Source organism: Ornithinimicrobium jinqii, assembly GCF_045032595.1.
GTDB lineage: Bacteria > Actinomycetota > Actinomycetes > Actinomycetales > Dermatophilaceae > Ornithinicoccus.
This window is the reverse complement of the sequence record NZ_JBJFZS010000011.1, coordinates 1-56,789: the sequence shown is the minus strand read 5'-3', so window position 1 is coordinate 56,789 and position 56,789 is coordinate 1. Positions and strand designations below refer to the sequence as shown.

49 protein-coding genes and 1 tRNA gene (1 of these 50 running past the window's edge) are annotated in these 56,789 nt (G+C 72.7%); 30 read left to right on the top strand and 20 right to left on the bottom strand.

The window, feature by feature from the left end; translation table 11 throughout:
- Window positions 1–786, top strand: the 3' portion of a protein-coding gene (locus ACI3ET_RS04720; RefSeq protein ID WP_405031810.1) for an ArsA family ATPase. 258 nt of this gene lie to the left of the window's left edge; the window shows 786 of its 1,044 coding nt (coding positions 259–1,044); its start codon lies beyond the left edge, outside the window; the stop codon is at window positions 784–786.
- 79 nt (window positions 787–865) lie between these two features.
- Window positions 866–1,855, top strand: a complete 990-nt coding sequence (locus ACI3ET_RS04715) for a lipid II:glycine glycyltransferase FemX (RefSeq protein ID WP_405031809.1) — start codon at window positions 866–868, stop codon at window positions 1,853–1,855.
- Here ACI3ET_RS04715 and ACI3ET_RS04710 read toward each other — a convergent pair.
- Window positions 1,838–2,566, bottom strand: a complete 729-nt coding sequence (locus tag ACI3ET_RS04710) for an MSMEG_6728 family protein (RefSeq protein ID WP_405031808.1) — start codon at window positions 2,564–2,566, stop codon at window positions 1,838–1,840. The genes ACI3ET_RS04715 and ACI3ET_RS04710 overlap by 18 nt on opposite strands.
- 101 nt (window positions 2,567–2,667) lie before the next feature.
- Here ACI3ET_RS04710 and ACI3ET_RS04705 point away from each other — a divergent pair, with 101 nt between their 5' ends.
- Genes ACI3ET_RS04705 through ACI3ET_RS04695 form a run of 3 tightly spaced genes read left to right on the top strand, consistent with a single transcriptional unit; the run spans window position 2,668 to window position 7,864 of the window.
- The gene (locus ACI3ET_RS04705; RefSeq protein WP_405031807.1) at window positions 2,668–4,041 is read left to right on the top strand and encodes a phage tail sheath subtilisin-like domain-containing protein; all 1,374 of its coding nucleotides are present in this window, start codon (window positions 2,668–2,670) and stop codon (window positions 4,039–4,041) included.
- A gap of 44 nt (window positions 4,042–4,085) precedes the next feature.
- Window positions 4,086–5,816: an ABC transporter ATP-binding protein gene (locus tag ACI3ET_RS04700; RefSeq protein WP_405031806.1), complete on the top strand. Its 1,731-nt coding sequence runs from the start codon at window positions 4,086–4,088 to the stop codon at window positions 5,814–5,816.
- Window positions 5,813–7,864 (top strand): ABC transporter ATP-binding protein, encoded by a 2,052-nt coding sequence (locus ACI3ET_RS04695; protein WP_405031805.1) that lies wholly within the window; start codon window positions 5,813–5,815, stop codon window positions 7,862–7,864. The genes ACI3ET_RS04700 and ACI3ET_RS04695 overlap by 4 nt, the downstream gene beginning before the upstream one ends.
- A 198-nt stretch (window positions 7,865–8,062) precedes the next feature.
- Here the strand turns inward: ACI3ET_RS04695 and ACI3ET_RS04690 are convergent, their stop codons facing one another.
- Genes ACI3ET_RS04690 through ACI3ET_RS04680 form a run of 3 tightly spaced genes read right to left on the bottom strand, consistent with a single transcriptional unit; the run spans window position 8,063 to window position 11,359 of the window.
- Window positions 8,063–9,226 carry an ABC transporter permease gene (locus ACI3ET_RS04690; RefSeq protein ID WP_405031804.1) on the bottom strand — a complete coding sequence of 388 codons (1,164 nt, stop codon included), beginning with the start codon at window positions 9,224–9,226 and terminating at the stop codon, window positions 8,063–8,065.
- Entirely contained in the window at window positions 9,223–10,398 is a 1,176-nt protein-coding gene (locus ACI3ET_RS04685; RefSeq protein WP_405031803.1) for an ABC transporter permease, read from the bottom strand. Before ACI3ET_RS04685 ends, ACI3ET_RS04690 begins: the two co-directional genes overlap by 4 nt.
- A 1-nt stretch (window position 10,399) precedes the next feature.
- Window positions 10,400–11,359, bottom strand: coding sequence for an ABC transporter ATP-binding protein (locus tag ACI3ET_RS04680; RefSeq protein ID WP_405031802.1), 960 nt, complete (start codon window positions 11,357–11,359; stop codon window positions 10,400–10,402).
- Window positions 11,360–11,456: 97 nt separating this feature from the next.
- Here ACI3ET_RS04680 and ACI3ET_RS04675 point away from each other — a divergent pair, with 97 nt between their 5' ends.
- The 3 genes from ACI3ET_RS04675 to ACI3ET_RS04665 are packed head-to-tail and all read left to right on the top strand — an operon-like array spanning window position 11,457 to window position 15,097.
- Window positions 11,457–12,176, top strand: coding sequence for a methyltransferase domain-containing protein (locus tag ACI3ET_RS04675; protein ID WP_405031801.1), 720 nt, complete (start codon window positions 11,457–11,459; stop codon window positions 12,174–12,176).
- Window positions 12,177–12,219: 43 nt separating this feature from the next.
- Complete coding sequence (locus ACI3ET_RS04670; RefSeq protein WP_405031800.1) at window positions 12,220–13,806, top strand: FAD-dependent oxidoreductase; 1,587 nt, start codon at window positions 12,220–12,222, stop codon at window positions 13,804–13,806.
- A gap of 7 nt (window positions 13,807–13,813) precedes the next feature.
- On the top strand, window positions 13,814–15,097 hold the full coding sequence (locus tag ACI3ET_RS04665) for a cytochrome P450 (RefSeq protein ID WP_405031798.1): 1,284 nt from the start codon (window positions 13,814–13,816) through the stop codon (window positions 15,095–15,097).
- On the opposite strand, the gene idi is transcribed toward ACI3ET_RS04665, so the two are convergent.
- From idi to ACI3ET_RS04635, 6 genes are read right to left on the bottom strand one after another with little or no spacing between them, the layout of a single operon-like run.
- Window positions 15,033–16,715 (bottom strand): isopentenyl-diphosphate Delta-isomerase, encoded by a 1,683-nt coding sequence (gene idi, locus ACI3ET_RS04660; protein ID WP_405031797.1) that lies wholly within the window; start codon window positions 16,713–16,715, stop codon window positions 15,033–15,035. The two genes, ACI3ET_RS04665 and idi, sit on opposite strands and share 65 nt — an antisense overlap.
- 54 nt (window positions 16,716–16,769) lie before the next feature.
- Window positions 16,770–18,065 (bottom strand): glycosyltransferase, encoded by a 1,296-nt coding sequence (locus tag ACI3ET_RS04655; protein WP_405031796.1) that lies wholly within the window; start codon window positions 18,063–18,065, stop codon window positions 16,770–16,772.
- Window positions 18,062–19,309 (bottom strand): glycosyltransferase, encoded by a 1,248-nt coding sequence (locus ACI3ET_RS04650; RefSeq protein WP_405031795.1) that lies wholly within the window; start codon window positions 19,307–19,309, stop codon window positions 18,062–18,064. Before ACI3ET_RS04650 ends, ACI3ET_RS04655 begins: the two co-directional genes overlap by 4 nt.
- Window positions 19,306–20,247 carry an exodeoxyribonuclease III gene (locus ACI3ET_RS04645; protein ID WP_405031794.1) on the bottom strand — a complete coding sequence of 314 codons (942 nt, stop codon included), beginning with the start codon at window positions 20,245–20,247 and terminating at the stop codon, window positions 19,306–19,308. The genes ACI3ET_RS04650 and ACI3ET_RS04645 overlap by 4 nt, the downstream gene beginning before the upstream one ends.
- A gap of 17 nt (window positions 20,248–20,264) precedes the next feature.
- Window positions 20,265–20,630 (bottom strand): hypothetical protein, encoded by a 366-nt coding sequence (locus ACI3ET_RS04640; protein ID WP_405031793.1) that lies wholly within the window; start codon window positions 20,628–20,630, stop codon window positions 20,265–20,267.
- Between the two features lie 58 nt (window positions 20,631–20,688).
- Entirely contained in the window at window positions 20,689–21,081 is a 393-nt protein-coding gene (locus ACI3ET_RS04635) for a DUF2237 family protein (protein ID WP_405031792.1), read from the bottom strand.
- Between the two features lie 52 nt (window positions 21,082–21,133).
- On the opposite strand from ACI3ET_RS04635, the gene ACI3ET_RS04630 reads away from it, so the two are divergent.
- Window positions 21,134–21,487, top strand: a complete 354-nt coding sequence (locus ACI3ET_RS04630; protein WP_405031791.1) for a GNAT family N-acetyltransferase — start codon at window positions 21,134–21,136, stop codon at window positions 21,485–21,487.
- On the opposite strand, the gene ACI3ET_RS04625 is transcribed toward ACI3ET_RS04630, so the two are convergent.
- Window positions 21,484–23,019: a dihydrolipoyl dehydrogenase family protein gene (locus ACI3ET_RS04625; RefSeq protein WP_405031923.1), complete on the bottom strand. Its 1,536-nt coding sequence runs from the start codon at window positions 23,017–23,019 to the stop codon at window positions 21,484–21,486. The genes ACI3ET_RS04630 and ACI3ET_RS04625 overlap by 4 nt on opposite strands.
- A gap of 191 nt (window positions 23,020–23,210) precedes the next feature.
- Between ACI3ET_RS04625 and ACI3ET_RS04620 the strand changes: the two genes are divergently transcribed.
- Window positions 23,211–24,338 carry an alpha/beta fold hydrolase gene (locus ACI3ET_RS04620; protein ID WP_405031790.1) on the top strand — a complete coding sequence of 376 codons (1,128 nt, stop codon included), beginning with the start codon at window positions 23,211–23,213 and terminating at the stop codon, window positions 24,336–24,338.
- A 40-nt stretch (window positions 24,339–24,378) separates the two neighbouring features.
- Here the strand turns inward: ACI3ET_RS04620 and ACI3ET_RS04615 are convergent, their stop codons facing one another.
- The 3 genes from ACI3ET_RS04615 to mgrA form a co-directional block, all read right to left on the bottom strand.
- Complete coding sequence (locus ACI3ET_RS04615; RefSeq protein WP_405031789.1) at window positions 24,379–25,026, bottom strand: cobalamin B12-binding domain-containing protein; 648 nt, start codon at window positions 25,024–25,026, stop codon at window positions 24,379–24,381.
- Window positions 25,027–25,093: 67 nt separating this feature from the next.
- Entirely contained in the window at window positions 25,094–26,611 is a 1,518-nt protein-coding gene (locus ACI3ET_RS04610; RefSeq protein ID WP_405031788.1) for an MFS transporter, read from the bottom strand.
- 85 nt (window positions 26,612–26,696) lie between these two features.
- Window positions 26,697–27,728 (bottom strand): L-glyceraldehyde 3-phosphate reductase, encoded by a 1,032-nt coding sequence (mgrA, locus tag ACI3ET_RS04605; protein WP_405031787.1) that lies wholly within the window; start codon window positions 27,726–27,728, stop codon window positions 26,697–26,699.
- Window positions 27,729–27,806: 78 nt separating this feature from the next.
- Here mgrA and ACI3ET_RS04600 point away from each other — a divergent pair, with 78 nt between their 5' ends.
- The gene (locus ACI3ET_RS04600; RefSeq protein ID WP_405031785.1) at window positions 27,807–28,370 is read left to right on the top strand and encodes a hypothetical protein; all 564 of its coding nucleotides are present in this window, start codon (window positions 27,807–27,809) and stop codon (window positions 28,368–28,370) included.
- Here ACI3ET_RS04600 and ACI3ET_RS04595 read toward each other — a convergent pair.
- Window positions 28,352–28,435 (bottom strand) — tRNA-Leu (locus tag ACI3ET_RS04595). The two genes, ACI3ET_RS04600 and ACI3ET_RS04595, sit on opposite strands and share 19 nt — an antisense overlap.
- Window positions 28,436–28,604: 169 nt before the next feature.
- Between ACI3ET_RS04595 and ACI3ET_RS04590 the strand changes: the two genes are divergently transcribed.
- The 6 genes from ACI3ET_RS04590 to pknB are packed head-to-tail and all read left to right on the top strand — an operon-like array spanning window position 28,605 to window position 36,428.
- Complete coding sequence (locus ACI3ET_RS04590; protein WP_405031784.1) at window positions 28,605–29,528, top strand: FhaA domain-containing protein; 924 nt, start codon at window positions 28,605–28,607, stop codon at window positions 29,526–29,528.
- The gene (locus ACI3ET_RS04585) at window positions 29,529–29,996 is read left to right on the top strand and encodes an FHA domain-containing protein FhaB/FipA (protein ID WP_405031783.1); all 468 of its coding nucleotides are present in this window, start codon (window positions 29,529–29,531) and stop codon (window positions 29,994–29,996) included. It abuts the gene before it with no gap.
- A gap of 3 nt (window positions 29,997–29,999) precedes the next feature.
- A complete protein-coding gene (locus ACI3ET_RS04580; protein ID WP_405031782.1) occupies window positions 30,000–31,535 on the top strand; it encodes a PP2C family protein-serine/threonine phosphatase in 1,536 nt (511 codons plus the stop codon).
- A complete protein-coding gene (locus ACI3ET_RS04575) occupies window positions 31,526–32,917 on the top strand; it encodes an FtsW/RodA/SpoVE family cell cycle protein (RefSeq protein WP_405031922.1) in 1,392 nt (463 codons plus the stop codon). Before ACI3ET_RS04580 ends, ACI3ET_RS04575 begins: the two co-directional genes overlap by 10 nt.
- Window positions 32,914–34,371: a peptidoglycan D,D-transpeptidase FtsI family protein gene (locus tag ACI3ET_RS04570; RefSeq protein WP_405031781.1), complete on the top strand. Its 1,458-nt coding sequence runs from the start codon at window positions 32,914–32,916 to the stop codon at window positions 34,369–34,371. Before ACI3ET_RS04575 ends, ACI3ET_RS04570 begins: the two co-directional genes overlap by 4 nt.
- The gene (gene pknB / locus ACI3ET_RS04565) at window positions 34,368–36,428 is read left to right on the top strand and encodes a Stk1 family PASTA domain-containing Ser/Thr kinase (protein WP_405031780.1); all 2,061 of its coding nucleotides are present in this window, start codon (window positions 34,368–34,370) and stop codon (window positions 36,426–36,428) included. Before ACI3ET_RS04570 ends, pknB begins: the two co-directional genes overlap by 4 nt.
- Window positions 36,429–36,465: 37 nt before the next feature.
- Here pknB and ACI3ET_RS04560 read toward each other — a convergent pair whose 3' ends face one another.
- On the bottom strand, window positions 36,466–37,275 hold the full coding sequence (locus ACI3ET_RS04560) for a DUF881 domain-containing protein (RefSeq protein WP_405031779.1): 810 nt from the start codon (window positions 37,273–37,275) through the stop codon (window positions 36,466–36,468).
- 54 nt (window positions 37,276–37,329) lie between these two features.
- Between ACI3ET_RS04560 and ACI3ET_RS04555 the strand changes: the two genes are divergently transcribed.
- Complete coding sequence (locus tag ACI3ET_RS04555) at window positions 37,330–37,593, top strand: cell division protein CrgA (RefSeq protein ID WP_405031778.1); 264 nt, start codon at window positions 37,330–37,332, stop codon at window positions 37,591–37,593.
- Between the two features lie 84 nt (window positions 37,594–37,677).
- Here the strand turns inward: ACI3ET_RS04555 and ACI3ET_RS04550 are convergent, their stop codons facing one another.
- The gene (locus ACI3ET_RS04550; RefSeq protein ID WP_405031777.1) at window positions 37,678–38,607 is read right to left on the bottom strand and encodes a rhomboid family intramembrane serine protease; all 930 of its coding nucleotides are present in this window, start codon (window positions 38,605–38,607) and stop codon (window positions 37,678–37,680) included.
- A 13-nt stretch (window positions 38,608–38,620) separates the two neighbouring features.
- A complete protein-coding gene (locus ACI3ET_RS04545; RefSeq protein ID WP_405031776.1) occupies window positions 38,621–39,139 on the bottom strand; it encodes a peptidylprolyl isomerase in 519 nt (172 codons plus the stop codon).
- A 123-nt stretch (window positions 39,140–39,262) separates the two neighbouring features.
- On the opposite strand from ACI3ET_RS04545, the gene ACI3ET_RS04540 reads away from it, so the two are divergent.
- From ACI3ET_RS04540 to ACI3ET_RS04510, 7 genes are all read left to right on the top strand, one after another.
- Window positions 39,263–40,645, top strand: a complete 1,383-nt coding sequence (locus ACI3ET_RS04540) for a hypothetical protein (protein ID WP_405031775.1) — start codon at window positions 39,263–39,265, stop codon at window positions 40,643–40,645.
- Between the two features lie 190 nt (window positions 40,646–40,835).
- Complete coding sequence (locus ACI3ET_RS04535) at window positions 40,836–43,076, top strand: acyltransferase family protein (RefSeq protein WP_405031774.1); 2,241 nt, start codon at window positions 40,836–40,838, stop codon at window positions 43,074–43,076.
- A 20-nt stretch (window positions 43,077–43,096) separates the two neighbouring features.
- Window positions 43,097–44,314: an ATP-grasp domain-containing protein gene (locus ACI3ET_RS04530; protein WP_405031773.1), complete on the top strand. Its 1,218-nt coding sequence runs from the start codon at window positions 43,097–43,099 to the stop codon at window positions 44,312–44,314.
- Window positions 44,304–45,299, top strand: coding sequence for a hypothetical protein (locus tag ACI3ET_RS04525; RefSeq protein WP_405031772.1), 996 nt, complete (start codon window positions 44,304–44,306; stop codon window positions 45,297–45,299). Before ACI3ET_RS04530 ends, ACI3ET_RS04525 begins: the two co-directional genes overlap by 11 nt.
- Window positions 45,296–46,474, top strand: a complete 1,179-nt coding sequence (locus ACI3ET_RS04520; RefSeq protein ID WP_405031771.1) for an alpha/beta hydrolase-fold protein — start codon at window positions 45,296–45,298, stop codon at window positions 46,472–46,474. Before ACI3ET_RS04525 ends, ACI3ET_RS04520 begins: the two co-directional genes overlap by 4 nt.
- 35 nt (window positions 46,475–46,509) lie before the next feature.
- The gene (locus tag ACI3ET_RS04515) at window positions 46,510–47,061 is read left to right on the top strand and encodes an NYN domain-containing protein (RefSeq protein ID WP_405031770.1); all 552 of its coding nucleotides are present in this window, start codon (window positions 46,510–46,512) and stop codon (window positions 47,059–47,061) included.
- Between the two features lie 39 nt (window positions 47,062–47,100).
- On the top strand, window positions 47,101–47,688 hold the full coding sequence (locus tag ACI3ET_RS04510) for a peptidase (RefSeq protein ID WP_405031769.1): 588 nt from the start codon (window positions 47,101–47,103) through the stop codon (window positions 47,686–47,688).
- Window positions 47,689–47,746: 58 nt separating this feature from the next.
- Here ACI3ET_RS04510 and ACI3ET_RS04505 read toward each other — a convergent pair whose 3' ends face one another.
- Both ACI3ET_RS04505 and ACI3ET_RS04500 read right to left on the bottom strand, forming a co-directional pair.
- Window positions 47,747–48,568 (bottom strand): mechanosensitive ion channel family protein, encoded by an 822-nt coding sequence (locus ACI3ET_RS04505; RefSeq protein ID WP_405031768.1) that lies wholly within the window; start codon window positions 48,566–48,568, stop codon window positions 47,747–47,749.
- A 131-nt stretch (window positions 48,569–48,699) separates the two neighbouring features.
- Entirely contained in the window at window positions 48,700–50,259 is a 1,560-nt protein-coding gene (locus ACI3ET_RS04500; protein WP_405031767.1) for a SulP family inorganic anion transporter, read from the bottom strand.
- Window positions 50,260–50,446: 187 nt separating this feature from the next.
- Here ACI3ET_RS04500 and ACI3ET_RS04495 point away from each other — a divergent pair, with 187 nt between their 5' ends.
- From ACI3ET_RS04495 to ACI3ET_RS04475, 5 genes are all read left to right on the top strand, one after another.
- Window positions 50,447–51,058 carry a hypothetical protein gene (locus ACI3ET_RS04495; RefSeq protein ID WP_405031766.1) on the top strand — a complete coding sequence of 204 codons (612 nt, stop codon included), beginning with the start codon at window positions 50,447–50,449 and terminating at the stop codon, window positions 51,056–51,058.
- Window positions 51,055–52,647 (top strand): peptide chain release factor 3, encoded by a 1,593-nt coding sequence (locus tag ACI3ET_RS04490; protein ID WP_405031765.1) that lies wholly within the window; start codon window positions 51,055–51,057, stop codon window positions 52,645–52,647. Before ACI3ET_RS04495 ends, ACI3ET_RS04490 begins: the two co-directional genes overlap by 4 nt.
- Complete coding sequence (locus tag ACI3ET_RS04485) at window positions 52,644–53,066, top strand: MerR family transcriptional regulator (protein ID WP_405031764.1); 423 nt, start codon at window positions 52,644–52,646, stop codon at window positions 53,064–53,066. Before ACI3ET_RS04490 ends, ACI3ET_RS04485 begins: the two co-directional genes overlap by 4 nt.
- A gap of 109 nt (window positions 53,067–53,175) precedes the next feature.
- Entirely contained in the window at window positions 53,176–53,469 is a 294-nt protein-coding gene (locus tag ACI3ET_RS04480) for a site-specific integrase (RefSeq protein WP_405031763.1), read from the top strand.
- A gap of 4 nt (window positions 53,470–53,473) precedes the next feature.
- Window positions 53,474–56,317 carry a cation-translocating P-type ATPase gene (locus ACI3ET_RS04475; RefSeq protein WP_405031762.1) on the top strand — a complete coding sequence of 948 codons (2,844 nt, stop codon included), beginning with the start codon at window positions 53,474–53,476 and terminating at the stop codon, window positions 56,315–56,317.
- The last annotated feature ends 472 nt before the right edge of the window (window positions 56,318–56,789 follow it).

Sequence of the window (56,789 nt, the reverse complement as noted above, 5' to 3'; positions counted from 1 at the left end):
CACCTGCGCGCGGTGGGGGCGACCATGCAGCGGCTCATGCCCGAGCACCTGCAGGGGCAGGTCGCCAAGCACCTGGAGCTGGCCCGCGACGCCCCCGGCACGCACGAGGCGGCTGTCCTCGAACGGGTCGCGGAGGTGGTCGAGGGCCGGACCCCCGACGAGCTGATCATCTTCGACACCGCGCCCAGCGGCCACACCTCGCGCCTCATCTCGCTGCCCGAGCTCATGCAGGCCTGGACCGAGGGGCTGCTGAACCGGCAGGACCGCTCCGCGCGGTTCGGGGCCGCGTTGCGCGGGCTCGAGGCGGACGACCGGGCGGCGGCCGACGTGATCGGCACGAGCCGCTTCGGCCGGGGCGACGCGACCGGCGTGACGACGATCGGGCCGGCGCGCTCCCAGGACCGACGGGCCCGGCGGGACGCCGAGATCCGGGAGATCCTGGACCGGCGGCAGAAGCGCTTCCGTCGCCTGCGCGAGGTGATGCAGGACCCGGAGCGCACGTCGTTCGTCGCGGTCCTCGCGGCGGAGCGGCTGCCGGTGCTGGAGACGATCGAGCTGCACGAGCAGCTGACACGCTCGGGGATGCAGGTCGCCGCTCTCGTCGTCAACAAGCGCTCTCCCGCAGACGGCGGCGAGCTGCTGGCCGCCCGCCGGGTGATCGAGGACGGCTACCTCAGGCAGCTCACCTCGGCGCTGCCCGGCCTCCCTGTGGTGGAGATCCCGCTGCTGCCCGGCGAGGTGCTCGGCGAGGAGGGCATCGCCGCCTTCGCGGACCACCTGGCCTGACCACGGGTGCCCACCGGGCGCCTGCGGGCGGGAGCGCAGGGCTCCGGACCCCCTACGTCCTCGCTGTACAGTCGGGCCCATGGTTGTCGGGAGGACGTGTGACGAGCAGACCCCGTGGGACGATGCCATCACGGATCTCGGCGGCCACCCGTTGCAGCTGTGGGGCTGGGGGGAGCTGAAGACGGCGTACCACTGGGGGGTCCAGAGGGTCCTCTTCCGGAACGACGAGGACACCGTCGTCGGTGCGGCGCAGATCCTGGTGCGGCCGCTCCCCGGACCGTTCCGGCGGCTCGACTACGTCCCCAGGGGGCCCGTCTGGAAGGACGGCTACGAGAAGCCGGTGCTGGACGCGCTCCGCGACCACTGCGCGCAGGAGCTCCCAGGGACGCTCATCAGCATCGAGCCCGACACCGAGACGACGCTGGAGCACGAGGGGTGGAAGCACTCCACCAACACGATCCTCATCCCGCAGACGCTGATCCTGGACCTGACCAGGACCGAGGACGAGCTCCTGGCGGATGCCGCCAAGAAGACCCGGCAGTACATCCGCAAGTCCGGCCGGGAGGGGCTCGAGATCCGCCGGGTCACGGCCCGCGAGGACCTCGCCGCGATCCTCGGCGTCTATCACGAGACAGCCAGCAGGGCCGGCTTCGCCCTGCACGACGACGCCTACTACTACGACGTCCACGACAAGCTGGGGGACGCCTCCGTGGTCTTCGCGGCCTACCAGGACGACCTGCCGCTCGCCTTCGTCTGGCTCGCTGCCAGTGCGCGGACGGCGTTCGAGCTCTACGGCGGCATGAACACCCTCGGGCAGAGCCTGCGGGCCAACTACGCCCTGAAGTGGCATGCGATCACCAGCTGCAAGGAGCAGGGCATCAGCCTCTACGACATGAACGGGCTGCTCAACGACGGGGTCAGCACGTTCAAGCGCGGGTTCGCGAGCCACGAGACCGAGCTCGCCGGGACGTACGACTACCCGTTGTCCCCCCTGTACACCGTGTGGGCCAAGGGACTGCCGTCCGTCAAGAGGGTCGTGCAGAAGGCGCGGTCACTGCGCCAGGCCTGACGTCCGTCGACGACCACGGGTCGACGACCGCGGGGTCGACGACCACCGCGAACAGGGCCCGCGGATCCTGCAGCGTCGCCGGGTACCGCGCCGCCGACCGGGGCACCACGCGGTCCCGGTCGCGTCGACGTCGATGCCCGACCGGGTGCCCAGGCCCACGACACCGGCCGCCAGGCACGCACCCAGCTCCTCGTGCGTGCGGGGCCGCACCACCCAGACCCGGGCTCCGGCGGGCGAGGGTGGTGGGGTGATGTCGTCCGGCCCCGGCCACACGTACGGAAGGTCGTCCGGCTCCGGCCCGAACCGCGCTGTGAGCACCGGGCGGTAGAACGCGGGGTCCTTCGACAGCAGGTTGGACCGGTGCGAGCGGTGCAGCTCCTCGCTGCCCACCCACGAGGGCAGGAGCCCGGCGCGGGAGAGCTCGACCTGGGGCACCCCCACGACCTGGGGCGCGAACTCGGCGATCAGCGGGGAAGTGCTGTCGGCGAACCCTCGCTCGCGCCACTCCTGGACCATGACCAGTCCGTAGGCCACGAGCGCAGGGGTTCGGCCACGCCACATCTGCACCGCGGGGTGGGAGGCCCAGCCGTAGTCGGGCAGCTCCAGCGCCCGCAGCACCTGCAGGGTCTCCACCCGCTGCTTGCCCAGACGGGGGGAGTCGAGGAGGCGGGCGCTCTCGGCGAAGTCGGAGACGGGGAGGAACGTCTGCACCGCACTCAGACCTCCCCGCGCTGCGCTGTCATGGGGGCAGCCTGCCAGACCTCCTGGGCAGGTCTCTTCCCCTGCCCGGCCAGAAGCGCTTGAATGCTGGCATGCCTCCCGACGCCCTCGACCCCGTCCGGCCCGCCGCCACGTCGCTCACCGCCTTCGTCGGCGCGACCGGCAGAGGACCGGTGGGCACGCCCGTGCGCGTCACCGGCCTCGACGACTACCGCGCGACGTTCGCCGCGGCCGACCCCTCGGCCCTCGACGAGGCCGTCTCCCTGTTCTTCGTCAACGGCGGCGCCGAGGCGGTGGTCGTCCGGGCCGCGGGGCCGGCCGCCGACCAGGTGGTCCCCACCTCGGGGACCGGTGGGCTGCGGGCGATCACGGGGCGCTTCACGGTGCTCGTCCTGCCCGGCGTCACCAGCGAGGACCACCTGGCGGTCGAGCTGGCGGCCGCCCGCTGCGCCGAGGAGCGCGCCGTGCTCCTCCTCGACCTGCCCGAGGGGGCCGACGCCGCCACGGCGGTCCGGACGACCGACCGGGTGCACTCTGCGCGCGAGCGCGTCGCGGCATACCACCCGTGGCTCCGTGCCGGGGAGAGGACGGTGCCACCGAGCGGGGCCGTCGCGGGCGTGCTCGCGCGCGTCGACGCCACGGACGGGGTGTGGGCCTCCCCGGCGGGGGCACGCGGTGGTCTGGTGGGGGTGGACTCCACGACGACGGCGCTGGACGACCGCGAGGCGGAGCTGCTGACGGCTGGGGGGATCAACCCGGTGCGCACCGTCGAGGACCGGGGGACGGTGCTCCGGGGCGTCCGGGTGCTGGGGGCGCGCGACGGCGCCGAGCCCGCGCAGCGCTACCTCCCCGTCCGGCGGCTCACCGACCAGGTCCTCGAGTCCCTCGAGGACGGTATGGCGTTCGTGCGCGAGCGTCGCGCCGACCCGGGGCTGGACGACCTGATCCGTCGGCGGGCGGAGGAGTTCCTCACCGCGCTGTGGCTGCGCGGGGCCCTCGCGGGGCAGCAGCCCGAGCAGGCGTTCTTCGTCCGGTGCGACGGCTCGACGACGACGCCGGGCGACCGCGCGGAGGGCCGCGCCGTGCTCCTCGTCGGGCTGGCGACGTCGAAGCCGGCCGAGTTCGAGGTGCACCGGATCGTGCTCGAGACCTCGACCGCCCGTCCGCCGCAGGTGCTGCCGGCGGCCAGGGCGGTGGCCCGGGCGACCGGGCTGGCGCGCGAGCGACTCACGGTCGCGCGCACGGTCGACCTGGCGCCGCTGGTGAGCACCGACGCGGACGAGACCCGACGGCGCATCGAGCGTGAGTTCGCCGAGGCCGCCGACGCCGGGACCGTGCTCCTGCTGCGGGGGGCCGACGCGGTGCTGCGGGACGGAGGCCGTCGACGCCCGGCGGAGATCGCCCGGCTCCTCGACGAGACGTCGCGGCACACCGGGGTGCCCTACGTGCTGGGGGCCCGGCACTAGAGGATCCGCGTCCTCCTGTCAGTCGGGCGAGGCACAATGCGACTGTGCTCATCCGACTCCTGCGCCGTCAGCTCCGGCCCTACCTCGGCCTCGTGCTCGTGGTGCTTGCCCTCCAGCTCGTCGCCACCGTCGCCAGCCTCTGGCTGCCCACCCTCAACGCCGACATCATCGACCTCGGGATCGCCCGGGGCGACACGGCATACATCTGGCGGGTGGGCGGGGTCATGCTCGGCGCGAGCGCCCTGCAGGTGGTGGCCCAGATCTCCGCGGTCTGGGGTGCCGCCCGCATCGCGATGGGCCTGGGCCGGGACCTGCGCGCGGGGGTGTTCGACCACGTCCTGAGCTTCTCCACGCGCGAGATGGGCCAGTTCGGTGCGCCGACGCTCATCACCCGCAGCACCAACGACGTGCAGCAGGTCCAGATGCTCACCTTCATGTCCCTGGTCATGCTGGTCGCGGCGCCGATCACGGGGGTCGGCGGGGTCATCATGGCGGTCCGCCAGGACGTCGGGCTGTCGTGGCTGATCGCCGTCGCCGTCACGGTGCTGCTGGCGGGGATGGGGCTGGTCATCGCCCGGATGGTCCCGCTCTTCCGCGCGCAGCAGACGATGCTCGACTCGATCAACCGGGTGCTGCGCGAGCAGATCTCCGGCATCCGGGTGGTGCGGGCGTTCACCCGCGAGGCCGACGAGCGCGCGCGGTTCGACCGCACCAACACCGAGCTGACCGGGGTCGGCCTCAAGGTCGGCGACCTGATGGCGCTCATGTTCCCGTTCGTCATGCTGGTGATGAACCTGTCCAGCGTCGGCGTCATCTGGTTCGGCGCCCAGCGGGTCGAGTCGGGGGCGATGCAGGTGGGGGCCCTGACCGCCTACATCAGCTACCTCATCCAGATCCTCATGTCGATCATGATGGCGACGATGGTCGCCACCATGATCCCGCGAGCCTCGGTGTCGGCCGAGCGGATCGGCGCGGTGCTCGACACCGCCACCAGCGTGGTGACCCCGGCCGAACCGGTGCAGGTCGGCAGCCTGCGCGGGATCGTGGAGCTGCGCGAGGTGGACTTCGCCTACCCGGGCGCCGAGGCACCGGTCCTGCACGACGTGAGTCTGGCCGCCCGGCCGGGCACGACGACCGCGATCGTCGGCGGGACGGGGTCGGGGAAGTCGACGCTGCTGCGGCTGCTGCCGCGCCTCGCCGACGTCACCGGCGGTCAGGTGCTCGTCGACGGGGTCGACGTGCGTGACCTCGCCCCGGCGGACCTGTGGTCGCGCGTCGGGCTGGTGCCGCAGCGGCCCTACCTCTTCTCCGGCACGGTCGCCACCAACCTGCGCTTCGGCCACCCGGAGGCGACCGACGAGCAGCTGTGGGAGGCGCTGCGGGTCGCGCAGGCGCAGGACTTCGTCGGTGCCTTCGCCGAGGGGCTCGACCACCCGATCGCCCAGGGCGGCACCAACGTCTCGGGTGGCCAGCGGCAGCGGCTGTGCATCGCCCGCGCCCTGGTCGCCGAGCCGGAGATCTACCTCTTCGACGACAGCTTCTCGGCCCTCGACCTGGCGACCGACGCGCGGCTGAGGGCGGCGCTGCGGCCGATCACGACCCGCTCGACGGTCATCGTCGTGGCCCAGCGCATCTCCACGATCGTCGACGCCGAGCAGATCGTCGTGCTCGACGCCGGACGGGTGGTGGGCGTCGGCACCCACGACGAGCTGCTGGCGACCAACGAGACGTATGCCGAGATCGCCCGGTCCCAGGAGCAGGGGGTGGCGGCGTGAGCACGTCCGAGACGACCGAGACCGACGCGGCGAGCGCGCCCGAGCGTCCGGTGCGCCCCCACCGTGGTCCCGGCGGCGGCCCCCACGGCTTCGGCGCTCCTGTGGAGAAGCCGTCGGACTTCCGCGCGTCGGCGCGCCGACTCCTCGTCCGCCTCACGCCCTACCGGCTGCTCATCGGGCTGAGCGTCGGCCTGACCGTCGCGGCGGTCGTGCTCAGCGTGCTCGGCCCCAAGGTCCTGGGCCGCGCGACCGACATCGTCTTCGCCGGCTTCATCGGGCGGGACCTGCCGGCCGGGGTGCCCGTCGGGGACGTCGTGGCCGGGCTGCGCGCCCAGGGCCAGGACCGGCTGGCCGACCTCGTCGGCGGCACCCCGTTCCTCGTGCCGGGGCAGGGCGTCGACTTCGACGCGCTGGCCGTGGTGGTGCTGCAGGTGGTCGCGCTCTACCTCGTCTCCGCCCTCCTCATGTGGGTCTCGGTCCGCATCGTCAACCGGATCTCCATGTGGACGGTGCGCGACCTGCGCGCCGAGGCCGAGGACCAGCTGCACCGGCTGCCGCTGTCCTACTTCGACCGGCAGCCGCGCGGGGAGATTCTCTCGCGGGTCACCAACGACCTCGACAACCTCCAGCAGACGCTGCAGCAGACGTTCGGGCAGCTGCTCAACGCCCTCGTGACGGTGCTGGCGATCCTGGCCATGATGCTGTGGATCAGCCCCACGCTGACCCTCATCGCGCTGGGGACGATCCCGGTGTCGGTGCTGGTCACGGTGGCGATCGCGACCCGCTCGCAGAAGCTGTTCAAGGCGCAGTGGAAGCACACCGGCACGCTCAACGGGCAGATCGAGGAGGCCTTCACGGGGCACGAGCTCGTCACCGTCTTCGGGCGGCGCGAGCAGGTGACCGCGGCGATGCGCGAGACCAACGAGCAGCTCTACGACGTGACCTGGCGGGCCCAGTTCATCAGCGGCATCATCATGCCGGCGATGTTCTTCATCGGGAACCTCGGCTACGTCCTCGTCGCCGTGGTCGGGGGCCTCAAGGTCGCCAACGGCCAGCTGAGCCTGGGGTCGGTGCAGGCCTTCATCCAGTACTCCCGACAGTTCACCCAGCCGGTCACCCAGGTCGCCTCGATGGCCAACCTGCTGCAGTCCGGCGTGGCCTCGGCCGAGCGGGTCTTCGAGCTGCTCGACGCCGAGCAGGAGCGCGCGGACCCGGAGGACGCAGCCCCGGTGGAGGCGCCGCGGGGCCGGATCGTCTTCGAGGACGTGTCGTTCTCCTACGGCCCCGAGCCGCTCATCGAGAACCTCTCGCTCGTGGCGGAGCCGGGGCAGACGGTGGCGATCGTCGGGCCGACCGGTGCCGGGAAGACGACGCTCGTCAACCTCATCCTGCGCTTCTACGAGCTGGACGGCGGCCGGATCACGCTCGACGGGCGGGACATCACGACGATGACCCGGCACGACCTGCGCGACCGGATCGGCATGGTGCTGCAGGACGCCTGGGTGTTCGAGGGCTCGATCCGCGACAACATCGCCTACGGCCGCCCCGGCGCGACCGACGAGGACGTCCACGCGGCGGCCGAGGCGGCCTACGTGGACCGGTTCGTCCAGCACCTGCCGGACGGCTACGACACCGTCCTCGACGACGAGGGATCCTCGATCAGCGTCGGGGAGAAGCAGCTGGTCACGATCGCCCGTGCGTTCGTGTCGCAGCCCTCGCTGCTCATCCTCGACGAGGCGACAAGCTCGGTCGACACCCGCACCGAGCTCCTCGTGCAGGAGGCCATGGCACGGCTGCGCACCGACCGCACGAGCTTCGTCATCGCCCACCGGCTCTCCACGATCCGCGACGCCGACCTCATCCTCGTCATGGAGCAGGGACGGATCGTCGAGCAGGGCACGCACGAGGAGCTTCTCGAGGCCCTGGGTGCCTACGCACGCCTGCACGCCGCGCAGTTCAGCGGCGCGGCGGTGGACATCGACGCGGAGATGGCCGACAGCGCGGGTCCGGTGGAGAGCGACGACGCGGCTCCGGTCGGGACCGCGTAGAACGCTCCGGGGTGCCAGCGCAGGACGTCAGCCTGATCCACCTGGCCGATCAGTCACGGGTTGAGTCGCCCGGTGGGTCAGTCACGGGTTGAGTCGCCCGGTGGGTCAGCCTCACGTCGGACACCGGGGTGTCGCCCGCGCCGACCCGACTCGTCGCCCACGCCGACCGGAGTCTCGGTCCGCCGGCCGGCGCCGGTGTCACATCACCCGGCCGAGGCTCCTGCGCAGCGCCCAGGCGCCCAGCGCCAGCACCACCGCGGCCATCGCGGCCAGTACCCCGAGCTGGGGCAGTACCTCCACCAGCCCGCCGCCGCGCCGCTGCACCTCGGCGATCGCCTCGTAGGCCCAGGCGTGCGGCGTCAGGTAGGCGACACGGCGCATCGCGTCGGGGAAGAACTCCAGGGGCACCATGCAGCCGCCGAGTGCGGCGAGCACGAGCCCGGCCCCCACGGCGACCCCGCTGGCCACGCCCTCGCTGTCCATGGCCACGCCGATGAGCATGGCCACGCCCGCCGCGACGAGGCCGAAGACGGCCACGACCAGCGACACGACGGCAAGGTTGCCCCAGTCCACGCCGAAGATCAGCGAGCTCGCAGCCATGATGTAGACGCCCTGGAACGCCGCGACGACGAACCGGCCGAGCGCCTGCCCGGCCACGACCTGCCGCGCGGTCACCGGCGCAGCCATCACCCGCCGCAAGGCCCCGCTGCGACGCGCCTGGATCGTCGCGCTGGCCGCGGTGAGCGTGTTGAGGAAGACGAAGAGCAGCAGCTGTCCACCGGCACCGATGTCGAAGCGCCCCATGGAGGCGAACTCCTGCATCACCGGGTCGGTCGAGCGCACGTCCACCGTCGCCGGTTCCCGCTCCGCACCGGCCCGCTCCAGGGCCGCGGCCACGTCCGCGGCGGACGACCCCGTGCCCACGAGCACCCGGCTGCGGCCGAGCTCGGCGAGCGCCTCGTCGGCCGCACCACGGACGAGCTGGTCCAGCCCGGGCGGAGCCTCCCCTCCCGGGGCGACCATCTCCAGCTGCGCCGGCTCGCCCGGGCGGACGACGACCCCCACGTCGAGGACGCCCCCGGTGACGTCGGCGTCCAGCTCCTCCGGGTCGGTGTAGGCAGTGGCCTCCAGCCCGGTCGCCTCCAGCTGCTCGAGGAGGACGGTGGCGAGGCCGCCGGCAGCACCGGAGCCGCCGGCCTCCCCGCCGTCCAGGACTCCGACGCGCCCGGGAGTCTGGGAGGTGGCCTGCAGCCCGAGCACGACGACGAGGATCATCGGCAGCACGAGGACGAAGAACAGGTTGAACCGGTCGGCCAGGAAGCGTCTCAGCTCGTGGACAGCGATGCTGACGACGGATCTCACAGCGGGTCCTTCCGGCCGGGGACGACCCGGGCGAGCAGCAGCATGACCACACCGAAGCCGCCGAGCATGGCCAGCACGGACCCGAGCTCCATCAGCCCACCGCCTCCGGCGGTGATGCTCAGCCCACGCCCGAGACCCGCCACCGGGTTGACCGCCAGCACCTGACCGATCAGCCCCTCGTCGGGCACCCGGAAGAAGGTGCCGCCCGTGACGCCCAGCGAGATCGCCACGATCGAGAGCATGAGGCTGGCCTGCTCGGCCGTCCCGGCCAGCTTGATGATGAGGGCCATCACCGAGGTGGCCGCGACGACCGTCCCCACGACGACCACCAGCACCGCCGGCCAGGACCCGAACTCGACACCGTCGAGGAACAACGACCCCGCGACGAGCAGCACGGTCGTCGACGCGGTGCCGAGCAGGACGGCCACGACCCCCTTGGCGAGGGGGACGAGCCAGGGCTGGATCGGCGTCGACCGGACCCGGGCGAGCGTCCCCCACTCCCGCTCCGTGAGCAGGGTCAGCACCGCGAAGCCGACGGTGAAGAACAGGAACATCCCCGCCTGACCGGCCACGATCCCCGCCGACAGCGACAGCTGCCCCCCGGTGACGCCCCGGACCGACCACGAGGCCGGCTCGGTCGGTGCCGACAGCTCCCCGACGAGCGCCTGCAGCTGCGCCTCGTCCAGACCCAGCTCGGCACCGGCCGCGACCGCCGTGGCGTCGCGGTCCGCCCGAGCGAGGGTGCTCCGTACGACGCCGACGACGACCTCTCCGCCGAGCCCGGCGTCCTCGCCCACCTCGACCTGCACCTCTGGGCCGGACCCGGTGGCCAGCGCCTCGCCATACCCGTCCGGGAGGACGACGCCCACCTGCGCCTCGCCGGACGCGACGGTGGAGGCCACCGCGTCGGCCCCGACGTCGAGCACCGTGACGTCGATCCCCGCCTCGGACAGTCCGGCCAGCACCTGGGGCACGGCTGCCGCGGCCTCGTCGCCCTCGGGCGCCGCGACGGCGACCGTCACCGGCTCCAGCTGCGGGTCGTTCACCCCGGCGAAGGCCATGCTGAACACGGCCGACAGCGCCAGCGGGATGACGACGGCGAAGAGGATGACCGACCGGTCGCTCAGGTGCTGGCGCAGGTCGTGCAGGACGAGGACGAGCAGGGCGCGCACGTCAGTCCCTCAGTGCCCGGCCGGTGAGGTGCAGGAAGACCGACTCCAGGTCCGGCCGGGTGATCTGCACGTCGTGCAGGCTCATGCCCGCGCCGGTCGCGGCGGTGACGATGCCGGCGATGGCCGTCGGTGCGCCCTGCACGGTGAGCCGCAGACCGTCGGCGTCCCGCGTGACCCGCTGGACCGCGGGTATGCCGTCCACCGCCGCCTCCGCGGCGCGCACGTCGCCCCCGCCCGACAGGACCACGACGTCGGCGTCACCGACGAGCTCGACCAGCTCGTCACGCGTGCCCTGCGCCTGGACACGGCCCTCGTCCATGATGGCGATCCGGTCGCAGAGGCGCTCGGCCTCCTCCATGTAGTGCGTCGTGTAGAGCACCGCCATCCCGGCGTCCGTGAGCGCGGCGACCGACTCGAGGATCGCGTGCCGGGACTGCGGGTCCACGCCGACCGTCGGCTCGTCGAGGATGAGCAGGGTCGGCTCGTGGAGCAGCCCGATGCCGATGTTGAGCCGACGCTTCATCCCCCCGGAGAACGTCTTGCTCGGCGTCTTGGACCGATCCTCCAGGCCGACGAGCTCGAGGACCTCCTCCATACGGGTCTTCAGCTGCGTGCCGTGCAGCCCCTGCAGCCGGCCGAAGAAGCGCAGGTTGTCGCGGGCGGACAGCTCGGGGTAGATCGCCAGCTCCTGGGGCACCAGCCCGAGGTGCGACTTGGCCCTGATCGGGTCGGTGGCCGTGTCGACGCCGGCGACCTGGACCGTGCCGGCGTCCGGGCGCAGGAGCCCGGCGATCATGAGGATCGTCGTCGTCTTGCCGGCCCCGTTGGGCCCGAGCAGCCCGAAGGTCTCCCCGCGGTCGACCTGCAGGCTCACCCCGTCCACGGCGCGGACGTCCCCGTAGGCCCGCACCAGGCCGTCCACCTGCAGGACCGGCTCCGTCCTCGTCCCCACCGCCGTCATGACCCCACGCTATCGCTGGGCCCGGGAGGTGTCAGGAGCCGGTCGGACCTGCCCCCGCCCCCGACTAGGCTGGCGGGGTCCACAGAGAGGAGCCGGTATGCAGCTCGCCGAGCAGTTCGACCGTGCCGCCGACCGTTACGACCTGCTGACCCGGCTCAACCCCGGCTACCACCGTGCGCTGCGGAGGGCGGCGGACGCGTTGGTCGGACGGCTTCACGGAGCCGCCTCCCCCCTCACCCTGTGGGACCTCGGGTGCGGCTCGGGTCTGTCGACCGACGCTGTCCTGGCGGCCGCCGGTCCGGACACCCGCGTGATCGGCCTGGACGCCTCGGCGGGGATGCTCGCCCAGGCCCGGGCCAAGAGCTGGCCGCCCGGCGTGAGCTTCGTGCAGGCCCTCGCCCAGGACCTGCCAGAGGTGGCCGCGCGCGAGCTGGACGGGCCGGCCGACGGCGCCTTCGCGGCATACCTGCTCCGCAACGTCCCGGAGCACCAGCGCGACGAGGTCGTGGCGGCCGTCCGGGACCAGGTGCGGCCGGGCGGGTGGGTCGCCCTGCAGGACTACCACGTCAAGGGTGACCGCGTCGCGAGCGCCGTGTGGACCGTCGTCTGCTGGGGGGTCGTCACGCCGCTGGCGTTCGTGGTGCGCGGGAACCCGGCGATCTACCGCTACCTGTGGCGCAGCGTGCTCGACAACGACAGCACCGCGCAGCTGACCGCCCGGCTCGAGCACGCCGGGTTCACCGACCTCGCGTGGAGCACCGCCGGCGGCTGGCAGCGCGGGATCCTGCACACCGTGCTCGCCCGCCGCCCTTCCTGAGCACCACCCGCAGCCCACCCCGAGCCCGACCCCGAGGAGCATCATGACCCGTCCTCCCGTCCCCGGCAGGGACCGGAACGCCGTCCTCCATCCCGCCCCCGAGGGCGCCCCGCAGCTGCCTGCGGACCGGCCGCGCCACGTCGTGGTCGTCGGCGGCGGCATCGCGGGGCTCGCCGCGGCTGCGGTCCTGGCCGAGCGCGGTGCCCGCGTCACCCTCGTCGAGGCCTGCGAGCAGCTGGGCGGCCGGGTCCGCGCCTGGCCGACGGACGACGGGCGCACGATGAGTCGCGGCTTCCACGCGTTCTTCCGGCAGTACTACACGCTCCGCGCCCTCCTGCGCCGCGCCGACCCCCGGCTGGACCACCTCGTCCCGGTGCCGGACTACCCGCTGCGCCGCGGCGACGGCCTGACCGACAGCTTCGCCAAGCTCCCGGCCACCCCGCCGGCCAACCTCATCACGTTCGTGCTGCGCAGCCCCACGTTCCCGGTCCGCGCGCTGCCCTCGGTCCACATCCCGAGCGCGCTCGAGCTGGTCAACGTCTCCTACCCGGCCAGCCACGAGCGCTACGACGGCGAGTCGGCGCAGGCCTTCCTCGACCGCCTCCGCTTCCCGGACGGCGCCCGGCACCTCGCGCTGGAGGTGTTCGCGCGGTCCTTCTTCGCCCACCCCACGGAGTTCGGCGCCGGCGAGCTGGTGGGGATGTTCCACACCTACTTCACCGGGTCGTCCGAGGGACTGCTCTTCGACGTGCCGGACGACGACTACGACACCGCGCTCTGGGCGCCGCTGGGCCGCTACCTCGCCGGCCAGGGCGTCGAGGTCCACACCGGCGTCCGCGTCGAGCAGGTGGAGGCCGGTGACACGTGGACCGTGCGCACCGACGCAGGCACCCTCACCGCCGACGCGGTCGTGCTGGCCACCGACCCCCGCGCCACCCGGGCACTGGTCGCCGACCTGCCCCTCGACGACGCCGACCCCGTGCGCGCCCTCGCCCAGCAGGCCTGGCACGCCCGGGCCGCGGCCGGCCGCAACGCCCCGCCCTTCGTCGTGCTGCGGGTCTGGCTCGACGGCCCGGTCAACCCCTCGCGCGAGGCCTTCCTGGGCACGAGCGGCTACGACCTGCTCGACAACGTCACCGTCCTGGAGCGCTTCGAGCAGGGCGCCGCGGACTGGACGGGCGAGCACGGCGGCTCGGTCGTGGAGCTGCACGGGTATGCCGTGGACCCGCACCGCGACCCGGACGTCGCCGGGGACGGGCGCGGCGGGCTCGACGAGCAGCGGGTGCGCGCCCGTCTGCTCGCCTCGCTGGAGGAGGTCTTCCCCGAGACGGCCGGGCTGGACGTCGTCCACGAGGAGCTGCTCGTCGAGGACGACTGCGGACTGGTCGGCACCGGTGCCTGGCGCGACCGGCTGACCGTCGACACGCCGTACCCCGGCCTGGCCCTGGCCGGCGACGGCCTGCGGGTGGACTGGCCGATCGCGCTCATGGAGCGGGCGGCGGTGACCGGCGTGCTCGCGGCGAACCACCTGCTGCAGGGGTGGGGCGTGCGCGGCGAGGACGTGTGGACCGTGCCTCTCGAGGGGCTGCTGCGGCGCCGGCCGAAGGTGCCCAAGGTCCTGCGCCGGTGAGCACCCGATGAGTCCCGTGCGACGTCGGGCCGTCAAGCCCGAGGAGGCGAGCACGCCGCGGGTCGAGCACGAGGGTCACGTCTGGCGCGTGCGCTCGCTCGTCGCAGCGCGGCAGGTGCTGCGCGCGCGGGACGCGACGACCCAGGCCGGGTTCACCGCCGAGGCGATCCCGCAGGGCTACCTCGACCACCACCCGATCCTCGTCTCCGACGGACCGCAGCACGACGACCAGCGGCGCAAGGTCGCCAGGTTCTTCGCACCGACGGTCGTCGCCGAGCGCTACACCGACCTCATGGAGGAGTGTGCCGACCGGCTGCTCGACGAGGCGACCGCGCGGGGTGGCTGCGTGCTCGACGAGCTGGCCCTGCTCTACACCGTGGAGGTGACGGCGGAGGTCGTCGGGCTCACCGAGTCGTCCGTGCCGCGGATGGCGCGGCGTCTGGTGTCGTTCTTCAACCAGCCGCCGTTCGACATCACCCAGGACGACCTGGGCCGCACGCCGCGGCAGTGGGCGAGCGCGGCCGTCAACGGGCTGCTCCCGGTCGCCAGGTTCTACGTCGCGGACGTCCGACCGGCCCTGCGCTCGCGCCGGAAGGAGCGCCGGCACGACGTGATCAGCCACCTGCTGGACGAGGGCTACTCGACGACCGGCGTGCTCGTGGAGTGCGTCACCTACGGCACCGCGGGGATGGTGACCACGCGCGAGTTCATCGTGATGGCCGCCTGGCACCTGCTGCAGCACGACGCGCTCCGCGAGCGCTACCTCGTCGCGGAGCAGGAGGAACGGTTCGCGATCCTGCACGAGATCATCCGCCTCGAGCCGGTCGTCGGGCACTTCTACCGGCGGGTGCACCAACCGGTCGAGATCACCGACGGCGAGGCGTCGTGGACCGTCGAGCCGGGCGAGCTCGTCGACGTGTGCGTGCGCTCGGCCAACGCTGACCCGCAGGTCGTGGGCGAGGACCCGCTGGACCTGTGCCCCGGTCGCACGCTGCCGCCGGGGGTGAGCGCCGCCGGGCTGTCGTTCGGCGACGGCGCGCACAAGTGCCCTGGCCAGCCCCTGGCCATCCTCGAGTCGGACGTGCTGCTCCGACGGCTGCTCGCGCGCGGTCCCCGGCTCGTCGCCGAGCCCGAGCTGGGCTGGGACCACCTCATCGAGGGCTACTGGCTGAGGGGTATGAGGCTCGCGCTCGGGAGCGAGGAGGGGGGACCGGCCGCCGGTCGGCTCAGGAGTCTCGCCACGCGATCGTCCGCGCGGTGGCACGCAGCCCGGCGGCGCCCTCGGGCGTGAGCGGGGCCCCGGTCAGCACGGCGTCGGCGGAGGCCAGCTCCTCGGCGATGCGGTCCTCCAGCTCCTGACGGATCCCGGCCTCGACGAGCGCCTCCTGCAGCAGCGGCACGTCGTCGACCCGCGCCTCGGGCGTGCCGACCCGGTCCATCGCGTCCGCAGCCGTACCGGTGAGCCGCTCGGTGCCGAGCACCCAGATGAGCGTGGTCTTGCCCTCGCGCAGGTCGTCCCCGGACGGCTTGCCGGTGACGGCGTGGTCGCCCCAGACGCCGAGCACGTCGTCACGCCAGGCGAACGCCCGGCCCAGGTGCCACCCGTAGCGGGCGAGCGCCTTGCGTTGCTCCTGCGACGCGCACGCGGCGAGGGCCCCCAGCTGCAGCGGACGCTCGATCGTGTAGGACCCCGACTTCAGGGCGGCGACCGCCTCGGCGTGGGCCAGGTCGGAGCGTCGCGCGGCGGCCCCGGTGAGGTCGGCGCGCTGGCCGACGATGAGCTCGAGGTTGAGCTGGAACCAGTAGTCGCGCATCTCGCTGGGCAGCGGGTGGACCATCCGGTCCGCCTCGCAGTGGGCGAGGTCGCCGAGCAGCACGGCGATGTTCTCGCCGAAGCGCTCCGGCACCCCGTGCCCGCCCGCGCGCCGGTGGGCGTCCGCCGCGACGACGTGCGCCGAGGGCCGGCCCCGCCGCTCGGCCGACTGGTCCATGACGTCGTCGTGCACGAGCGCGAAGAGGTGGAGGGTCTCCAGCGCGGCCGCCGCCCGGACGACGTGGGCGTGGCCGCGGGTGCCCACCACCCCGCCGGAGGCGACGAAGCCCCAGTGGCACATCTGCGGGCGGATCCGCTTGCCGCCGCCGGAGAGCAGCCGGTGCAGCCAGGTGGGCAGGTCGCCGACCTCGGCACCGAGCACGTCCGGTCCGCCGGCCGGGGCGAGGGTGCCCCAGACCTGCTCCACCCACGAGGACTCCTCGCGCAGCAGCGCGTCGACCCGTTCGAGGGTCGGGGTGGCGGTCGTCGCGTGGTCGTCGGCGATGCTCCCGTCGTCGCCGCGCGGCTGCGCCGGGAGCGGGGTGTGCAGCGGCAGCTGCGGCCGCTCGCCGTCGAGCTGGGGCACCTGCAGCACCGACCACGGGCTGTAGACCTCCGGCGTCGCGCGCATCGCCGTCACCAGGTCGGACCAGGCCACCCAGGCGTACTGGCACACCTCGTCGGGGTCCGGGCGCAGCTCACCGACGACACGGCCGACGAGGACCGGGCACAGCTCGTGCTCCACGATGCCGCTGGCGTCGACCGCGCGGTAGCTGAAGTCCGGCAGCACCAGCTGCAGGTCGTCCACCTGGATCCCCAGCTCCTCGCCGAGACGCCGGCGGACGGCCGTGCTGAGCTGCTCGCCGGGACGCGGGTGGCCGCAGCAGGCGTTGGTCCACACCCCGGGCCAGGTGGTCTTGTCGAGGGCACGCCGGGTGATGAGCACGCGCCCGCGGTCGTCGAAGAGGTAGAGCGAGAAGGCCTTGTGCAGCGGCGTGTCGGTGCCGTGCACCTGCAGCCGCGGCGCGGTCCCCACCTCCGTGCCGTCCTTCTCGACCAGCACGACCAGGTCCTGGTCGATGTCCGTCACACTCACCGAGCTTCGTCCTCTTCCTCGACGACGTCCCGGGCGGATGCCCGGGACTCGATGCTATCCGCTCCCCGGCTCCCGCCCGCTCAGCAGCCGCGCCACGAGCGCGGCCCCGTCGCGGCCGGGGTCGCGGGTCGCGAGCGAGTCGGCGATCCGCCGGGCACCCGCCCGGTATGCCGCGCCCTCCACCCGCTCCAGCGCGCGGCGGAGCTGGCGCTGGCTCGGGAGCGCGGCACCCAGGTGGATCCCGGCCCCGGCCCACTCGACCCGGCGGCCGATGTCCGCCTTCTCCTCGGTGCGCCCGACCTGCAGGACCGGCACGCCGTGGGCGAGCGCGAGCAGCACCCCGGTCCAGCCGCCGTTGGTGACGAAGACCCCGGCGTGCGGCAGGACCCGCTCGTAGGGGACGAACGACTCGACGGCGATGCCCGCACCGCCCGCACCGTCTCCCACCAGACCGGGGCCGCCCAGCGCTCCCGGGTCTCCGGACCCCGTCGTGAGCACGCCGGGGCGGCCGGCCGCCCGCAGCGCCTCCAGGGTCGGGCGCAGCACCTCCCCGGGGTCCCCGCGCAGCGTCCCCTGGGTCGCGAGCACCACGTCCCCGCCGTGCTCCTCCACGACGGACGACCACCAGGACGGCGGCTGCCAGTCGGTCGCGACCGGCGGCCGGAGCGCGCCGACGAAGTGCACGTGGTCGGGCAGGTCGGCGCGCGGATACTCCAGCTCGGGCGCGCCGCAGTGCAGGTGGAGCACCGGCGAGAGGCACGCCTCGAGCACCGGCACGTCGCGGCGCGGAAGCCCGAGCTCGGCACGGAGCGCGGCGTACCGGCGCTGCGCCTCGCGCATGACGACCCGCCGGCTCGCGAGCTGCACGACGTGGTTGCGCCAGACCCACGGCGCGGGTGTGCGGTAGGGCAGCCCCGCGCCGAACGGCGGCGTGCGCGCGTCCGGGAAGTGCAGCGGGCCGTCCCCGAAGCTCACCCACGGCAGGCCCCGCTGCTCGGCGGCGAGGGCTGCGGCATACCCCAGCGAGTCGGTGAGCACGACGTCGGGGCGGACCTGGTCGAGGATCTCCCGGGTCGCCGCGACGCGGGTCGAGGTGTCCTCGAGCAGCCAGGCGTAGCGGGCCGAGACGTCGCGGACGCGGCCGCCGGGGGGGACGAAGGGGACGACCGGCCCGGTGTCCCAGAGGGTCGCCGCGGGGGCGGGGCCGGCCGTGGCCCCGCCGTCGTGCCCTGCCCACGTGCTCGCGACGCCCCAGTGCACCTCGGCCCCGTGCGCGGCGAGGCCCTCGAGGAAGGGCGCGGCGTTGAGCGTGTGCGCATAGATCGGGCTGCTCAGCGCCAGGACTCTCACCGGGTCATTGTCCCCGTCATCGTGTCCACCAGGCGCACGGTCGTGCGCAGCCCGTCCTCGCGCCCCATCACCGCGGCCGCGGCCCGTGCCCGCTCGGCGTAGCCGGGGTCGTCCAGGACCCGCGCCAGCCGTGCGGTCAGCGGCCCGTCGGCCGCGCGCACCCACGGCAGCGGTGCGGGACCCAGGCCCGCCCGGTGCACCTGGCGCGCGTAGTGCGCCTGGTCGCCCAGGTGCGGCAGCACGACCTGCGGCACGCCGGCGGAGGTCACCGCGTGCGTCGTGCCGGAGCCGCCGTGGTGGGCCACGGCCGCGACCCGCGGCAGGAGGGAACGGTGGTCGACGTCCCCGACGACGTAGGAGCTCCCGCGCGGACCGGGTCTGGCCCCCGCGACCTGGACGACGGCGGGACGCCCGAGCGAGCGGGCGACGCCGGCCAGCCGGTCGGCCTGCCGGTCGGGCCACGTGGTCGGCATGCTCCCGAGGGCGAGCAGGACCGCGCCGGGATGGCCGTCCAGGTGGGCGGTGAGGTCCGTCGGCAGCGGCCGCACCGGCGCCGGGTCGACCCACCAGCCCACGCGGTGCAGGTCGGGGGCGGCGTCCGGGTGCAGGGCGGCGCTCGTCGCCAGGACCGGGGGGTATGCCGTCGCGAGGTGCCGTCCCGGTCGCTGGCTCGGCCGGCCCACCTCAGCGGTCAGCGCCTCGGCGAGCGCGCTGGAGAGCCCGGTCGTCATCCGCCACAGCATCCGCTGCCGGTAGTCCTCGACCGCACCGGGCAGCCGGTCGGCCACCGGGTGGGACCAGGCTGACGTGCCGTAGGGGTCGGGCAGCAGGGGCGCCATCAGCACGAGCCGGGCCGGGACGCCGCGGGCGGTCAGCAGGGGCACCAGCCGGGCGGTCGGAAGCCCGGAGATCACCACGTCGGCCTCGGTCAGCAGGGGGGCGAGGCCCCGGGCGAGCTCGGGTGCGTGGGTGGAGAGGGCGAGGCGCAGCTGGAGGTACATGAGGCCGGGGTTGAGGTGCGCCGCCCGACGGACCATCGGTCGCGGCGACCACATCGCGTGGTCGGCGGTCGGACCGACGACCACCGCCCGCACCCCGGCCCGCTCGAGGCGGGGGGCGCCGTCCGCGAGGACCGCCGCGGTGACGTCATACCCCTGGGCGCGCAGCGTCTGCCCGAGCCGCGCGAAGGGCTCGACGTCCCCGCGCGTCCCCAGCGCGAGGAGGAGCACCCGTGGGCCGCTCACCGCGTCACGCCTGTCCCGTGCGGCACGTCGTAGTCGACGACGACGGGGGCGTGGTCGCTCAGCCGCACCCCGCGGTGGTCGCGGTCGACGACGGCTGTGCGGGCGGTGCGCGCCAGCCGCGGCGTGGCCAGGTGGTAGTCGATGCGCCAGCCCGCGTCGCGCGCGTAGGCCTGGCCCAGCCACGACCACCAGGAGTAGGGGCCGTCGGTGTCCGGGTGCAGGGAGCGGACGACGTCGACGAGGGTGCGCGGCGAGAGCTTGGCGTCGATCCAGTCGCGCTCCTCCGGGAGGAAGCCCTCGGCCCGCTGGTTGCGGCGCCAGCCGGCCACGTCGTGGCGGGTGTGGGCGAGGTTGAGGTCGCCCAAGAGGAGGAACTCGCGGCCGCGCCGGGCGGCGGCGCGCCGGGTGCGGGAGAGCTGCCGGGCGAAGGCGTCCAGAAAGCGCATCTTGCGCTCGTAGCGTGCGCCTCCGTCGGGCTCGCCGCGCATCCGGCCCGCGACCTGGAGGTCCGCGGGCAGCCCGCCCTTGGGCAGGTACAGGCTCGCGACGGTGATCGGCGCCTCGGCCAGGTCGACCTCGACGTAGCGACCCTCGCGCGCGTGCGCGCCCAGCCCCCGCGCCAGCGGCACGTCGTCCGGCGCCGCCTCGGTGTGCAGGTGGTCCTCGTCGGGCGCCCGGACCAGGACGTCCGCGTCCCAGGTGCGCACGGCCACGGGTCGGTGCCGGGTGAGGACGGCGACGCCGTTGCGGCCCGCGACCTGCCCCGGCTCGTAGACGACGTGGTAGTCGCCGAAGGCCCCGTCCGGCAGCGCATCCAGTGGGCAGCGGACCTCCTGCAGCGCCACGACCTCGCACCCCCGCGTGGCGAGCCAGTCGTCGAGACCGCGCCGGTGGGCGGCCCGGACACCGTTGACGTTGAGGGAGGCGATGCGCAGCACCCCGAGAGGGTATGCCGTCAGGCCGGGCCTTCCAGCACGTCACGGTCGGCAGGGATCGCGTCGGGGTCGTCGCCGCCGAGCATGTCGACCTCCCCGGCCTCGGCGCGCGCCTCCGCACCCGACTCTGGCGCACCGTAGGCCGTGCCCTGCTCCGGCTCCTCCTGACGGATCCGCTGGTCGATCGTCTCCTCGGCCTCGGCGTCGATCTCGAGCATCTCGGCGCCCATCGGGCGCTGCTCCGGGGGGCTCCACGGCACGTCGTCGACGGACTCGGGCTGGTCGAGGTCGACCTCGGCGCGCGCCCGCTGCTCGGGATCGAGGTCCAGGTCCTGGATGTCCTCGTGGTAGGTGATCGGCTGGGAGTCGTCGCGGTGGTCGCTCATGGCGTCCACCGTGCCCCGGGTGGTCCCGGCGGGCAACCCGAGACGTCTGACCGGGAGCTCAGCCGAGGAGCCCGGACGCGTCGTCCGGCACGTCCACGGCATGCCTGCGCAGCAGCTCGAGGGGGACCACCCCCAGGACAGCCTCGCTCGTGCCGGCGAGGAGGACCGGCGCGGCGTGCCCGGCCTGGGCCGACTGGGCCCACCGCACGGCGACCACGCACCACCGGTCGCCGGGCCGCAACCCCGGGAAGTGCCACTCGGGGCGTGGGGTGATCAGGTCGTTGCCGAGCTCACGCTGGTGCTCGAGGAACTCCTGGGTGACGACGGCGCAGACACCGTGGTTGCCGACGTCATCGGGCGTCACCTCGCAACGGCCCGAGCGGGTGAAGCCGGTGACGGGGTCGGTGCCGCACTCCTGGAGCTCGCCGCCGAGGACGTTGCGCAGGGTCATGGGTCGATCATGGCAAAGGACGGGCGAGCGGGTGCGGTGGCAGGCTGGCGGCATGAAGGACGACGACACCACCGAGGCCGGCACCCCCCGCGTCGACAAGCGGACCGGTCCTGATCGCTTCGAGATCGAGGTGGACGGGAAGGTGGCCGGCTTCACGCAGTTCGTCGACCACGACGGGAGCCGGGTCTTCTTCCACACCGAGGTGTCGCCGGAGTTCGGTGGCCAGGGGCTCGCCGGGACCCTCGTGCGGCGCGCTCTCGACGAGACCCGCGCCGAGGAGCTGCGGGTCGTGGCCGTCTGCCCGTACGTCAAGAAGTACGTGGAGACCCACCACGACTGGGCCGACCTCGTCGACCGGCCCACGCGCGAGACGCTCAGAGCGATCCCGCGCGGCCAGCGGCGCTAGCGGTTCGGTGGTTCGCGCAGCTCGTGCGGCTGGCGCAGCTCGCGCGGCAGCTCCTCGAGCATCCGCAGCCACAGCTCGCTGGCCGTCGGATAGCTCGGGACGGCGTGGCGGAGCACGTGCACAGGCACGCGACCCACGATCGCGACCGTGGCAGCGTGGACGAGCTCGGCCACCGCCGGACCGACGAACGTCGCACCCAGGACCAGGCCGCTGGCTGCGTCGACCACCAGGCGGGCGCCCCCGACGGGCTTGTCGCGCAGCAGCGCCGCACCCGTCACGGCGTCGACCGGCACCTCCGAGACGACGACGTCGTGGCCGGCCTCGCGCGCGGCACGCTCGGTCCGCCCCACGGTCGCGACCTGGGGGTCGGTGAAGACGACCTGGGGGACGGGCACGTCGTCTGGCAGGCCGGGAACCGGGGCGGACGCCGCGGGTCCGGGCGTGCCAGGGTCGGTGTCGGACGTCGCGCTCGCCGCGATCCCCGCGCCGACCACCCGAGCGCGGTACTTCCCCCAGTGCGTCAGCGGTGCCTCCCCGCTGGCGTCGCCGACGACGTGCAGCCAGGAGGGGAGGTCGACGCCGTCGAGCAGCTGTTCCGGCGACAGGCCGACGGCGCCCAGACCGACGTCGTCGAGGTTGGGCCGGCGACCGGTCGCGACGAGGAGCTCGTCGGCCACGAGCTCCTCCCCGTCCGAGGTGATCAGGGTCACCGGACCCCCGTGCACCCGGCCCAGTCCGGTGTCCTCGGCCTCCGGACGATCACAGCTCGTCACGGTCGCTCCCAGTCGGACGTCGCACCCGGCCTTCGTCAGGCTCTCGAGCACGGCCGTCGAGGCCAGCTCCTCCTGGCTGGTGAGAAGTCGGTCTTCCCGCACCAGCATGGTGACGCTCGACCCGAGCCCGGCCATCCAGGTCGCAGCCTCGCAGGCGACGACCCCGCCACCGACGATGGTGAGGCGGGCCGGCACCTCCGTCACGCCGGTGGCGTCACGCGACCCCCAGGGGCGGGCATCGGCATACATCGCCGGCACGGTGGGCACGCTGCCCATGGCGAGCACGACCGCGTGCCGGGCGTGCAGCGTCACCCCTCCGTCGCCGCTGTCGACGCGCACGGTGCGTTCTCCGACCAGTCGGCCGTGACCACGCACGACGTCGATACCCTCCGACTCCGCCCACGAGACGTGACCAGCGTCGTCATAGGCGGACACCCACTCGTCGCGACGGGCGAGGACCGCGTCGACGTCCAGGCGGGCGCGGCCGACCCCGCTGACGGACGCCGTGGTCGCCACGACCTCGACCGGCCGGAGCAGCGCCTTGCTCGGGACGCACGCGTAGAAGGAGCACTCGCCCCCGACCAGCTCGCGCTCCACGATGGCGGCGGTGAGCTCCGTGCCCTCGGTGGCGTACTGAGCCACGTTCTCCCCGACCGGCCCTCCGCCGACGACCACGACGTCGTAGGTCTGCTCGTCGCGGGTCTGCTCGTCGCGGGTCTGCTCGGCGTGCGCCTTCACGTCGCCGGTCTTCGCGTCCATCTCCATCGGGCCAGTATGGAGCGCAGACCCCTTGACAGGCGACGCCACCAGGGGGAACCTGACGGGAAAGTATCTGTCGAAACCGTGCCTGCGAACGGTGCACGTGTCGGCGATGCCTATCGATGAAGTCCGTGGGGGCCGCGGGGGTCGGCCTACCTTTCGTGTCGGGGCTGCGCAGGTACCCGTTACCCGTGGCCCGCACTGCTCTGCGCGTGCTCGGGCTCGGCCACCTCGGGATCCGCTACGGCGTCGAGCTGCGCCGGGTCCTCTACGCCACCACGGGCGTCGACGGCGCACGTACCGTCGCCTCCGGCCTCGTGGCCACCCCCCTGGGCGTCCAGCCGCACGCGGTGGTGTCCTACCAGCACGCCACGCAGGGGCACCGGGTCAACGTCCCGTCCGCGCCGCACAAGCTCGAGGGGATCCTGGTCTCGCTCGTGTTCGCCGGGGCCGGCTACGTGCTGGCCGCACCCGACTACCACGGCCTGGGCAGCTCGCCCGGCACCCACCCCTACCTGCACGCACCGACCGAGGCGGCCAGCGTGGCCGACCTGCTCGGCATCCTGCCGCAGGTCCTGGACGACGAGGTCCCGCGCCAGACGGTCCTGCTGGGCTTCTCGCAGGGCGGGCACGCGTCCCTGGCCGCGCTGCAGGCGCTCGGGTCGCGCGCGGACGTGGACGTCGTGGCGGCGGCGTCGGTCGCGGGCGTGCACCGTCTCCTCGAGAGCGCAGGGCCGCACACCCTGTCGGGCGTCTCGGCGCACCACACGACCTACCTCGCCTACCTCGCGGCCTCCTTCGCGCGCGCCTACGACCAGCCGCTGGCCTCGATCGTCCACGAGCGCTGGGCCCGGCGGCTGCCGACGATGTGGGACGGCTCGCACGGGCTGATGGAGATCGAGCACGCCCTGCCCCGCGACCCGTCGCTGCTGCTGACCCGGGAGACCGTCGAGGACCTCAGCGGCGCCGGCACCGGGTGGTTCGCCAGGAGGCTGGCGGAGAACAGCGTCGGTGACGGGCCGACGAAGGCACCCGTGCGCTTCTTCGTCGGGAGTCAGGACCTCGACACACCCCAGGACGACTCGCGTCGCACCGCCGACCTGCTCCGGGGCCACGGCGGTGCTGCCGAGGTCGTCGACGTCGGGCCGGTCGACCACCGGGGCACGGCGTTCGCCGCCGTGGGCCTGGCCCGGCAGTGGTTCGACGACGTGGTCGGTGCGTCAACCGCCAGATCGCCCGAGCCGGGACGTCTGCGCTCGCTGGCGCGCGCGGTCCACGTCCTGGAACCACTGACGCACCCGCGCCCGGTCGGCCCCTGACGGTCCGGCGGGCCGAGCCCGTGCGGACACGCTGGGCAGGTCAGCCGGTGCTGGCCGGCTCGGCCGGTGGGAGCAGCTCCTTGAGGCGGTCGGCCGCGAGGACGACGTCCGCCGGAAGGACGACGCCGGACAGCTCGGCCCCGGCGACCTCGGCGGCACGACCGCCCAGTGCCAGCGTGGTCTCGCCCGCGATGAGGTCGAGGACGACGCTGCTGGCTCGCAACCGAGCGGGGCTGTCCGCGGAGACGACGACCACCTCGGGGTGGTGCAGCCGCATGGTGCGGAGCAGGTCGTGCAGCGGCGTGCTCGCCCCGAAGAAGCGGACCCGCCAGCCTCGCTCCCGCAGCAGCACACCGAAGGCCAGCAGCGGCAGGTCGTGCAGCTCGCGCGGGGGGCAGGCGAGCCACACCTGGGGCCCGTCACCGACGCGCAGGGAGCTGCCCAGCCCGCCGAGATACGCCCGCACCAGCTGCGTGGCCAGGTGCTCCTGCGCCACCGACACCTCAGCACGCTCCCAGCCCAGCCCCACCTCCCGCATCACCGGCAGCAGCAGGTCCCGGACCACGGCGGTCACCCCGCGCCGGTCGCGCTCACCGTCCAGCAGCTCCACGACCCGGTCCTCGTCGAAGGCGACGAGTGCCGCCAGCAGGTCGGCGCGCAGATCCGCGCGGACGTCAGAGCGGGGCATCCGGCGATCCTGGCACGCAAGGCTGGGTGCTGCCGCCCGGACCGGAGCCCCGGAGTCCCGCATCTCGTCAGCGTCGGACCGGATGATCCCCCTCGGGCAGGGTCAGCGCCGCCGCCGCCGAGGCCGGACCGACGGCCTGTCCGGGCGTCGCGCTGACGGCACCGCCCGGGTCCCCGTCCTCCTCGCCCACGTCCTCGTTGACCGCCTCCCCCTCGCCCCGGTGACCCTCCTCGACCGGCCCCCTCCCACCCGGCGGCGGCGCCGCCTCCGCGTAGGTCCGGCTCAGCGTGCGGAACGCCGGCGAGGCCAGGGCGGCGAGCGCGGCCAGCACCATCACCAGGCCCGCCACCAGGAAGATGATGGCGATGCCGCGAGACACCGGCGTCCCGACACCCACCCACGGCTCGAGCGCCTGCTGTCCCTCCGCGGTCCGGGCGAACGGGATGATCCACCGGTCCGCGACCGGCGCGATGATGAAGGCGGTCAGCGGCGCGGCGGCCACCTCCACCGCCATCGCGAGGCCGAACACCCTTCCCTGCCGCTCGAGCGGGACGACCCTCTGGATCACGGTCTGCTCGGCCGCCTCGATCACGGGGACGAGGCACATGTAGGCGAAGATGCCGACGGCGTAGAGCCACCACAGCTCGCGCACCGTGAACATCGCACCGAGGAACCCCATGGCCATCACCCCCAGCAGCAGGGTGCGCATCGGGTTGGCGCCGAGCCCCACGCGGGCGACCACGATCCCGCCGACGATGAAGCCGGTGGAGGTGACCCCGAGCACGAGACCCCAGACCTCGACCGAGAACATCTCCAGGCCGTAGGGGTCCATCAGCGCCATGAACGCGCCGCCCACGAGGTTGTTGAAGGTCGCGAAGACGATGAGCGCCAGGAGCCCGCTCGAGGCGCGGATCACCGCGATCGACCCGGCCAGGTCGATGCGGCCGTGGCCACCGCTGCCGGCACCGGTGGCCACCGGCTCCTGCGGCATCCGCAGGACGGCCAGGTGGACGAGACCCGCCGCGACCACGACGAGCGCGAGGGCGAGCGTCCACCCCATACCCAGGAACCCGATGGACAGTCCCGACAGCACGCTGGTCGTCATGAAGGCGATGCCCTGCGCGGTGCCGACCAACCCGTTGGCCTTGTCGCGGCGGTCGTCCGGCACGAGGATCGTCACGCAGGTCGACAGCGCGATGTTGCGCATGTGCTCCACGACCGAGCCGATCAGCACCAGCCCGCCGAAGAGCCAGAACCACGGGGAGAGCAGGTCGGTCATCTGCTCCTGGGGCACCGAGGAGTAGACGAGGCCGGCGACCGCGAACAGCACGAGGGTGACGGTCGTCGAGAACCGCATCACCTGCAGCTTGCGGTGGTGGTCGACGATCGATCCGAACAGGATGCTGCTCATCGACACCAGCAGCATGTAGGAGCCGCCGATGAGGCCGGTCGCCAGCACCGACCGGGTCTCCAGGTAGGCCCAGAACGTCAGGGCGAACCACGCGAAGCTCGTGGTCAGGCCGGCGACGGCGGTGTTGACCAGCAGGTGGTGGAACGTGCGGTCCCCGTCGGAGGAGGTGCTCATAGGAGAGTCTGACTCCTCCGGGAGCCCCGACGCATCGGTTTCCCGACGATTCATCTGCCGAGACTGCCCCGGCCGGCGGGCCCGGCTACCCGACGCGCGCGCCCTGCCACAGGTCGATGCCGGAGTCGACGGCGTGCTGGTCGATCGCGGCGAGCTCCTCCTCGTCGAAGGTCACGCGGTCCAGCGCACCCAGGTTCTGCTCCAGCTGCTCGGGGCTGCTCGCGCCGATGAGCACCGAGGACATCCGCTCGTCGCGCAGCGCCCAGGAGAGCGCGAGCTGCGCGAGGGACTGGCCGCGGCGCTGGGCGAGGTCGTTCAGCCCTCGCAGGTGGGTGACCGCCTCCTCGGTGATGAGGCCGGGCGACAGGCTCTTGCCCTGGGTGGCCCGGGACCCCTCCGGTATGCCGTGCAGGTAGCGGTCGGTGAGCATCCCCTGGGCAAGGGGGGAGAAGGCGATGCACCCGGCCCCCACCTCCTCGAGGGTGTCGAGCAGGTGGTCCTGCTCGGTCCAGCGGTTGAGCATCGAGTAGGACGGCTGGTGGATGAGCAGCGGCGTGCCGAGGTCGGCGAGGAGCTGTGCCGCCAGCCGCGTGTCCTCGGCCGAGTAGCTGGAGATGCCGACGTAGAGCGCCTTGCCCGACCGGACGATCGCGTCGAGGGCGCCCATCGTCTCCTCCAGCGGCGTCTCCGGGTCAGGCCGGTGGTGGTAGAAGATGTCGACGTAGTCCAGTCCCAGGCGGCGCAGCGACTGGTCGAGGCTGGCGACGAGGTACTTGCGCGAGCCGCCGACCTGTCCGTACGGACCGGGCCACATGTCCCAGCCGGCCTTGCTGGAGATGACCAGCTCGTCGCGCAGCCCGGCGAAGCTGCGGCGCAGGTGGCGGCCCATGCTCTCCTCGGCCGCGCCGAACGGGGGGCCGTAGTTGTTGGCCAGGTCGAGGTGCGTGATGCCCAGGTCGAAGGCCCGGCGCAGCACCTGCTCCTGGCGCTCGAACGGCACGTCGTCACCGAAGTTGTGCCACAGGCCCAGGCTGATCGCGGGCAGCTGCAGCCCGGACCGGCCGACGCGGCGGTAGGTCATGGAGTCGTAGCGGGTCGGGTCGGGCTGGTACGTCATGCCTCCATCCTCGCGCATGTCCGCCATACCCGAGGGTTGTGCCGTCCCGCCACGGCCTGAGAAGCGCTACGGTCGGCCATGCGCATCGGAGCCGTCCTGCTCACCATGACCGTCGGCCTGGGGGTCTCGGCCTGCATCGCTCCGAGCGGTTTCGAGACCGTGGGGCGCACGGGGGTGACGTCGGTCGACGGTGAGCTGGCGATCGTGTGGGACAGCTGCGGCGAGGACGAGGTCCGCTCCGTCGAGCTGCACCAGGACCGGGAGGGCCTGGCCGACGACGAGGAGAACCCACGCGTCGGCGAGTGGGAGCTGGGGGACCGCGACCGGGAGCAGAAGCTGCTCGTCCTCGCGGCGACGGACGATCCTCCGCAGCTGGACCCCGCCCGGGGCTACGTCGCGCAGGCGGTGCCTGCGGGGACGTCGAGAACCTCCCGGGGGTCCACTTCACCCCTGCCCGGGTGGCGGCGCTGGGTCCGGACGAGGTGCTCGTCGGCGCGGTCGACGGCAGTGTCGTCGGGACGTGGGACGACCTCGCCGACTGCTGAGCCGGCGGCCGGGGGGCCCGCGGCCAGCACGAAGCCCCCGGGCCCTGAGGCTCCGGGGGCTTCCATGTGCATCGCTCGTGCGCGAGGGGGGAGTTGAACCCCCACGCCCTTTCGGGCACACGGACCTGAACCGTGCGCGTCTGCCTATTCCGCCACTCGCGCGAGTGCCGGGCAAGATTAGCACGCACCCGGACCAGCCTCGAAATGCTGCCGGGGACGCACCACCGCGCCCCCTCGCGCCGCGTTGGTCCAGCCCGTGCCCAGAACGGGCAAGTACGATCACACGGGCACACGTGTCCGGCAGACGACAGCACCGAACGAAGGAGAGGCCGTGGGAGTCTTCGACAAGCTCGAGCGCGGGCTCGAGCGCGCGGTCAAGCAACCCTTCGCGCGGGTCTTCAAGGCAGAGGTCCAGCCGGTCGAGATCGCCTCCGCGATGCGCGGCGCGATGGACGACCGGGCCGCCGTGCTGGGCCCGGGCCGCACGATGGTGCCCAACGTCTTCACGATCGAGCTGGCCGAGTCCGACTACGAGCGGCTCTCCTCCTACTCCACCGCCCTCACCGACGAGCTGGTCGCGGCGGCGGAGGACCACGCGGACGCGCAGCGGTATGTCGCGCCCGGCCCGTTCGCGGTCCGCCTCGTCTCCGGCGCCGACCTCGAGACCGGCATCTTCCGGGTCCGGCCGGCGGCCAAGGACGGACGCAGCAGCGCCGGTGCCGCGGGCAGTGCCCGGGAGTACGCCCAGGCCCAGCCACGCACCGACCGCGACCCCGGGGTGCGGCCCGACCCGCGGCCCGACCCGCGGCCCGACGAGGCCCGGGACGCCGCCTACCGGCGGCCCGAGCCGCGCCGACCGGGCGCGCCCGCTTCCGAGCGCGACGTGCGCGAGGAGCCCGGCGAACCGCATACCCGCGCGTTCGCCGCCGAGGCCCCACCTGCACGCGCACGGGGAAACCGAGGCCCGCGCCCGGTCCTGGAGGTCGACGGACGGCCGATGCCGCTGACCGCCGCCGTCACCACGCTGGGGCGCGACGCGGACGTCACCGTCGTGCTGGACGACCCGGGCGTCTCGCGCCGGCACGCCGAGGTGCGGATCACCCACGACGGCCCGCACCTGCAGGTGATCCTGCGCGACCTCGGCTCGACCAACGGCACCTACCTCAACGGGGAGAAGGTGGGTTCGGAGGTCCTGCGCGACGGTGACCGGGTGACGATGGGACGCACTCATCTCACCTTCCGTCTGGAGGGGTAGATGGGTGAGCTGACCCTCAACCTGGTGCGGCTCGGCGTCATCGTGCTGCTCTGGGCCTTCATCTTCTCCGTCGTCGGGACGCTGCGCGGCGACCTCTACGGCACCCGCGTGATGACCCGCAGCGCCGGCCCCGCCCGCAGGCGGGAGTCGCGGGGCGAGCGGAAGCAGCGCAAGCACCAGCCGACCCACCTCGTCGTCACCGAGGGGGGGCTGCGGGGGACCTCCATCCCGCTGCACGAGGGCGGGCTGCTCGTCGGCCGCAACCCCGAGTGCTCGCTGGTCCTCACCGACGACTACGCCTCGGGGCGGCACCTGCGGATCTACCCCGGTGCCGACGCCTGGTACGCCGACGACCTCGGCTCGACCAACGGCACCGTCGTCAACGGCGAGCGCATCGGCACCGGTGCCCGCCTCGACCCGGGTGCCCAGATCCGCATCGGCCAGACCGTCCTCGAGCTGCGTCGCTGACCCATGCCCGTCGCCCTGCGCTACGCCGCCCGCTCCAACGTGGGGCTCGGCAGCAAGTCCCGCAACGAGGACTCGGCCTACGCCGGGCCCGAGCTGCTGGTGCTCTGCGACGGGATGGGCGGGCACGCCGCGGGTGACGTCGCGTCCTCCCTGGTGGTGGGCGAGCTGGTCCACCTCGACGGGGAGTCGCACGGCGCCGACGACCTTCTCGACGTGCTCGAGCAGGCGCTGGAAGAGGCCAACAACCGGCTCGCCGACGTCATGGAGGTCTACCCCGACTCCGACGGGATGGGCACCACCTGCATCGCGATGGTCCGCACCGGGACCAAGCTCGCGGTCGCCAACATCGGGGACTCGCGGGCCTACCTGCTGCGCGGGGGGAGGCTCACGCAGATCACCAAGGACCACTCGTTCGTGCAGAAGCTGCTCGACGAGGGCCGGATCACCAAGGAGGAGTCGCGGCACCACCCGCAGCGCTCCCTCGTCACCCGGGTCTTCACCGGTCGTCCTGAGGACGCACCCGACCTGTCGATGCGCGAGCTGCGTCAGGGCGACCGGATCATGCTGTGCAGCGACGGACTCACCGACTACGTCGCGGAGGAGACGGTCGGCGAGCTGCTGGCGCAGACCGGCCTCACCCCGGGGCAGGTCGCCGACCAGCTGATCCAGATCGCGCTGCGCGGCGCCACCCGGGACAACGTGACGGTGATCGTCGCCGACGCCGTGCACGCCGGCGCCGGCACCACGAAGCCGCAGGTCGTCGGCGCGGCCAGCCAGCGCCGCGGCACCCAGGTCCTCGGACACCTGACCCCGGCCGAGAAGGCCGCTGCGCTGCACCGCGAGGCGCACGGGGTGCCCGCCCTCGGGGCCGGCGAGCCGGTGCTCGCCGAGGAGGGCCCGCGCAGCCCGGTCCTGCGCTGGCTGCGGCGGCTGGCCATCGCCGCCTCCGTGCTCGTCGTCCTCGGTGCCGCGGGGTGGTGGGCGTGGGCGTGGAGCCAGGACCAGTACTACGTCGGCGAGCAGGCCGGCGTGGTCACGATCTTCCGCGGCGTCTCCCAGGACCTCGGCCCGCTGTCGCTGAGCGAGCCCGAGGAGGAGACCGACGTGCGGACCGCCGCGCTGCCCACCTACTACCAGGACCAGGTGCGCCGGACGTTGACGGCCGACGACCGCGCCGGGGCCGACACGATCGTGGCCGAGCTGCGGGCGCTGGCCGAGGCGGGCTGCACCCCGCTCGTCATCCTCCCCGACGGCACGACCACGACCGAGGTGCCCGAAGGAGCGGTCGCGATCACCGTCGACCCCGACAGCCTCACCGCCGTGCCGACGCAGGGCCCCGACACCATCACGACCACCAGCACCGCTACCGTCTTCCCGACGCTCGGCGTGCCGCTCGGGGTCCCGCTGGACGCCGGCGTGGGGCTGGGCGGCACGGGGGCGACTGACGCTGCCACGGGGTCCGCCACGGGCACGGCACGCCCGACCGGTGACGACGCCACCCCCACCGTCCGCGTGGTCTACCCGGAGTCCTGCCCGTGAGCACCGCCGCGAACCCGAGCCCCTCGACGGTCACCAGCCAGCGCCCGCCGCGCGGTCGGGCCGCCGAGCTGCTGCTGACCCTCTTCGCGCTGGCGATCGTGACCCTGGCCTACGCCAACGTCGGGATCGCCACGTCCGGCGCGCTGCCGCCGGACATGTGGTGGCACGTGGGGATCCTGACCGCCCTCGTTCTCGGGCTGCACGTGGTGCTGCGGTGGAGAGCGTCGTATGCCGATCCGCTGCTCCTGCCGCTCGCGACCCTGCTCAACGGGCTGGGTCTGGTGATGATCCACCGCATCGACGTCGGCACCGGGGGCGGTGCGGTCGCCACCCGGCAGCTGTTGTGGACCGGCCTGGCGATCGTCGCGGCCGCCGCGACGCTGGTGGTCGTGCGCGACCACCGCGTGCTGAGGCGCTACACCTTCATCGCGATGGCGCTCGGCTTCGTGCTGCTGCTGCTGCCGATGCTGCCCGTCGTCGGCCAGGAGGTGAACGGCTCCCGCCTGTGGGTGCGGGTCGGCGGGCTGTCGCTTCAGCCGGGCGAGCTAGCCAAGATCGCGCTGACCGTCTTCTTCGCCGGCTACCTCGTCAGCACCCGTGACGCCCTCTCGCTGGTGGGCCGCCGGGTGCTCGGGCTCCAGCTGCCGCGCGCCCGCGACCTGGGCCCGATCCTCGTGGCCTGGGGCCTGTCGGTCATGGTGCTGGTCCTGCAGCGCGACCTCGGCTCCTCGCTCCTCTTCTTCGGGCTCTTCGTCGCGATGCTCTACGTCGCGACCGAGCGGACCAGCTGGATCGTCATCGGGCTGTCCCTCTTCGTCGGCGGAGCGGTGCTCGCCTGGCAGGTCTTCGACCACGTCCAGCGGCGGGTGACGCTGTGGCTCGACCCGTTCGCGCCGGAGCAGTCCGACCAGGTCGCCAAGGGGCTGATGGGGCTGGCGCACGGCGGGATCTTCGGGACCGGTCTGGGCCAGGGGCACCCGTGGATCACCTACTTCGCCAACTCCGACTACATCGTCGCCAGCTTCGGCGAGGAGCTGGGGATGATCGGGCTGTTCGCCCTCCTGACCCTCTACGCCCTCCTCGTCCAGCGCGGGCTGCGCACCGCCATCGGCGCCCGGGAGGGCTTCGGCAAGCTGCTCGCGGCCGGGCTGTCCTTCACGGTCGCCCTGCAGGTCTTCGTCATCGTCGGCGGCATCACCCGCGTCATCCCGCTGACCGGCCTGACGACCCCCTTCCTGTCGGCGGGCGGCTCCTCGCTGCTGGCCAACTGGGTCATCGTCGCGCTGCTGCTGCGGATCAGCGACCACGCCCGCCGGCCGGTCTCCGAGCGTCGCCTGGACCCGACCAAGGACGAGGCGCACCCGCGGGAGGTGACCCGGTGAACACGCCCATCCGTCGACTGGCGCTCGTCGTCCTCGTGCTCTTCACCGCACTGCTGCTGGCCACCACCTGGATCCAGTTCGTCACCGCCGACGACCTGCGCGAGCGGCCAGGCAACCGGCGCACGCTCATCGAGTCCTACGCCCGCGAGCGCGGCGCCATCCTCGTCGACGGCACCGCCGTGGCCCGGTCCGAGGCCGCCGACGGCGACCTGGCGTGGATCCGGATCTACGACCAGGCCACCCGCTACGCCCACGTCACCGGCTACTGGTCCTTCACCTACGGTGCCGGGCTGGGCCTGGAGCGCGCGAGCAACGGGGTGCTCTCCGGCAGCGACGACAGCCTCTTCTACCAGCGGCTCGTCGACGTCGTCACCGGCCGGCCCCCCCAGGGCGCCACGCTGGAGCTGACCATCGACCCGGCCGTCCAGGCCGCGGCGGTGGAGGCGCTGGGCGACCGGCGCGGAGCAGCGGTCGCGCTCGACCCGCGCACCGGCGCGATCCTGGCCATGGTCAGCCGTCCCAGCTTCGACCCCAACGCGCTGTCCAGCCACCAGCTCTCGGCCGTCGACGAGGCCTACGCCGAGCTCAACGCCGACCCTGCCCAGCCGCTCGTCAACCGGGCGATCGCCGGCGACCTCTACCCGCCCGGCTCGACGTACAAGCTCGTGGTCGCTGCGGCCGCCCTGGAGAGCGGCCGCTTCCAGGCGGACTCCGAGCTCGAGGGGGGGCTCACCTACACCCTGCCCGGGACCGAGACGACGCTGCCGAACTTCGGTGGCGCGGCCTGCGACCCGGAGGGCCGCCCGACGCTGGCCCGGTCGGTGCAGGTCTCGTGCAACACCTCCTTCGCCTGGCTGGCCGGCGAGGTCGGCGAGGAGGCGCTCCGTGAGCAGTCCGAGCAGTTCGGCTTCGGCCAGTCGGTCGACGTGCCGATGACGGTCACGCCGTCCACGTACCCCGACGACCCCGACGAGGCCCAGGTCGCCCTCACCGGCATCGGCCAGCACGAGGTCCGGGTGACGCCGCTGCAGGTGGCGATGATCTCGGCAGCCATCGCCAACGACGGGGTGACGATGACGCCATACCTGGTGGACACGGTCCGCAACCGCGACCTGGAGGTCATCGACGCGACCGAGGAGCGCGCCCTCTCGCGAGCCGTCTCCGCGTCCACCGCCAGCGCCCTGACCGAGATGATGGTCTCGGTGGTGGAGGCCGGGTCCGGCGTCAACGCCCGGATCGAGGGTGTTCAGGTCGCGGGCAAGACCGGCACCGCGGAGTATGGCGACACCGGCGGCGCGCACGCATGGTTCACCGGGTTCGCGCCGGCGGACGACCCCCAGATCGCGGTCGCCGTCGTCGTCGAGTCCGCCACCGACAACTGGACCGGGGAGACCGGGGGCCTCGTCGCGGCCCCGGTCGCCCGGGCCATGCTTGAGGCAGGAGTCCAGCCATGACCGACGACCCGACGCAGGGGGTCCCCTCCCCGACCAGCGGTCCCGCAGAACCACGCGTGCTCGGTGGGCGCTACGAGATCGGCGAGCTCGTCGGCCGCGGCGGGATGGCCGACGTCCACGCCGGCCACGACCTCCGCCTCGGCCGGACCGTCGCGATCAAGATCCTGCGCAGCGAGCTGGCGCGCGACTCCTCCTTCCTCGCACGCTTCCGGCGCGAGGCGCAGGCCGCGGCCGGGCTCAACCACCCCTCGATCGTGGGCGTCTTCGACTCCGGCGAGGAGACGACCCTGGAGTACGGCGGGGGCCCGGTCCACGTGCCCTACATCGTCATGGAGTTCGTCGAGGGCAAGACGCTGCGCGAGCTGCTCAACGAGCGCAAGGTCTTCGACCCCGACGAGGCGGCACGGGTGACCGCGTCCGTCCTGTCGGCGCTGGAGTACGCCCACCAGCGTGGGCTCGTGCACCGCGACATCAAGCCCGCCAACGTCATGGTCACCCCCGCCGGCGCGGTCAAGGTCATGGACTTCGGGATCGCCCGCGCCCTGGCCGACACGGCCGCGACGATGACGCAGACGCAGGCGGTCATGGGCACCGCCCGCTACCTCTCCCCGGAGCAGGCCCAGGGCCTCGACGTCGACGGGCGGTCCGACCTCTACTCGGTCGGCTGCCTGCTCTACGAGCTGCTGGCGGGCCGCACGCCCTTCCAGGGCGACCCGGTCGCGCTCGTCTACCAGCACCTGGGTGAGGCGCCCAAGGCGCCGTCCACCCACCTCGCGGTGCTGCCGCAGGCGCTCGACGCGATCACCCTCCACGCGCTGGAGAAGAAGCCTGGCGAGCGCTACCAGACCGCCGGCGACTTCCGCGCCGACCTCAACGCTGCGCGGGCCGACGAGCCCGTGTCCGCGGCGGCGCTGGCCAGCTACAGCGCGGTGCTCGGCGCAGTGGGTGGTGCGGGCGCAGCGGCGATCGCTCGCGCGGAGCGGGCGGGTGCGGAGACGCAGGCCGTCCCGCGGGGCGAGGGGTATGGAGAGGGCAGCGGGGTGCGCGAGCCCGGACCCGTGCCGGGGTTCGACAGGACCGGACCGGTGCACCCGGGCGAGCCGACGGACGACGAGCGGTGGGAGCGCACGGACGAGATGCCGGTGCGCGAGCGGCGGCACCGCGGGGCGGCCCTCCTCCTCGGCGTGCTCGCCCTGCTCGCGGTGGCCGGCGTGGCCTGGGTGCTCTTCCAGGTCCTGGGCCCCGGCGCGGACGACGACCCGGTGATGGTCGCCGTCCCCAGCACCGTCGGGCAGACGGAGGCGCGGGCCCGGACCGAGCTGATCGCCCTGGGCTTCGTCGTGCCGGATGCGACCCCTCGCAGCAGCGACGCCCCCGAGGGCGAGGTCATCGAGCAGGACCCGCCGGGCGGCACCCTCGAGGAGGGCTCCACGGTGGAGCTGTTCGTCTCCTCCGGACCCGAGGCCATCCCCGTTCCCGACGTGAGCGGCATGGAGGAGCAGGCCGCCCGCGACCGGCTGGTGCGGGACGGCTTCACGAACGTCCGGGCAGAGGCGGAGGAGGTCGACGACCCCCTCGTGGAGAAGGGGCTGGTGATCTCGACGGACCCGGCCGCCGACGACGAGGTCGAGCCGGACCGCGAGATCGTCCTGTCGGTCTCCAGCGGCCAGGTCGAGGTGCCCGAGCTGACCGGCAGGAACCAGAACGACGCGGTCGTCCTGCTCAACGAGGTGCGGCTCACCTGGATCATCACCCCCCAGCGGACGGCTGCGGCCGACCCCGGAACCGTGCTCGAGCAGTCGGTCGAGGCCGGTGACAAGGTCGACCAGGGCACCGAGATCGAGCTGCTCGTGGCCACGGAGCCGGTGCAGACCGAGACCCAGACCCAGACCCAGGTCCTGGAGACGACGGTGACGGTCGAGCCGCCGGCACCGGTGCAGCCGACCACACCGGTCGAGCCCACCACACCGGTCGAGCCCACCACACCGGTCGAGCCCACGACGCCCGACCCGGCGCCGACCACCGCGACCCCGACGGACCCGCCGGACGAGGGATGACCGGCCGTGCAGCCCCGTCGGGCCACGTCGGTCACGGTCAGTCTCCGACGCTGGGCTCCTCCTGGGGCGTCGACGGCTCGACCACCCGCGCGGCCTGAGGCCGGATGCTGCCCGCGTAGGCCGGCATGTCGACCTCGTCCAGGTCCTGCACGACATACCCCAGCCCGATCGCGTCGGCCCACTGGCGGTAGGTGGTGACGACCGGGTCGCGTTCCAGGGCGGCGTGCAGGGCGTCGCGGTCACCGATGGCGGTGACGGTGAAGGGCGGGGAGTAGACGCGTCCCTGGAGGTAGAGGGTGTTGCCCACGCACTGGACGGAGCTGGTGGACACGAGCCGCTGGTCCATCACCGTGATGGCCTCGGCCCCACCCGCCCAGAGCGCGTTGATGACGCCCTGCAGGTCCTGCTGGTGCACGACCACGTCATCCACGGAGTAGCCGTCGGGAAGGGTGTCGAGGGTGTAGCCGGCGTCGTCGAGGGTCACGCTCACGGCGGGCCCGCTGACCGCGGCCAGCCCGACGGCGGGGGCCAGGGCGTCGGCGCTGCTCGACAGGGCCCGCCGCTGCTGGGTCTCCACGCCCTGCTGCAGCTCCTCCACCTCCGCCTGCAGCTCCTCGGCGTCCTCGCTGAGCTGCCTGACCTGCTGGTCGCGCGTGGTGATGAGGGTGACCAGGTCGCTCGCGCCCGAGGCGGGGGTGCGCTCGCGGGCCAGCGAGGCGCTGGTGCCGAAGAGGACCCCGGCCAGGAGACAGATGACCGTGACACCCGCGGTGCGGGCGCGCCGGTGGGTCGGCCGAGGCGCAGCGGTGGGCTGCGCGACCGCTGGGTCCTCGGGCGTGGTGGTCATCACCGCTAGCCTAGCCACGTATCCTGGCCGCACCGACCTGCGAAGGAGACCGTCGTGCCCGAGTCCCGTGGCCGTGAGGGCGCGAAGCAGCGCGCCCAGCGAGCCAGCCAGCTGACCCCGCAGACCCAGAAGCTGCCCTCCAACCCGTCGTGGTTCGTGCCCGTGATGAGCGGGCTGATGATCCTCGGCGTGCTGTGGGTGTCGATCTTCTACATCACCTCCGGCGACTGGCCCATCGAACCCATCGGCTACTGGAACCTCGCCATCGGCATGGGCCTGATCATGAGCGGTTTCGTCATGGCGACCCGCTGGCGCTGACCGTCCCCGGTCCTCCTGAGTTATCCACAGGATGTCCCCAGCTGGGGACAAATGACACCGATGTCATTCGTTTCTGTGGACAACTCATCCCAGGACGGCGAAGGCCTGGGGCCCGAGGACCTGCAGGATCCGCAGCACGGACACGCTCACCAGCAGGACGGCGACGCCCGCGAGCGCCGGCCAGATGAGCGCGCGGCGCCGCACCGCCTCCCGCGAGCGGCCGGGGGCCGAGGTCAGCCACAGCAGGCCACCGATCGCCGCACCCGTGAGTGCGCCGCCGACGTGGGCCTCCCACGCGATCCCGCCCACGAAGAAGGGCAGCGCCAGGTTGATGCCGATCATCACGAGCAGGCTGGTGGGCACCTGACCCGTCCGCAGGATGAGCACGACATACATCAGCAGGAGCCCGAAGATGGCGCCGGAGGCACCCACCACCTGGGTGAACCAGCCGGGGTCGGGGGCGGAGAGCAGCAGCACGCCGAGGGATCCGCCGACGGCGCACAGCAGATAGCTGACCAGGAACTTCGCAGGCCCCAGGGTGCGCTCGAGGATGGGGCCGAACGCGAAGAGGATGTACATGTTGAACATGATGTGCAGCAGGCTCGTGGGGGAGTGCACGAACGCCGTCGTCACGAAGCGCCACGGCTCGAGGCCCGCCAGCACCCCGACGAAGGACAGGTCGCGGGTCAGGCCCGGGACCGTGCGCTGGCCGAGGTAGACGAGCACGCACAGCCCGATCAGGCCGTAGGTGACGTAGGGCGTGCTCGCGGCGGTGGCGGGGGCGCCGAAGCGCGTGCGCGGGGTCGGGACGTCCTTGGCCCCCTCCTTGACGCAGTCGACGCACTGGATGCCGACCGCCGCCGGCCGTTGGCAGTCAGGGCAGGTCGGGCGTCCGCAGCGCTGGCAGCTGACGTAGGAGACACGGTCGGGGTGCCGGGGGCAGACCGGTGCCGGAGGTTGCGCCGCCGGGGCTCCCGGGGTGTCCGGGGGCCCCGGCGGTGGGGGGGTGCTCATGCGCGGTGGGTGGTCAGCTGGCGACGCTGACGCGCTCGATGACGACGGGGTCGACCGGCTTGTCGTTCGCACCGGTCTTCACCGCGGCGATGGCGTCGACGACGTCGCGGGAGCTCTGGTCGGCGACCTCGCCGAAGATCGTGTGCTTGCCCTGCAGCCAGGTGGTCGAGTCGACGGTGATGAAGAACTGCGAGCCGTTGGTGCCCTTGCCCATCCGCTTGCCGGCGTTGGCCATGGCGAGCATGTAGGGCTGGGTGAAGTTGTGGTCGGGGCTGATCTCGTCGTCAAAGGTGAAGCCGGGCCCGCCCATGCCCTCGCCGAGCGGGCAGCCGCCCTGGATCATGAACCCGGGGATGATCCGGTGGAAGGTGAGGCCGTCGTAAAAGGGGGCGGGGTTGGTGCGCCCGGCCTCGTCCTTGTACTCCTTCTGACCCGTGGCGAGCCCGACGAAGTTCGCCACCGTCTTGGGTGCGGCGTTCTCGAAGAGGACGACGTTGATGTCGCCGTGGTTCGTGTGCAGCGTGACGTTCATGGGCCCCAGTCTCGCACGGAGGCCCGTCCGCACCCGCCCCCCGGCACGGCATACCCCCCCGCGGTGGTGGCACGGGAGCGTAGGGGGCAGGATGGAGAGGAGACAACCCAAGGAGGGACAGCTGTGTTCTTCAAGACAGATGCCGACCGCGCGGCCGCCGAGGCCGCCAAGGCTCGCCAGGATGCCGCCGAAGCCGGCTCCACCGCCGCCATCGGCGCCCGGAACCTGGGGGCGGCCGTCGTGGCCACCCTCGCCGAGGTGACCGCGCCGGCGGACGACCGCAAGGGCAAGAAGCACGCCCAGAAGGCGCGCGCCAAGGCGATCAAGGCTGCGCAGAAGGACCGTGCGGACGCGAGCAAGGCCGCCACGAAGGCCGCGAAGCACGGACGCAAGGCCGCCCACCTCGGACGTTCCGCGGCCGACCACCGCGCCGAGGAGGCCGGCAGCCTGCTGGCCGGTCTCGCGGAGGCGGCCAAGGAACAGGCCGGCTCGACGGCCGGCAAGACCGCCGCCGCGGCGGCAGGTGCCGCTGGCACCGCCAAGGTCGCGGCCTCGCACCTCGCCGACAACGCTCGCGAGCAGGCCGTCCACGCCCGCGAGTCGCTCGTCGAGCGCTCCGGCCCGCTGGGCGACTCCGCCAAGGAGCTCGGCTCCACGGCCAAGGAGAAGGCCGGGCTGGGTGCCGCCCTGGTCGCGGCGCTGGCTGCCAGTGCCCGTGAGCGGGCCGAGAAGACCCGCACGAAGGCCGTCGCCGGTGTCGACCACGGCATCGACGCCGCCGTGCCGCGTGCCCAGGAGGGCGTCGCGGGTGTCGCGCCCAGGGTCGACCACCTGCGCGACGTCATCAACGAGGAGCTGCTGCCCAAGATCCAGGCGATGCTCGGTGACCTCCAGGTCGGCAAGGACCGCCTGCTGGCGCAGGACGAGGGCGTCGTCGCTGCCGTCACCGGTGCTCCCAAGGCTCACCAGAAGCGCAAGGGCGGCACCCTCATCGCCCTCGGCCTGCTCGCCGCGGTCGGTGCCGGTGTCGCGTGGTGGCTGTCGCAGAAGCAGAAGGCTCCCGCGACCGACCCGTGGGCCAGCCAGGTCGGCGACGACCCCTGGGCCAGCCGGACCCCGACGTCCGCGGACCCGCTGGACGCGGCCCCGGTCGTCCCGGTGGCAGGCGTGGCGGGCGTCGCCCCCCTCGCTGACGTCGCGCCGGTGGCCGACGCCGAGCCGCTCGGTCGTCACTCCACGGGCGTGGACCCGGTGGCCGACGTCGAGCCGGAGGCGGTCGCCCCGGTCGCCAAGCACACCTCGGACGCCGACCGGCCCCTCGGGTCCATCGACACCTCCGAGGCGGGTTCGCTCCCGCGCATGCTGGAGTCGGAGCAGATCGACGCGCTCGCGACCGACGAGCCGACGCCCGTCGAGGAGCAGACCGCCGGCGAGAGCCCGACCGAGGAGATCGAGGCGGCCCGCCACCACGCCGACGAGGCCGGCACGGACGGACCTCGCCTCTGAGGTGACCCGAGCAGCACGACCGACGGGCGTCCCCCTGGGGGCGCCCGTCGGTCCGTCCGGTGCGTCACGCCCACGCGAACGGTGGCGGGAGAGTCACACCCGCACCTTGCGACACACCGGGCGGGAGCAGGGGCGGGGGTGGGGTGCGCCCCTACGCTGAGGGCGACGCCACAGGCCAAAGGAGGGGTGCATGTCGGTCATGCCCTCGCAGGACCCGGGAACGGGTGAGTTCTGGGAGCCCGGCGACACCCCGGCGGAGCACCACGGCACGAGCACCGCGCTGCTGGCCCCCCCGCAGACCGCGGAGCACCCGGGCCCGGCGCTCGACCCCGACGCGCACGCCCGCACCTCCGCACCGCACCCCCGTGGCACCACGCGCCGTCGGCGTGGCGGACGAGGGCCGGACGGCGTCTCGCCCCGCCCCGGGCAGATCCCCGGCCTCGACGGCCTGCGGGCCATCGCGATCATCGCCGTCCTGCTCTACCACTTCCTGCCCTCGACGCTGCCCGGCGGCTACCTCGGCGTCGACGTGTTCTTCGTGGTGTCCGGCTTCCTCATCACCACTCTGCTCCTGCGCGAGATCGACGCCACGGGTCGGATCGACCTGCCGAACTTCTGGCGACGCCGGGCCCGGAGGCTGCTTCCCGCCCTCGTGGCGGTCGTGCTCGTCAGCGTCACCGCCGCCCGTCTCGTGGGTGGAGACCTGCTCGTCGGCATCGGCCGTCAGATGCTGGGCGCACTGACGTTCAGCACCAACTGGCTCGAGATCGCGGCCGGCGCCAGCTACTTCCACAGCACCTCGCCGATCCTGTTCATCAACTTCTGGTCGCTGGCGGTGGAGGAGCAGTTCTACCTCCTGTGGCCGCTGACCCTCGTCGTCGTGCTCGCCGTCGCGCGCACCGCCCGGCAGCGGATCGTCGGCGTGGCCTCGATCGGGCTGGTGTCCTCGGTCGCGATGGCGCTCCTCTACACCCCGGGGGCCGACGCCACGCGCGTCTACTACGGCACCGACACCCACCTGATGGGGCTCATGGCCGGGGCCGCGCTCGCCGTCGCCTGGGCCGACCCACGCCACCGTGCGGGGCTGCGGGCCCAGGTATGGCGTCGCTGGCGCTGGGCGGCCGTGCTCGGCGCGCTCGCCGTGCTGGGGGTGCAGATGCGGTGGATGAGCGACACCTCGGCGGTCACCTTCCGGGGCGGGATCCTGCTGGCGTCGCTGGCGACCGTCGTCCTCGTCGCCGCACTCCTGGAGTCCCGCAGCCCGTGGCGCACCCTGATGGACCTCGCGCCGCTGCGGTGGGTCGGTGAGCGGTCCTACGGCATCTACCTGTGGCACTGGCCGGTCCTCATCCTCGTGGGGGCGTTGTTCCCCTATGCCGTGGGCACCACCCGCGGCTGGGTCGTCCTCGGCAGCGCCCTGGTGCTGACCCTCGTCCTTTCCGAGCTGTCGCTGCGGCTGCTCGAGCAGCCGGTGCGTCGCCGTGGTCTGCGCCGCTCGGTCCGCGACCTGGGCGCCTGGCTGGCCACGCCGTGGCAGGACCGCCGCACCCCGCGCATCGTCGCCGGCGTCGTCGTCCTGCTCCTGGTCCTCGCGGGCGTCGCGCTGGCGACCGCACCGGAGAAGTCGTCGACCCAGCAGCAGATCGAGGCCGCGCAGGCGCGGCTTGACGGGACCGGGGAGAACTCGGGGTCCGAGCCCGGCGTGGTCGCCGACGGGGGTGCGGGTCCCACCGTCGGCGCGCTGCTCGGGATGCTCGAGGCAGGCGAGCCGCAGGCCGAAGCCGCCGCGGCCGAGGCGCCCGCCACGGAGCCCGAGGAGACCGCCGAGGCAGCGGAGCCGGACGTCGAGGAGCAGGAGACCGAGGAGACGGGCGCCGAGCCGGCCGGCGACGCCACCGAGGTCAACGGCACGACCTTCTCCCCCGACGCGGACGGCCTCCTCGTCCCAGCCGGGGGGCAGCTCACCGCCGTCGGGGACTCGCTCGTCGTGACGAGCGCGGACGGGCTGACCTATCGCTTCCCCGACATCAACTACGTCGCCAAGTCCAACCGGCAGTGGGGCGACGCGGCGCCGATCGTGGCCGCAGCGATCACCGAGGGTGCGGTCCGGGCGAACGTCGTTCTCCACCTGGGCACGAACGCGGGCGTCGACGAGAAGGCGCTGCGCGCGACCCTCGACGCGCTGGGCCCGGAGCGCAACGTCGTCGTCATGGACCTCTACGTGCGCGCCTCGTTCACCGAGTCGTCCAACCGCACGATCGAGGAGGTCGTGGCCGACTACCCGAACGCCGTCGTGGGCGACTGGAACGCCACCATCAGCACCCAGCCGGAGGTGCTCCAGGCCGACGGCGTGCACCCCGACCTGGACGGCATGCACGTCTACGCCGACGTCGTCGCGCGCGCCTTCGACACCCTGGCCGAGCGCCGCTGACCTGTGGCAGGCTCGACCTCGTGAACATCGTCTTCGTCGAGCCTCACTTCCCCCGCAACCAGCGCGAGTTCACGCGGGCGCTGGCGCAGCAGGGGGCCCACGTGATCGGCATCGGGGAGACCCCCTGGGACTACCTCGACGACGAGCTCAAGGGCTGGATGGTGCACTACGAGCAGGTCGGGTCTGTGACCGACCTGCACCAGATGACCGACGCGGTCCGCCGCGTCCAGGGGATGGTGTGGGTCGACCGTCTCGAGTCGACGATCGAGTCCCACCAGATGGTCGCCGCGCAGGTGCGCGAGGCGTGCGGCATACCCGGCACCTCGGTGCGCACCACCTGGCTGTGCCGGGACAAGCCGTCGATGAAGGAGGCCCTGCGCGCAGCCGGGGTGCGCACCGCGACCACGATCGGCGCGGACAACGCCGAGCAGGTGTGGGAGTTCGCGCGGCAGGTCGGCTACCCGCTGGTGCTCAAGCCGCGCGACTCCGCCGGCGCAGCCGGCACCTCCCGCGTGGACGACGACACCGGGATGGCCGCCGCCCTGGAGGCGATGGGCGGCTACGGGTCGATCGCCGTCGAGGAGTTCATCGAGGGGCACGAGGGGTTCTACGACACCATCGCGGTGGAGGGGCAGACCGCGCTCGACTTCGCCTCGCACTACTTCCCCGGCGTGCTCGAGGCGATGCGCACCCGCTGGATCTCCCCGCAGTTCGTGGCCACGAACCGGATCGACTCCGGCGGGCTCTACGACGAGATCCGCGAGATGGGCGCTGTGGTCAACGCCGCCCTCGGGATCGGCACCTCGGCCACCCACATGGAGTGGTTCCACGGCCCCCGGGGCCTGGTGTTCAGCGAGATCGGCTGCCGTCCGCCCGGGGTGGGGTGCTGGGACCTCTACTGCGCGGCCAACGACATGGACGTGTACGCCGCGTGGGCCGAGGCGATCGTGCACGGTCGGGTCAGCCAGCACCCCAGCCGCAGCCACGCCGCCGGCATCATCGCGCTGCGGCCCGACCGCGACGGTCAGGTGACCGGCTACAGCGGGCTGGAGGACATCGAGAACCGCTACGGCCGGTGGATCATCGACGCCCACATCCCCGGTCCGGGCACCCCCACGCAGCCGGTCGAGGCCGGCTTCATGGCGAACGCGTGGATCCGGATGAAGCACCCCGACTACGACCACCTCCGGGGGATGCTCGACGAGGTCGGCAGGACCGTGCACCTCCATGCCGGGTGACCTCCTGGCCGACCCCCGCATCACGCTGCTCGGACCGCAGCGGCAGCCGCGGCTCGGCACGGTCGTCCAGCAGCTGGGGCTGACCGGGTCCCGGTTCGCGACGATCACCGCCGGCTGGCGGGACCGCGAGTCCGACGACGGTCTCCTGCACGAGCAGCTCGGCGGCAACGCCGTCAACCTGCACCTGTGGCGCCGCATGCAGCAGGTGTGGGAGGCCGACCCGGAGCTGGAGCAGGCCGACCGCCGCCGCCGCCAGTCCCTGACCGAGATGCAGACGCTCTACCTCATCGGCCTCGAGCAGGCGGCCGTGGCCATCAACCGGATCCTCGAGCACACACCGCTCGACCCCGGCATCGTCGCGCTCGCGCTGCAGGACGTGCTGCAGGTGATGCGGGACATGGACGAGCGCCACCTGCAGCGTGTGGGCGAGCTGCACCACGACTTCTACCTGCGCCAGAACCCGGAGCACCGGGACGCGGTCGTCGAGGCCCGCTTCCTCGTCGGCCGGGAGATCGCCGGGTGCGACGCGATCGTCATCCCCGGCGGGCATGTCGGGGTCCTGCTCGGCGCCCTGCACCTGTTCAACCTCGGGCCCGCCCTGTCCTCGCCCTCGGAGGACGAGGACGGCACCCCGGACCTCTTCCGGCCGGTCATCGCCTGGGGGGCCGGCGCGATGGCGCTGACCGAGCGGGTGCTCCTCTTCTACGACAACGCCGTCGCCAGACCGGGCGTCTCCGAGATGCTCATGGACGGCCTCGCACTGACGCGCGACGTCGTCGCGCTGCCGTCGCCGAAGGACCGGCTGGACATCAAGAACCTCGAGCGCATGCGGGTGCTGGCCGCGCGCACCGCCCCCGCCCACGCGCTCCTGCTCGACGAGGGGGTCCGGGTGACGCTGACCGCCGACGGACGGCTGCCCGCCGGGTCGCGGGTCGTGGGTGCCGACGGTCAGGCGACCGACCTCGTCCTGGAGGGGGAGGCATGACCCTGCCCACGCCCTACCCCGTCGCGCGGCACCGCGGGAAGCTGGCGGTCAACGTCCTGCGCTCCCGCGGGCAGATCACCCCCGAGGACGTCGACCACTTCCTCGCCGAGCACGACGTGCCGATCGTCGAGGGGTCGAAGTGCACCTTCCTCTACCGCGGAGAGGTCGACGCGGTCGCGGTGCGGCACCGGATCGTCAACCAGCCGCAGCACGTGCCGATGAAGCGGATCGAGGGCACAGACCTCTGGTACTGCACGATCGAGCTTCCTGCGCACTCGCGCGTGGAGTACTCCCTCGAGTCGCGGGTGGGGCACGCGGTCGAGTCCTTCAACGACCCGCTCAACCCCCAGGTCGCCCACTCCCCCGTGGGGTCCTCCAGCGTGCTGCACTCCGCCGGCTACGCGACGCCCGAGTGGGTGCTCCCGCAGCCGGACGCGCGGCCCGGCGAGCTTCTCGACTACGACCTGCACTCGCGGGCCCTGCGCCGGACCACCCACAACCGGATCTACCTGCCCGCACGCTTCCGCGGCTCCAGCCACTACCCGCTCCTCGTGGTGCACGACGGCGACGACTACCTGAACTACTCCTCGATGAAGACGGTGCTGGACAACATCGTCCACGACCTCGACATGGCCGAGACGATCGTCGTCTTCTCCAACCCGGGCGACCGCCTCAAGGAGTACCCCAACTTCGCGGCGCACGCGCGCCACCTGACGCACGAGCTGCTCCCCGCGATCGAGGCCGAGCTTCCGGTCGTCCCGCGGCCCGAGGCGCGCTGCCTGATGGGGGCCAGCTTCGGCGGGGTGGCGTCGCTGTCCACGGCGTTCCGCAACCCCGGGGTGTGGGGCAACCTGTTCCTGCAGTCGGGCTCTTTCGTCTTCACCGACATCGGCAGCGACCACGGCGGCGGGCCCGCCTTCGACCCGGTCGTGAGGTTCATGAACCGCTACCGTGAGCGACCTGTGCGGGTGACCGACCGGATGATGATCACCTGCGGTGTCTACGAGCCGCTCATCGTCCCCAACCGCTCGATGGTGCCGGTGTTCGAGTCCACCGGGACGCAGGTGCGGTATGTCGAGTCCCGGGACGGGCACTCGTGGGAGAACTGGCGCGACCGGCTCCGCGACGGCCTGTCCTGGATCTTCCCCGGACCGCAGAAGCTCGTCTACGAATAATGCAAGACACCCGAATATCACGCTAGGAGGCCGGAATGGCCACGTCATACCTGCTCGTCGACGGTGAGAACATCGACGCCACGCTGGGCAACTCAATCCTCGGGCGCCGCCCGCAACCGGAGGAACGGCCCCGCTGGGACCGGCTCCTCGCGTTCACCGAGGACGTCTGGAAGCAGCCCGCCAAGGGCCTGTTCTTCCTCAACGCCAGCTCTGGCCTGCCGATGTCGTTCGTCCAGGCGCTGCGCGCGCTGGGCTACACGGCGGTCCCGCTGTCGGGGACGGCGGAGGAGAAGGTCGTCGACATCGCCATCCAGCGCACCCTGGACGCGCTCGCCGACCGCGACGACGACGTCATGCTCGTCAGCCACGACGGCGACTTCCTGGAGTCGGTGGAGCCGCTGCTCGGTGGTGACCGGCGGGTCGGACTGATCGCGTTCGAGGAGTTCCGCAACAGCGGCTTCACGGGGCTGCTGTCCCGCGGGATGGAGTTCTTCGACCTCGAGCGCGACACCAGGGCGTTCAACGCACCCCTGCCGCGCCTGCGGATCATCCCGATCGAGGAGTTCGACCCGCTGCAGTTCCTCTGAGGATCGTGACCCGGCTGTGCTTCCCTCGAGGCTGCCCCCGTGGCACGCTGGGGGACCAGCAGTGACCTGCGTCGCACGAGGGTGGCTGAGGAGGTCGCGGTGCCGGAGCGGGACGGAGTGCCGGTGGAGGTCGCCCCCATCACCAGGGGCGGGTCGTTGGCGGGCTTTCTCATCTCCAACAGATGGCCGGACGACACCCTGGAGTGGGCCACCTTCCTGCTGCTCGCCGTGCAGACGGCTGCGGTGCCTGGCCTGCTCGGCCGGAGCACGGTCTTCCGGGTGATCGAGGGCCCGCCCGAGGGTGCGGAGCGGGCCGTCGGGCTGGTGCTCGCGGAGGTGATGATCGGCGACGAGGAGCAGATGACCCCGGGCCGGTATGCCGAGCACCCGCCGCCGGGTCTCGCGGTGCTCCACCCTCCCGGCTCGACGCTCGCGTCGGTGCCGGAGTACCGCACCGCATCCGGTTGCATCCTCCTGCCCGGCCTGCCCGACCTGGGGCTGGACCACCGGGCGGCGTGGGTCGAGGCCGACGCGGAGGGGCATGTGACCCGGATGGCGAGCAGGGGCAACGTCGACCCCGGGTGCGACGCGGACACGGCGGCGCTGGCGCTGCTGCTGGCGGGGTGAGCCTTCCTCTGCTGCTGGTCACGAGGCGGACGCAGGTCCTGAGGGCGATGAGCGGTCCTCAGCCGGAACCGTCCGGCCCCCCGTGCCCAGGCGCACGCCATACCACCCGCTGCGGGAACGGGATCTCGATCCCGGCCTGGTCGAGGTCGCGCTTCACCGCCATCGCGGCGGCGCTGCGGGCGGTGAGGGTGGAGGCCATGTCCGAGGGGTGCCAGAACAGCACCTCGAAGGTGATGGAGCTGTCGGCGAACTCCTTGACCCAGGCCTTGGGGGTCGGGGTGTTCTGCAGCTCGGCGATGCCGGTAAGCGACTCCGTCAGCACGCGCTGCGCTCGAGCGAGGTCGGTGTCGTAGGCCACCCCGACCACCAGGGTGGTGCGCCGCAGAGGCGTCCGGGTGTGGTTGACGATCGGATTGCGCAGCACCTCGGCGTTGGGCAGGACCACGTCCAGCCCGTCGTAGGTGCGCAGCCGCGTGGCACGCAGGTCGATGTCGAGGACGGTGCCCTCGTAGTCGAGGCTGGTGATCTGGTCGCCGACCTTGAAGGGCCGACGTGCCTGGATGAGCAGGCCTGCGAGAAAGTTCTGCAGCAGGTCCTGGGCGGCGAAGGCCACCGCGATGCCGCCGACGCCCATCGCCCCGAGGAGTGGTCCCACCTCCAGGCCGCTGGTGCGCAGTGCCCACAGACTGCCGAGGACGAAGACCGCGACACTGACGAGGCGCCCGACCTGACGACCGGTGTGCCGTTGACCGTCGGCCCCGTCGATGCCACGCGTCAGAGCACGGTGGATCACCAGGCTGAGGAGGAGCGTCAGCGCGAGGACGAGGGCGCCGGACCAGCCGGGGCCGAGGTCGGCCATGAGGCGGTTCACGTCGGGCATGGGAGTGAATGTCTCACACGGGTCACGGCGGGGGGAGTCGGACCCGCATCCCCGGTCTGACGGTCCACGACGCGCCGCGACGGTTCGTGAGCGGACGGTGGCTGACAGCCCGGCGTGCTGGGCGCGATCCGTCAGTGGCCCTCGCCGAGCTTGCCGGAGAGGAGGCGGTGGCGGTCGAGGGAGGCCTGGTTGAGTCCGACGATGTCGACGCTCTTGCCGAGCCGCTGGTACTTGGTCTCGATGGCGTCGAGCGCGGCCACCGTGGACGCGTCCCAGATGTGGCTCTCCGACATGTCGATGACGACCCGGTGGGGGTCGCCGGCGTAGTCGAACTGGTAGACGAGGTCGTTGCTGGTGGCGAAGAAGAGCTCGCCGGCGACCTTGTAGACCCGCACGTCGACGGTGCCGTCGCCGTCCTCGTCGGTCTCCATGACCTTCTCGACGGAGGCGAAGTGGGCGACGCGACGGGCGAAGACGATCATCGCGGCGTTGACCCCGACGATGACGCCGTAGGCGAGGTTGTGGGTCGCGACGGTGACTCCGACGGTGAGCAGCATGACCACGGTCTCGCTGCCGGGCATGCGGCGCAGGGTCGAGGGGGCGACGCTGTGCCAGTCCATGGTGGCGACCGAGACCATGATCATCACCGCGACGAGCGCGGCCATCGGGATCATGCCGACCGCGGGTCCGGCACCCACGACGAGCGCGAGCAGGAAGACGCCGGCGAGGAACGTGGAGATGCGGGTGCGGGCGCCGGAGACCTTGACGTTGATCATGGTCTGGCCGATCATCGCGCAGCCGCCCATGCCGCCGAAGAACCCGGAGGTCAGGTTGGCCACGCCCAGGCCCCAGCCCTCGCGGGTCTTGTTCGAGTGGGTGTCGGTGATGCCGTCGACCAGCTTGGCGGTCATCAGCGACTCGAGGAGCCCGACGAGCGCCATCGCCAGGGCGTAGGGGGCGATGATCTGCAGGGTCTCCAGCGTCAGGGGCACGTCGGGGAGGAAGAGCTGGGGGAGCGAGTCGGGCAGCTCGCCCTGGTCGGACACGTCGGGCAGCTCCCAGCCGGCGGCCCAGGCCAGGGTCGTGATGACCACGATGGCCACCAGGGGGGCGGGCACGACCGTGGTCAGCCGGGGCAGGCCGAACATGATGAGGACACCGAGGGCGACCATGGGGTAGACGAGCCACGGCACGTCGACGAGGTAGGGGATCTGCGCAGTGAAGATGAGGATGGCCAGGGCGTTGACGAAGCCGACCATCACCATCCTCGGGATGAACCGCATGAGCCTGGCCACGCCGATCACGGCCAGGACGATCTGCAGGACCCCGGCGAGAAGGACGGTGGCGATGAAGTAGTCGAGCCCGTACTCCCGCGCGACCGGGGCGATGACGAGGGCGATCGCGCCCGTGGCTGCGGTGATCATGGCCGGACGTCCACCGACGAAGGCCATCGTCACCGCCATGACGAAGCTGGAGAACAGTCCCACGCGGGGATCGACGCCGGCGATGATCGAGAACGAGATCGCCTCGGGGATCAGGGCGAGGGCGACGACGAGGCCCGCGAGGACCTCGGTCTTCAGCCGGCGGGGGTTGCGGAACGCTGCGCGGGTGGAGGTCTCGCGCTCCCCGGCCTCGGGCACGATCGGGAAAGGATCGTCGGGTGGCAGGGTGGTGGTGCTCGCCTCGGACATGGGGGCTCCTCGTCGGGGTGCAGGTGCGAAAGCTGGGTCGGCGACGTGCCGGACGGTGCGCAGACACAAGAGGCAGCGATGAGAGCCACGTCATCGCTGCACGCGACAACTTTACCGCAACGTTAGAGTAGGGAGGGTGTCGACGTCCATGAGTGCCTTCTGCCCGTCCTGCGGGACGAGTGACCGGGTGACCGGTCACTCGGAGGCGGGCTCCCAGGGGATCCGGCTGACGTGCGGACGCTGCGGAGCCTCGTGGGAGCGCGGTGAGGGCGGTGAGCGACGGTGCGCCTCCTGCGGCGGCCGGGAGCTGACGAACCGTGCGCAGACGATGCGCCGCCACTCCCGGGGCACCCAGCTGTCCATCGTCGGGTGGCGGGACGTGGTCCTGTGCGTGCGGTGCGACGCCGGGGTGCTGGAGTCGGTCGGCACCGGGCAGAGGCCGATCCCGGAGGAGTACGTCTCGTCCGCGCTCGTCGACTCGCACGCCCCCGCGCCACCACGACCCGCCGTGCCGAGAGGCCAGCGGACAGCGGCTCCCCGACCACCCTCAACACAACCTGCACCGCCTCCGCCGGCACCCCGGCCACCGAGCACCGTCCGTCAGGCCCTGCAGGAGCCGCAGACCGCACTCGCGTCGGCCGGGACGACCCTGGACCCGACCACCGTGCTGCTCCTGGGCACCGGCAGGGCAAGCACAGCCGCACGACATACCCTGACCGCCCTGGCCGAGCACTGGCTCGCGCAGGGGTGGACCACCACAGACCTGGCCGCGCGCCTGCGGCCGCAGGAGGATGCATGACCCACGACGTGACCGCCGAGGTCGCCCGTCGCCGCACGTTCGCGGTGATCTCCCACCCCGACGCCGGCAAGTCGACCCTCACCGAGGCGCTGGCGCTGCACGCGCGCGCCATCGCCCAGGCGGGGGCCGTCCACGGCAAGGGTCAGCGGCGCGGGGTCGTGTCCGACTGGCTGGACATGGAGCAGGCCCGCGGCATCTCGATCACCTCCGCCGCGCTGCAGTTCACCGTCGACGACGTCGTCCTCAACCTCCTGGACACGCCGGGTCACGCCGACTTCTCCGAGGACACCTACCGGGTGCTCTCGGCGGTCGACTGCGCCGTGATGCTGCTGGACGCGGCCAAGGGCCTGGAGCCGCAGACCCTCAAGCTGTTCGAGGCCTGCCGGGCCCGCCGCACCCCCGTCATCACCGTGATCAACAAGTGGGACCGGCCGGGCCAGGAGCCGCTGGAGCTCCTGGACGAGATCGAGTCGCGTCTGGGGATCGTGCCCACGCCGCTGAACTGGCCGGTCGGCATCGCCGGCGACTTCCGCGGGCTCGTCGACCCGAGCACCGGGGGCATGACGCAGTTCACCCGCACGCCCGGTGGGGCGACGATCGCTGGTCGCGAGGCGCTGGACGCCGCGGAGGCCGCCCGCCGTCACGGACCTGACTGGCAGCAGGCGGTCGAGGAGTTCGAGCTGCTCACCGCCTCCGGGCAGTCGCACGACCAGGAGGAGTTCCTGGCGGCCCGGACCACGCCCGTCCTGTTCTCCGCGGCCGTCCTCAACTTCGGGGTGGCCGAGCTGCTCGACGTGCTGACGCACCTCGCGCCCGCGCCCGGGCCCTGGAGGGACGCCGCCGGCAGCACCCGCCCCGTGGACTCGCCGTTCTCAGGGTTCATCTTCAAGGTGCAGACCGGGATGGACCGGGCCCACCGCGACCGTCTCGCGTTCATGCGGGTGTGCTCCGGACGGTTCGAGCGCGGGATGGTCCTCACCCACGCGGGCAGCGGGCGGCCGTTCCAGACCAAGTACGCCCAGTCCGTCTTCGGCCGCGAGCGGGAGACGATCGACGAGGCGTTCCCCGGCGACGTCGTGGGCCTGGTCAACGCCCAGTCCCTGCACGTCGGCGACTCGCTCTACCACGGCGCCGCGGTCAGCTACCCGCCGCTGCCCCGGTTCGCGCCCGAGCACTTCGCGGCCGTCCGGCCGCGCGACACGGGCCGGTCCAAGCAGTTCCGGAGGGGCGTGGACATGCTCGACCAGGAAGGAGTCGTCCAAGTCCTTGTGTCCGACCGGCGCGGGGTGCAGGCACCCGTGCTGGCGGCCGTGGGGCCGATGCAGTTCGAGGTGGCAAGCCACCGGCTCGAGCACGAGTTCGGCGCCGAGGTGGTCCTGGAGCCGCTCACGTACACGATCGCGCGCCGCACCCGGGCGTCCCTGAAACCGCTCATCGACGGCAAGCACGGGGCGGAGGTGCTCGAGCGCACCGACGGGACGGTCGTTGCTCTGTTCACCGACCGCTGGCGGATGGGCACGATCGCTGCCGAGCTGCCGGAGGGGAGCCTGCTGCCCATGTTCGGCGCCGAGGACCAGGAGGTCTCGTGACCAGCTCGAAGGAGGATGAGCCCCTGGTGCACATCGGGGAGGTCGTGGAGCGGACCGGGCTGTCGCACCGCACCGTCCGCTACTACGAGGAGATGGGGCTGGTCAGCCCGGCCGGCCGCACCGAGGGCGGGTTCCGGCTCTACGACGAGGCCGGCATCGACCGCCTGCTGCTCGTGATGCCGATGAAGCCGCTGGGCTTCACGATCGAGGAGATCCGCCTGCTGCTGGGGGCCTTGGACACCCTGGCCGACGCCGGTGCCGGCCCGGAGCAGCGAGCCGGAGCCCGAGCCGTCCTGGACGGCACGCACACCAGTGCCCAGGAGCGCGTCGCCGAGCTGAAGGCCGCCACCGCCCGGGCCGAGGCGTTCACCCGGCGGTTGGGTCGGCAGATCCGGCAGTCCGGTCGTCCGCCGGCCTGACACCGTCGGCCACCTGACCTGTCCCGGTCTGGGTTCTCACCCGCCCAGGACAAAGGGGTGAACAAGTACCAGGCATTGCTGACGTCGGTCTTCGGCCTCCTTGACCTCGGTGGCGGTGCTTACCGACCCGCGCAACTACCACCGGGCGTTCAAGCGCCGAGCGAGGAGGGGCGGGGTTCCGGTCATCCCCGTCCACGCCACCCGGCGGACCTACGCTGGCCTGCTGGTCGAACTCGAGGTCCACCCCCGCGTCGCGATGCTGGTCCTGCGTCACAGCACGATCGCCCTCACGACGGAGGTCTACGGCCCGGCCTCGACCGCGGGCACCCGCAGCGCCTTGTTCCTGCTCGGCGGCCAGCTAGGTGATGCGCCGCGTCGGGCGGGTCCTCACCTGAGAGGATGAGGCCGTGGCCGTCGACAGCCCGACCGAACGCACCCTCTCCCTCACCCCGCACCTCACCGGGGCAAGGGAGCTGTCAGACCACCTCCAGGTCGACCCGGACGTCGGGCTGAGCAGCGCTGAGGTGGAGGCACGCCTCGCGGAGCACGGGCCCAACGAGCTGCGCTCCAAGGACGCGGTGCCGCTGTGGCGACGCATCCTCGCGCAGTTCCAGGACCCGCTCGTCTATCTCCTCCTCGTCGCGATCGTCGTCTCCATCACCGCCTGGGTGCTCGAGGGCGCCCAGGGTGTCCCGGTCGACGCGGTCGTCATCGCCGCTATCGTCACCCTCAACGCCATCCTCGGGTTCGTCCAGGAGGCCAAGGCTGAGGACGCCGTTGCCGCGTTGGCGACGATGACGGCCGCCAGCTCCTCCGTGCTCCGCGACGGCCGGCCGACCGCTCTGCCGTCCGCCGACCTCGTGCCCGGCGACATCCTCCTGCTCAGCGAGGGGGATGCCGTGGGTGCGGATGCCCGCCTCCTCGACGCCACCGGCCTGAAGGTGCAGGAGGCCGCACTGACCGGCGAGTCTGCCGCCACCGTCAAGTCCGCGACGGCCCTCTCCGGCGAGGTCGCTCTGGCCGACCGGGTCAACATGGTGCACAAGGGCACCGCCGTCGTCGAGGGCGTGGGTCGCGCGGTCGTCACGACGACCGGCATGCAGACCGAGATGGGCCACATCGCCGCCCTCCTCGACCGCACCGAGCAGCAGCCCTCGCCACTGCAGGTCGAGATCGCCAGGGTGTCGCGCACCCTGGGCGCCCTCGTGATCGGCATCGCCATCGTCGTCATGGCGACCCTGGCGTTCGTCCAGGGCGCCGACTCCCCGCAGGAGTGGGTCACCATCCTCCTGCTCGGTGTCTCCCTCGCCGTCGCAGCGGTCCCCGAGGGTCTGCCCGCGATCCTCTCCGTGGTCCTCGCGATCGGCGTCCGGGCCATGGCCCGGCGCAACGCTGTCATGAAGCACCTGCACTCGGTCGAGACTCTCGGCTCGGCGTCGGTCATCTGCTCCGACAAGACCGGGACCCTCACCCGCAACGAGATGACGCTGCGGACCATCGTCACCGCCTCCGGTCGGGTCGAGCTGTCCGGCACGGGGTATGCGCCGGTCGGCGACGCCGTCCTCGTCGCAGACGACGACGGCGAGGACGAGGCCCTCCTCACCGAGGCCCGGCTCGTCCTCATCGGCGGGTCCATCGCGAACAACGCGACCATCGCCGAGCAGGACGGGCAGTGGGTGGTCCACGGGGACCCGACCGAGGCCGCATTCATCGTCGCGACCCACAAGCTCGCGGAGGTGCCCGAGCGGATCGACCACTACGAGCGACGTGCCGAGGCCCCCTTTACCTCCGAGCGCAAGATGATGTCGGTCCTCGCCCACCACGACGACCGCGCCGAGAACCGCGTGTACACCAAGGGCGCAGCCGACGTCCTCCTCGACCGCTGCGTTGCCGAGCGCCACGGGGACGAGGTCGTCCCGCTCGACGACGCGGCCCGAGCGAGGTTCACGGCGACCGTCGAGGAGCTCTCCGGTGAGGGCTTCCGAACGCTGGGCGTCGCCTACCGAGTCGCCGACGACGGCGGCGCCGACCACGACGTGGAGCACGACCTCATCCTCGCCGGTGTGGTGGGCATCATCGACCCGCCGCGGGAGGAGGCCAGGGCTGCCGTTGCCGCCGCCCGCCGCGCCGGCGTACGCACCATCATGATCACCGGCGACCATCCCGCGACTGCCCAGCGGATCGCCGCCGACCTCGGCATCATCGCCGAGGGCGAGCGCGCCGCCACCGGCGTCGAGCTGGAGCGGTTGGACGACGACGCCCTCGTCGACCTCGTCCGCGAGGTCAGTGTGTACGCGCGCGTCGCCCCCCACCACAAGCTACGGATCGTGGATGCCCTCCAGCGGGACGGGCAGGTCGTCGCGATGACTGGTGACGGCGTCAACGACGCGCCGGCGCTCAAGAGTGCCGACATCGGGATCGCGATGGGCATCACCGGCACCGAGGTGACCAAGGAAGCCAGCCGGATGATCCTCGGCGACGACAACTTCGCCACCATCGTCGCCGCGATCCACCGCGGACGGATCATCTTCGACAACATCGGCAAGTTCCTGCGCTACATGATGTCGTCGAACCTGGGCGAGGTGGTGACCGTGTTCTTCGGCATCGTCCTCGCGGGCGTCCTCGGGCTGCGCGACACCGCGAACCCGGACGCGCTCGTCGTCCCGCTGCTCGCCACCCAGATCCTGTGGATCAACCTGGTCACCGACTCCGTGCCGGCGCTCGCGATGGGTGTCGACCCCGAGATCGACGATGTCATGGCCCGGCCGCCGCGCCGCCCCGACCGTCCGATCCTCGACCGGCCGATGTGGGCGCGGATCCTCTTCACCGGCTTCCTCATGGGGGCGGTCACCCTGCTGACGATGGACCTGTTCCTGCCCGGCGGGTTGCTCGCCGGCTCGGAGTCGTTCGACACCGCGCGGACAGCCGGGTTCACGACGCTCGTCCTGGCACAGCTCCTCAATGCGCTCAGCTCGCGCTCGGCGACCCAGAGCTCGTTCCACCGGATGTTCCGTAACCCGTGGTTGTGGGCGGCGATCGGGCTGGTCGTCGTGCTCCAGATCGTCGTCGTGCACGTGCCGGTGATGCAGCAGGCCTTCACCACCGTCCCCCTGACCGGCATGCAGTGGCTCGTCTGTCTCGCAATGGCTTCGGTCGTACTCTGGGCGCAGGAGATCGTCAAGTTCGCCCATCGCGTGTGGGCCCGGCACCGACCCGCTCCCGTCGTCGATGCGCCGACGGCCCAGGTGTAGGGACCCTGCACCTGTTCCACGACGGCAACGGACGCATCGGCCGGCTGCTCATCGTCCTTCAGCTGTTCGCGCACGGCACCCTCAGCGAGCCGACCCTGACGGTGTCCCCGTGGTTCGAGGCCCGCCGCACCGAGTACGACGACCGCCTGCTCGCGGTGAGCTGCGCTGGTGAGTGGGACCAGTGGATCTCCTTCTTCGCCCAGGGGCTCCAGGGAGTCGGCACGGTCCACCCGAGGTCAGATGCTGCAGCTGGTGCAGGTGCAGTCGTGCCTCAGGGAGACCGTCCGTGCCTCCGCTCTCCGTGCAAACTCGGCCCACACCCTCGTCGACTACGCCGTGGCCCACAGTGGAGTCCACCAGAGTGGTGTACGACGACCACGGTGGTGAGCGTGTCCTGCTGATGTAGGCGCGGTCACCGCGTGATCCTTCGAGTGAACCTTCCACAGCACTCTCGAACGGAGCATCACGATGA

Bases quoted from the DNA above. Each gene is read 5' to 3' on its own strand.
- ACI3ET_RS04680 (WP_405031802.1), bottom strand. From the start codon at position 11,359: ATGACGGCGGTGGGGACGAGGACGGAGCCGGTCCTGCAGGTGGACGGC.
- ACI3ET_RS04515 (WP_405031770.1), top strand. From the start codon at position 46,510: ATGGCCACGTCATACCTGCTCGTCGACGGTGAGAACATCGACGCCACG.
- ACI3ET_RS04545 (WP_405031776.1), bottom strand. From the start codon at position 39,139: ATGAACGTCACGCTGCACACGAACCACGGCGACATCAACGTCGTCCTC.
- ACI3ET_RS04630 (WP_405031791.1), top strand. From the start codon at position 21,134: ATGAAGGACGACGACACCACCGAGGCCGGCACCCCCCGCGTCGACAAG.
- ACI3ET_RS04665 (WP_405031798.1), top strand. From the start codon at position 13,814: ATGAGTCCCGTGCGACGTCGGGCCGTCAAGCCCGAGGAGGCGAGCACG.
- ACI3ET_RS04640 (WP_405031793.1), bottom strand. From the start codon at position 20,630: ATGAGCGACCACCGCGACGACTCCCAGCCGATCACCTACCACGAGGAC.
- ACI3ET_RS04610 (WP_405031788.1), bottom strand. From the start codon at position 26,611: ATGAGCACCTCCTCCGACGGGGACCGCACGTTCCACCACCTGCTGGTC.
- ACI3ET_RS04525 (WP_405031772.1), top strand. From the start codon at position 44,304: ATGCCGGGTGACCTCCTGGCCGACCCCCGCATCACGCTGCTCGGACCG.
- ACI3ET_RS04560 (WP_405031779.1), bottom strand. From the start codon at position 37,275: ATGACCACCACGCCCGAGGACCCAGCGGTCGCGCAGCCCACCGCTGCG.
- pknB (WP_405031780.1), top strand. From the start codon at position 34,368: ATGACCGACGACCCGACGCAGGGGGTCCCCTCCCCGACCAGCGGTCCC.
- ACI3ET_RS04585 (WP_405031783.1), top strand. From the start codon at position 29,529: ATGGGTGAGCTGACCCTCAACCTGGTGCGGCTCGGCGTCATCGTGCTG.
- ACI3ET_RS04670 (WP_405031800.1), top strand. From the start codon at position 12,220: ATGACCCGTCCTCCCGTCCCCGGCAGGGACCGGAACGCCGTCCTCCAT.
- ACI3ET_RS04635 (WP_405031792.1), bottom strand. From the start codon at position 21,081: ATGACCCTGCGCAACGTCCTCGGCGGCGAGCTCCAGGAGTGCGGCACC.
- ACI3ET_RS04500 (WP_405031767.1), bottom strand. From the start codon at position 50,259: ATGTCCGAGGCGAGCACCACCACCCTGCCACCCGACGATCCTTTCCCG.
- ACI3ET_RS04490 (WP_405031765.1), top strand. From the start codon at position 51,055: ATGACCCACGACGTGACCGCCGAGGTCGCCCGTCGCCGCACGTTCGCG.
- ACI3ET_RS04600 (WP_405031785.1), top strand. From the start codon at position 27,807: ATGCGCATCGGAGCCGTCCTGCTCACCATGACCGTCGGCCTGGGGGTC.
- ACI3ET_RS04580 (WP_405031782.1), top strand. From the start codon at position 30,000: ATGCCCGTCGCCCTGCGCTACGCCGCCCGCTCCAACGTGGGGCTCGGC.
- ACI3ET_RS04550 (WP_405031777.1), bottom strand. From the start codon at position 38,607: ATGAGCACCCCCCCACCGCCGGGGCCCCCGGACACCCCGGGAGCCCCG.
- ACI3ET_RS04675 (WP_405031801.1), top strand. From the start codon at position 11,457: ATGCAGCTCGCCGAGCAGTTCGACCGTGCCGCCGACCGTTACGACCTG.
- ACI3ET_RS04535 (WP_405031774.1), top strand. From the start codon at position 40,836: ATGTCGGTCATGCCCTCGCAGGACCCGGGAACGGGTGAGTTCTGGGAG.
- ACI3ET_RS04705 (WP_405031807.1), top strand. From the start codon at position 2,668: ATGCCTCCCGACGCCCTCGACCCCGTCCGGCCCGCCGCCACGTCGCTC.
- ACI3ET_RS04625 (WP_405031923.1), bottom strand. From the start codon at position 23,019: ATGGACGCGAAGACCGGCGACGTGAAGGCGCACGCCGAGCAGACCCGC.
- ACI3ET_RS04505 (WP_405031768.1), bottom strand. From the start codon at position 48,568: ATGCCCGACGTGAACCGCCTCATGGCCGACCTCGGCCCCGGCTGGTCC.
- ACI3ET_RS04715 (WP_405031809.1), top strand. From the start codon at position 866: ATGGTTGTCGGGAGGACGTGTGACGAGCAGACCCCGTGGGACGATGCC.
- ACI3ET_RS04520 (WP_405031771.1), top strand. From the start codon at position 45,296: ATGACCCTGCCCACGCCCTACCCCGTCGCGCGGCACCGCGGGAAGCTG.
- ACI3ET_RS04615 (WP_405031789.1), bottom strand. From the start codon at position 25,026: ATGCCCCGCTCTGACGTCCGCGCGGATCTGCGCGCCGACCTGCTGGCG.
- mgrA (WP_405031787.1), bottom strand. From the start codon at position 27,728: ATGACGTACCAGCCCGACCCGACCCGCTACGACTCCATGACCTACCGC.